The 53,560-nt window shown below is 64.7% G+C and carries 61 protein-coding genes and 1 tRNA gene (1 of these 62 cut by a window edge); 29 read left to right on the forward strand and 33 right to left on the reverse strand.

Annotated features, from left to right (window positions below):
• Positions 1-364 precede the first annotated feature (364 nt).
• A tRNA-Thr gene (locus ABIE57_RS16210) sits at positions 365-440 on the reverse strand.
• On the opposite strand from ABIE57_RS16210, the gene ABIE57_RS16215 reads away from it, so the two are divergent.
• Positions 414-539 carry a hypothetical protein gene (locus ABIE57_RS16215; RefSeq protein WP_354540070.1) on the forward strand — a complete coding sequence of 42 codons (126 nt, stop codon included), beginning with the start codon at positions 414-416 and terminating at the stop codon, positions 537-539. The genes ABIE57_RS16210 and ABIE57_RS16215 overlap by 27 nt on opposite strands.
• 149 nt (positions 540-688) lie before the next feature.
• On the opposite strand, the gene ABIE57_RS16220 is transcribed toward ABIE57_RS16215, so the two are convergent.
• Complete coding sequence (locus ABIE57_RS16220) at positions 689-931, reverse strand: hypothetical protein (RefSeq protein WP_354540071.1); 243 nt, start codon at positions 929-931, stop codon at positions 689-691.
• Between the two features lie 259 nt (positions 932-1,190).
• Here ABIE57_RS16220 and ABIE57_RS16225 point away from each other — a divergent pair, with 259 nt between their 5' ends.
• Positions 1,191-1,850 carry a hypothetical protein gene (locus ABIE57_RS16225; protein ID WP_354540072.1) on the forward strand — a complete coding sequence of 220 codons (660 nt, stop codon included), beginning with the start codon at positions 1,191-1,193 and terminating at the stop codon, positions 1,848-1,850.
• Here ABIE57_RS16225 and ABIE57_RS16230 read toward each other — a convergent pair.
• Positions 1,813-2,706 (reverse strand): DNA adenine methylase, encoded by an 894-nt coding sequence (locus tag ABIE57_RS16230; RefSeq protein WP_354540073.1) that lies wholly within the window; start codon positions 2,704-2,706, stop codon positions 1,813-1,815. The two genes, ABIE57_RS16225 and ABIE57_RS16230, sit on opposite strands and share 38 nt — an antisense overlap.
• Positions 2,707-2,863: 157 nt before the next feature.
• Between ABIE57_RS16230 and ABIE57_RS16235 the strand changes: the two genes are divergently transcribed.
• The 11 genes from ABIE57_RS16235 to ABIE57_RS16285 all read left to right on the forward strand — a co-directional run bounded on the left by ABIE57_RS16235 (position 2,864) and on the right by ABIE57_RS16285 (position 7,137).
• On the forward strand, positions 2,864-3,754 hold the full coding sequence (locus tag ABIE57_RS16235) for a hypothetical protein (protein ID WP_354540074.1): 891 nt from the start codon (positions 2,864-2,866) through the stop codon (positions 3,752-3,754).
• Between the two features lie 97 nt (positions 3,755-3,851).
• Positions 3,852-4,031: a hypothetical protein gene (locus tag ABIE57_RS16240; protein ID WP_354540075.1), complete on the forward strand. Its 180-nt coding sequence runs from the start codon at positions 3,852-3,854 to the stop codon at positions 4,029-4,031.
• Positions 4,028-4,201, forward strand: coding sequence for a hypothetical protein (locus ABIE57_RS16245; protein WP_354540076.1), 174 nt, complete (start codon positions 4,028-4,030; stop codon positions 4,199-4,201). The genes ABIE57_RS16240 and ABIE57_RS16245 overlap by 4 nt, the downstream gene beginning before the upstream one ends.
• On the forward strand, positions 4,198-4,467 hold the full coding sequence (locus ABIE57_RS16250) for a hypothetical protein (RefSeq protein ID WP_354540077.1): 270 nt from the start codon (positions 4,198-4,200) through the stop codon (positions 4,465-4,467). Before ABIE57_RS16245 ends, ABIE57_RS16250 begins: the two co-directional genes overlap by 4 nt.
• Positions 4,464-4,652 carry a hypothetical protein gene (locus tag ABIE57_RS16255; RefSeq protein WP_354540078.1) on the forward strand — a complete coding sequence of 63 codons (189 nt, stop codon included), beginning with the start codon at positions 4,464-4,466 and terminating at the stop codon, positions 4,650-4,652. Before ABIE57_RS16250 ends, ABIE57_RS16255 begins: the two co-directional genes overlap by 4 nt.
• A 14-nt stretch (positions 4,653-4,666) precedes the next feature.
• Positions 4,667-4,894, forward strand: coding sequence for a Flp family type IVb pilin (locus ABIE57_RS16260; protein ID WP_354540079.1), 228 nt, complete (start codon positions 4,667-4,669; stop codon positions 4,892-4,894).
• Between the two features lie 98 nt (positions 4,895-4,992).
• Positions 4,993-5,427, forward strand: coding sequence for a prepilin peptidase (locus ABIE57_RS16265; protein WP_354540080.1), 435 nt, complete (start codon positions 4,993-4,995; stop codon positions 5,425-5,427).
• Positions 5,424-5,831 (forward strand): SAF domain-containing protein, encoded by a 408-nt coding sequence (locus tag ABIE57_RS16270; protein WP_354540081.1) that lies wholly within the window; start codon positions 5,424-5,426, stop codon positions 5,829-5,831. The genes ABIE57_RS16265 and ABIE57_RS16270 overlap by 4 nt, the downstream gene beginning before the upstream one ends.
• Entirely contained in the window at positions 5,828-6,268 is a 441-nt protein-coding gene (locus ABIE57_RS16275) for a GIY-YIG nuclease family protein (RefSeq protein ID WP_354540082.1), read from the forward strand. Before ABIE57_RS16270 ends, ABIE57_RS16275 begins: the two co-directional genes overlap by 4 nt.
• The gene (locus ABIE57_RS16280) at positions 6,265-6,645 is read left to right on the forward strand and encodes a hypothetical protein (RefSeq protein WP_354540083.1); all 381 of its coding nucleotides are present in this window, start codon (positions 6,265-6,267) and stop codon (positions 6,643-6,645) included. Before ABIE57_RS16275 ends, ABIE57_RS16280 begins: the two co-directional genes overlap by 4 nt.
• 222 nt (positions 6,646-6,867) lie before the next feature.
• On the forward strand, positions 6,868-7,137 hold the full coding sequence (locus ABIE57_RS16285) for a hypothetical protein (protein ID WP_354540084.1): 270 nt from the start codon (positions 6,868-6,870) through the stop codon (positions 7,135-7,137).
• Positions 7,138-7,387: 250 nt separating this feature from the next.
• On the opposite strand, the gene ABIE57_RS16290 is transcribed toward ABIE57_RS16285, so the two are convergent.
• The 11 genes from ABIE57_RS16290 to ABIE57_RS16340 all read right to left on the reverse strand — a co-directional run bounded on the left by ABIE57_RS16290 (position 7,388) and on the right by ABIE57_RS16340 (position 16,004).
• Complete coding sequence (locus ABIE57_RS16290) at positions 7,388-8,095, reverse strand: hypothetical protein (RefSeq protein ID WP_354540085.1); 708 nt, start codon at positions 8,093-8,095, stop codon at positions 7,388-7,390.
• Entirely contained in the window at positions 8,092-8,868 is a 777-nt protein-coding gene (locus tag ABIE57_RS16295; RefSeq protein WP_354540086.1) for a terminase large subunit domain-containing protein, read from the reverse strand. Before ABIE57_RS16295 ends, ABIE57_RS16290 begins: the two co-directional genes overlap by 4 nt.
• Positions 8,865-9,440, reverse strand: a complete 576-nt coding sequence (locus ABIE57_RS16300; RefSeq protein ID WP_354540087.1) for a hypothetical protein — start codon at positions 9,438-9,440, stop codon at positions 8,865-8,867. The genes ABIE57_RS16295 and ABIE57_RS16300 overlap by 4 nt, the downstream gene beginning before the upstream one ends.
• The gene (locus ABIE57_RS16305; RefSeq protein ID WP_354540088.1) at positions 9,437-9,796 is read right to left on the reverse strand and encodes a hypothetical protein; all 360 of its coding nucleotides are present in this window, start codon (positions 9,794-9,796) and stop codon (positions 9,437-9,439) included. The genes ABIE57_RS16300 and ABIE57_RS16305 overlap by 4 nt, the downstream gene beginning before the upstream one ends.
• A gap of 101 nt (positions 9,797-9,897) precedes the next feature.
• Complete coding sequence (locus tag ABIE57_RS16310; protein ID WP_354540089.1) at positions 9,898-10,554, reverse strand: hypothetical protein; 657 nt, start codon at positions 10,552-10,554, stop codon at positions 9,898-9,900.
• Between the two features lie 4 nt (positions 10,555-10,558).
• Complete coding sequence (locus ABIE57_RS16315) at positions 10,559-11,953, reverse strand: DUF4055 domain-containing protein (protein ID WP_354540090.1); 1,395 nt, start codon at positions 11,951-11,953, stop codon at positions 10,559-10,561.
• Entirely contained in the window at positions 11,950-12,243 is a 294-nt protein-coding gene (locus ABIE57_RS16320; RefSeq protein WP_354540091.1) for a hypothetical protein, read from the reverse strand. Before ABIE57_RS16320 ends, ABIE57_RS16315 begins: the two co-directional genes overlap by 4 nt.
• Before the next feature lie 887 nt (positions 12,244-13,130).
• A complete protein-coding gene (locus tag ABIE57_RS16325; RefSeq protein WP_354540092.1) occupies positions 13,131-13,658 on the reverse strand; it encodes a hypothetical protein in 528 nt (175 codons plus the stop codon).
• Complete coding sequence (locus ABIE57_RS16330; RefSeq protein WP_354540093.1) at positions 13,655-13,891, reverse strand: helix-turn-helix transcriptional regulator; 237 nt, start codon at positions 13,889-13,891, stop codon at positions 13,655-13,657. Before ABIE57_RS16330 ends, ABIE57_RS16325 begins: the two co-directional genes overlap by 4 nt.
• Before the next feature lie 135 nt (positions 13,892-14,026).
• On the reverse strand, positions 14,027-15,244 hold the full coding sequence (locus ABIE57_RS16335) for a tyrosine-type recombinase/integrase (protein ID WP_354540094.1): 1,218 nt from the start codon (positions 15,242-15,244) through the stop codon (positions 14,027-14,029).
• A 439-nt stretch (positions 15,245-15,683) separates the two neighbouring features.
• On the reverse strand, positions 15,684-16,004 hold the full coding sequence (locus ABIE57_RS16340; RefSeq protein WP_354540095.1) for a hypothetical protein: 321 nt from the start codon (positions 16,002-16,004) through the stop codon (positions 15,684-15,686).
• 60 nt (positions 16,005-16,064) lie between these two features.
• Between ABIE57_RS16340 and metG the strand changes: the two genes are divergently transcribed.
• Positions 16,065-17,777, forward strand: a complete 1,713-nt coding sequence (gene metG, locus ABIE57_RS16345) for a methionine--tRNA ligase (RefSeq protein ID WP_354540096.1) — start codon at positions 16,065-16,067, stop codon at positions 17,775-17,777.
• Between the two features lie 367 nt (positions 17,778-18,144).
• Here metG and ABIE57_RS16350 read toward each other — a convergent pair whose 3' ends face one another.
• Both ABIE57_RS16350 and tkt read right to left on the reverse strand, forming a co-directional pair.
• Positions 18,145-19,368, reverse strand: coding sequence for an MFS transporter (locus ABIE57_RS16350; RefSeq protein WP_354540097.1), 1,224 nt, complete (start codon positions 19,366-19,368; stop codon positions 18,145-18,147).
• Positions 19,369-19,593: 225 nt separating this feature from the next.
• Positions 19,594-21,603, reverse strand: a complete 2,010-nt coding sequence (gene tkt / locus ABIE57_RS16355) for a transketolase (RefSeq protein ID WP_354540098.1) — start codon at positions 21,601-21,603, stop codon at positions 19,594-19,596.
• A gap of 195 nt (positions 21,604-21,798) precedes the next feature.
• Between tkt and ABIE57_RS16360 the strand changes: the two genes are divergently transcribed.
• The 3 genes from ABIE57_RS16360 to ABIE57_RS16370 are packed head-to-tail and all read left to right on the forward strand — an operon-like array spanning position 21,799 to position 23,429.
• Entirely contained in the window at positions 21,799-22,647 is an 849-nt protein-coding gene (locus ABIE57_RS16360) for a hypothetical protein (protein ID WP_354540099.1), read from the forward strand.
• The gene (locus ABIE57_RS16365; RefSeq protein WP_354540150.1) at positions 22,647-23,021 is read left to right on the forward strand and encodes a cell division protein ZapA; all 375 of its coding nucleotides are present in this window, start codon (positions 22,647-22,649) and stop codon (positions 23,019-23,021) included. Before ABIE57_RS16360 ends, ABIE57_RS16365 begins: the two co-directional genes overlap by 1 nt.
• A 6-nt stretch (positions 23,022-23,027) precedes the next feature.
• Positions 23,028-23,429 (forward strand): DUF1499 domain-containing protein, encoded by a 402-nt coding sequence (locus ABIE57_RS16370; RefSeq protein ID WP_354540151.1) that lies wholly within the window; start codon positions 23,028-23,030, stop codon positions 23,427-23,429.
• Here ABIE57_RS16370 and ABIE57_RS16375 read toward each other — a convergent pair.
• Entirely contained in the window at positions 23,364-23,651 is a 288-nt protein-coding gene (locus ABIE57_RS16375; RefSeq protein WP_354540100.1) for a hypothetical protein, read from the reverse strand. The genes ABIE57_RS16370 and ABIE57_RS16375 overlap by 66 nt on opposite strands.
• 65 nt (positions 23,652-23,716) lie before the next feature.
• Here ABIE57_RS16375 and prfA point away from each other — a divergent pair, with 65 nt between their 5' ends.
• The 6 genes from prfA to ABIE57_RS16405 all read left to right on the forward strand — a co-directional run bounded on the left by prfA (position 23,717) and on the right by ABIE57_RS16405 (position 29,915).
• Positions 23,717-24,763, forward strand: coding sequence for a peptide chain release factor 1 (gene prfA / locus ABIE57_RS16380; protein ID WP_354540101.1), 1,047 nt, complete (start codon positions 23,717-23,719; stop codon positions 24,761-24,763).
• Complete coding sequence (gene prmC / locus ABIE57_RS16385) at positions 24,760-25,605, forward strand: peptide chain release factor N(5)-glutamine methyltransferase (protein WP_354540102.1); 846 nt, start codon at positions 24,760-24,762, stop codon at positions 25,603-25,605. Before prfA ends, prmC begins: the two co-directional genes overlap by 4 nt.
• A 217-nt stretch (positions 25,606-25,822) precedes the next feature.
• A complete protein-coding gene (locus ABIE57_RS16390; RefSeq protein ID WP_354540103.1) occupies positions 25,823-26,473 on the forward strand; it encodes a DUF4167 domain-containing protein in 651 nt (216 codons plus the stop codon).
• Positions 26,474-26,496: 23 nt separating this feature from the next.
• The gene (locus ABIE57_RS16395) at positions 26,497-27,243 is read left to right on the forward strand and encodes an RNA methyltransferase (RefSeq protein ID WP_354540104.1); all 747 of its coding nucleotides are present in this window, start codon (positions 26,497-26,499) and stop codon (positions 27,241-27,243) included.
• Between the two features lie 52 nt (positions 27,244-27,295).
• A complete protein-coding gene (gene ctaA / locus ABIE57_RS16400) occupies positions 27,296-28,438 on the forward strand; it encodes a heme A synthase (protein WP_354540105.1) in 1,143 nt (380 codons plus the stop codon).
• A gap of 1 nt (position 28,439) precedes the next feature.
• Positions 28,440-29,915 (forward strand): carboxypeptidase M32, encoded by a 1,476-nt coding sequence (locus ABIE57_RS16405; protein WP_354540106.1) that lies wholly within the window; start codon positions 28,440-28,442, stop codon positions 29,913-29,915.
• Positions 29,916-29,941: 26 nt separating this feature from the next.
• Here ABIE57_RS16405 and ABIE57_RS16410 read toward each other — a convergent pair whose 3' ends face one another.
• Entirely contained in the window at positions 29,942-30,526 is a 585-nt protein-coding gene (locus tag ABIE57_RS16410) for a YqgE/AlgH family protein (RefSeq protein ID WP_354540107.1), read from the reverse strand.
• Positions 30,527-30,640: 114 nt separating this feature from the next.
• On the opposite strand from ABIE57_RS16410, the gene ABIE57_RS16415 reads away from it, so the two are divergent.
• A complete protein-coding gene (locus tag ABIE57_RS16415) occupies positions 30,641-31,450 on the forward strand; it encodes a protein-disulfide reductase DsbD domain-containing protein (protein ID WP_354540108.1) in 810 nt (269 codons plus the stop codon).
• A 3-nt stretch (positions 31,451-31,453) separates the two neighbouring features.
• On the opposite strand, the gene ABIE57_RS16420 is transcribed toward ABIE57_RS16415, so the two are convergent.
• The 4 genes from ABIE57_RS16420 to ABIE57_RS16435 form a co-directional block, all read right to left on the reverse strand.
• The gene (locus ABIE57_RS16420; protein WP_354540109.1) at positions 31,454-32,278 is read right to left on the reverse strand and encodes an arginyltransferase; all 825 of its coding nucleotides are present in this window, start codon (positions 32,276-32,278) and stop codon (positions 31,454-31,456) included.
• A gap of 83 nt (positions 32,279-32,361) precedes the next feature.
• Positions 32,362-32,808, reverse strand: a complete 447-nt coding sequence (locus ABIE57_RS16425; protein WP_454282124.1) for an RDD family protein — start codon at positions 32,806-32,808, stop codon at positions 32,362-32,364.
• 59 nt (positions 32,809-32,867) lie between these two features.
• Positions 32,868-33,446, reverse strand: coding sequence for a retropepsin-like aspartic protease family protein (locus ABIE57_RS16430; protein WP_354540111.1), 579 nt, complete (start codon positions 33,444-33,446; stop codon positions 32,868-32,870).
• A 17-nt stretch (positions 33,447-33,463) separates the two neighbouring features.
• Positions 33,464-34,090: a MarC family protein gene (locus tag ABIE57_RS16435; RefSeq protein ID WP_354540112.1), complete on the reverse strand. Its 627-nt coding sequence runs from the start codon at positions 34,088-34,090 to the stop codon at positions 33,464-33,466.
• Positions 34,091-34,338: 248 nt separating this feature from the next.
• Here ABIE57_RS16435 and ABIE57_RS16440 point away from each other — a divergent pair, with 248 nt between their 5' ends.
• On the forward strand, positions 34,339-34,578 hold the full coding sequence (locus ABIE57_RS16440; RefSeq protein ID WP_354540113.1) for a hypothetical protein: 240 nt from the start codon (positions 34,339-34,341) through the stop codon (positions 34,576-34,578).
• Positions 34,579-34,651: 73 nt separating this feature from the next.
• Here the strand turns inward: ABIE57_RS16440 and ABIE57_RS16445 are convergent, their stop codons facing one another.
• Positions 34,652-36,496, reverse strand: coding sequence for an ABC-F family ATP-binding cassette domain-containing protein (locus ABIE57_RS16445; protein WP_354540114.1), 1,845 nt, complete (start codon positions 36,494-36,496; stop codon positions 34,652-34,654).
• A gap of 133 nt (positions 36,497-36,629) precedes the next feature.
• On the opposite strand from ABIE57_RS16445, the gene ndk reads away from it, so the two are divergent.
• Positions 36,630-37,052 carry a nucleoside-diphosphate kinase gene (gene ndk / locus ABIE57_RS16450; RefSeq protein WP_354540115.1) on the forward strand — a complete coding sequence of 141 codons (423 nt, stop codon included), beginning with the start codon at positions 36,630-36,632 and terminating at the stop codon, positions 37,050-37,052.
• A gap of 262 nt (positions 37,053-37,314) precedes the next feature.
• Here the strand turns inward: ndk and ABIE57_RS16455 are convergent, their stop codons facing one another.
• The 6 genes from ABIE57_RS16455 to ABIE57_RS16480 all read right to left on the reverse strand — a co-directional run bounded on the left by ABIE57_RS16455 (position 37,315) and on the right by ABIE57_RS16480 (position 46,271).
• Complete coding sequence (locus tag ABIE57_RS16455; RefSeq protein WP_354540116.1) at positions 37,315-38,367, reverse strand: zinc-dependent alcohol dehydrogenase family protein; 1,053 nt, start codon at positions 38,365-38,367, stop codon at positions 37,315-37,317.
• 65 nt (positions 38,368-38,432) lie between these two features.
• Positions 38,433-39,905 (reverse strand): ABC transporter substrate-binding protein, encoded by a 1,473-nt coding sequence (locus tag ABIE57_RS16460; protein ID WP_354540117.1) that lies wholly within the window; start codon positions 39,903-39,905, stop codon positions 38,433-38,435.
• 121 nt (positions 39,906-40,026) lie between these two features.
• Positions 40,027-40,998, reverse strand: coding sequence for a C45 family autoproteolytic acyltransferase/hydrolase (locus ABIE57_RS16465; RefSeq protein ID WP_354540118.1), 972 nt, complete (start codon positions 40,996-40,998; stop codon positions 40,027-40,029).
• A 9-nt stretch (positions 40,999-41,007) separates the two neighbouring features.
• Positions 41,008-42,465: a biotin carboxylase gene (locus tag ABIE57_RS16470; RefSeq protein ID WP_354540119.1), complete on the reverse strand. Its 1,458-nt coding sequence runs from the start codon at positions 42,463-42,465 to the stop codon at positions 41,008-41,010.
• Positions 42,466-42,481: 16 nt separating this feature from the next.
• Positions 42,482-45,223 (reverse strand): aminotransferase class I/II-fold pyridoxal phosphate-dependent enzyme, encoded by a 2,742-nt coding sequence (locus ABIE57_RS16475; protein WP_354540120.1) that lies wholly within the window; start codon positions 45,221-45,223, stop codon positions 42,482-42,484.
• 73 nt (positions 45,224-45,296) lie between these two features.
• On the reverse strand, positions 45,297-46,271 hold the full coding sequence (locus tag ABIE57_RS16480) for a carbon-nitrogen hydrolase family protein (protein WP_354540121.1): 975 nt from the start codon (positions 46,269-46,271) through the stop codon (positions 45,297-45,299).
• A 276-nt stretch (positions 46,272-46,547) separates the two neighbouring features.
• Here ABIE57_RS16480 and ABIE57_RS16485 point away from each other — a divergent pair, with 276 nt between their 5' ends.
• Together ABIE57_RS16485 and ABIE57_RS16490 are read left to right on the forward strand one after the other, a co-directional pair.
• Positions 46,548-47,999 (forward strand): metal-dependent hydrolase family protein, encoded by a 1,452-nt coding sequence (locus ABIE57_RS16485; protein WP_354540122.1) that lies wholly within the window; start codon positions 46,548-46,550, stop codon positions 47,997-47,999.
• Positions 47,999-48,724: a porin family protein gene (locus tag ABIE57_RS16490; protein WP_354540123.1), complete on the forward strand. Its 726-nt coding sequence runs from the start codon at positions 47,999-48,001 to the stop codon at positions 48,722-48,724. Before ABIE57_RS16485 ends, ABIE57_RS16490 begins: the two co-directional genes overlap by 1 nt.
• A 64-nt stretch (positions 48,725-48,788) precedes the next feature.
• Here ABIE57_RS16490 and ABIE57_RS16495 read toward each other — a convergent pair whose 3' ends face one another.
• The 4 genes from ABIE57_RS16495 to ABIE57_RS16510 form a co-directional block, all read right to left on the reverse strand.
• A complete protein-coding gene (locus ABIE57_RS16495) occupies positions 48,789-49,331 on the reverse strand; it encodes a bactofilin family protein (RefSeq protein WP_354540124.1) in 543 nt (180 codons plus the stop codon).
• Positions 49,321-50,637, reverse strand: a complete 1,317-nt coding sequence (locus ABIE57_RS16500) for a DUF5930 domain-containing protein (RefSeq protein WP_354540125.1) — start codon at positions 50,635-50,637, stop codon at positions 49,321-49,323. The genes ABIE57_RS16495 and ABIE57_RS16500 overlap by 11 nt, the downstream gene beginning before the upstream one ends.
• 178 nt (positions 50,638-50,815) lie before the next feature.
• Entirely contained in the window at positions 50,816-51,625 is an 810-nt protein-coding gene (locus ABIE57_RS16505; RefSeq protein WP_354540152.1) for a ferritin-like domain-containing protein, read from the reverse strand.
• Positions 51,626-51,627: 2 nt separating this feature from the next.
• Complete coding sequence (locus ABIE57_RS16510) at positions 51,628-52,089, reverse strand: peroxiredoxin (RefSeq protein WP_354540126.1); 462 nt, start codon at positions 52,087-52,089, stop codon at positions 51,628-51,630.
• Positions 52,090-52,204: 115 nt separating this feature from the next.
• On the opposite strand from ABIE57_RS16510, the gene ABIE57_RS16515 reads away from it, so the two are divergent.
• A protein-coding gene (locus ABIE57_RS16515) for a YhdP family protein (RefSeq protein WP_354540127.1) crosses the window boundary here: on the forward strand, positions 52,205-53,560 show its 5' portion. It continues 2,016 nt past the right edge of the window; only the first 1,356 of its 3,372 coding nucleotides appear in the window; its start codon is at positions 52,205-52,207; the stop codon falls past the right edge of the window.

Genomic DNA, 53,560 nt, shown 5'->3' on the forward strand with positions numbered 1-53,560 from the left:
AGCAGGTCGCCCTTGCAGGCGATGAAGGACTGGCACAAACTCAAGCCGCAGTTGTTCAGGAAGAAGCCATACTACCTTCCGGGATGTGACAGCTAGTTTCGCCAGACAAGGAACGCTGTCTTTCACGTCAACTCTGTCCGATTGAGCGCGAGACAAAGGGTGTATAATTAGGGGGATAAGATAAAAGTGACCTATCATTTTTTCCATTAAAAACAGGAACTTGCCTGATTTTAATGGTGCCGCTTAGGTGACTCGAACACCTGACCCCATCATTACGAATGATGTGGGCTAGGAACCAACCCACTTGAAAACTAAGCGTTTTCCAGTGCGTCAGTTCGGCGTTGCAAGGATGTTGCAAGTCTGATGGTGCCCCAAGACGGACTCGAACCGCCGACCACCTATTTACGAAACAGGTGCTCTACCAACTGAGCTATTGGGGCTCGCGCGCTCATTTACCCGCTCACGGGCGCGAAGGCAAGCGGCCGGTTGAGCGGATTCCGAAGTTCACCGACAACGCGCCATGGAAGAAGATGCGCTGATCATCCTCGGGCTCTACCTGGTCATCGTCGCCATCTGGTGGCTGTGAACGAGTAAGGGCGCGCCGATGAACGGCCCGCCCTCTTGGCGACATGAGGATCATAGGAGCTGCTTTTACGCACCCCAATGATCGGTCCCATGCTGGTCTTGATCAAGCAGCCTTTGAGGTGTTGCGACGCTCAAGTTCTTCCATCTGACGCCCGATCTCCTCCCGCAACTCATCCAAATAGTCGACCAGCTTGTCGTGGCCGATGAGGTCGTGGACGAGGTAAATGCCCAAGCGGGTTTCGCCGATGCCGATATGGCCGCTGGTTGTCCAATAAAGGTCGCGGTGGCCTCCCTCGAGGAGTGCCGCAAGCGTCTCGCGCAGTACGCTATGGTAGAAATCGTCCATCTGTCAGTCTCCTGTGATCCCGCACGCACCGTGCTGCGGGTAGGAGCTGACCAGGAGGATATGAGCGATTCTGTTTCATGCCCCTGAGTATAGGGCCTCAAGCTCGATAGTCAAGAAAGTTGTGCAAAATCAGAGACTAAGGCGTTTAAACGCTGAGGTCCTCGACTCCTTCCAGTGCGGCCGCTAAAGAAGGAGCATGTCAGTTGATCCAAGAATTCTTGAACTTTGTGAGAAGGTTACGGCAAAGCGTCCGCGCACCGTGATCGACTTCATCTTGAAGCACGGCCAGGTCACAACCGATGACCTGCTCGAACTCGGCTATGCCCATGCCCCGCGCGCAGCCCGTGACGTTCGCGAACAGGGCGTCCCACTCGAAACCATCAGCGTGACGAGCGAGCGGTCAGGGCGGCGGATGGCGGCTTACGTCTTTGGCGATCCGGCGCAGATCAAGAATGGACGCATCGGTGGGCGCAAGGCGTTCTCGAAACCGTTCAAGGACAAGCTGATTGCCCTCTACGGTTCGCGCGAGGCGTTCACCAACGAGGTGATGGAAGGCCGCTATCTGCAAATCGACCACCGCGTTCCGTATGAGGTTGCGGGCGACGGTGCGCAGCATGAGGGCGACCCAGCCGAGTACATGCTTCTGGACGCATCAAGCCAGCGAGCGAAGTCTTGGTCATGCGAGGCTTGCGAGAACTGGAAAAGCATCCAGGACGAGGCGATCTGCCGATCCTGCCTTTGGGCGTTCCCAGAAGCCTACACCCATATCGCCATGCGCGAGATTCGCCGCGTTGACCTGCAATGTCAGGACGAGGAAGTCGCGGTGTTCGAGGCGTTGAAGGTGCGGGCAGATGCCGAAGGCACGACGGTCAGTGCGCTGCTCAAATCGCTAGCGCGAACTGCGTCGGGCCTCGGATGATCTCGGCATTCGGTTCTGCAAGACCCTCGGACATATAGAGGCTCTCGACCGTTTCCGCCTTCCTGCCCGATAGCGTCGCCTGTGACGACGTGCCCGCGTGCAGCAGCAGCCGCGTCATTGCGAGGTGATCAGGAAGCGGCGGTCCATATTCTTTCTCGCCTGTCATTCCGTCGTAGGACAGGGCGAACGGGATCGACCGGGCGTTGAGGCTCGCCAACCCTTCGATGAGCGGTTCCTGCGTCATCTGCTGGTGATACCGCTTGTCCCGTCCGACCGACGTTCCGAGATAGGGCGGGTCCATGTAGACGAAGTCCTGCGGCGTCGCGTCGGCGGTCGTTTCGAGCCAGTCACCGACCCGGAACTCTGTCTTGCCGCGCAGCAGCGACGACACCCCAAGGACGGCCTCGCGCATCTTCTCTGGGCGCATCCCAAGACGGCGCTTGTCCACCGACTGCGTGAAGGCACCATGTCGATTGAAGCGGACAGCGTTCTTGACGCATCGGCAGATCAGATAGAGCAGGTCGACCGGGTTCCGGTCCTCGTTGTATCGGTCGCGCACGCGGTTGAAATAGCCGAGGTCGCCTTCCTTCTGTCCCTCCCAGATCGTGCGATAAAGGGCAGCCGTCTCGTCAGGCAGCTCGACAATCGCTCGCTGCAACCGGACGATGGGTTCAAGGCTGTCCGAGATCACGAACCGGTCAGCAAGGCCACGGTGGGCCGCATAGATCGTCATGGCAGCGGAGCCGCAAAACGGCTCGTAGAAGGTCCGGCTGCTCGGGACATACTGTGCGATGACCGGAGCGAGCTTTCGCTTGCTTCCTTGGTACGGGATCGGGTGGGGCAGGTTCTGTTTCATTGTGTCCTTCTTATCTTTATCCACAACATCTCGTAAAGCATTCCTTCGGAATCGAGAGACAATCACCATTCTGCAAATTCCGGTTGAGCATCTCCGGGGACGGGTCCGATAAGCGAGTTATAGCGGAACAAACCGCGAACTAGCAACGGAGACTGACATGACCGACCTCATCAACCTGACCAAAACCGAACTGAACGCCCTGCTCGTCACGCCCCTGAACGCGTCCGCGCTGAAAAAGACCTCGAAGGCCGACCTCGTCGCCATGTTCGACGCGATGTCGACCACCGACGCGCTCGACGCTGATCTGCGCGATGCACGCGCCGACGACACGCCCCCGACCGAACCGACACTCGGCCAAGTCATCGACGGCCTGACCCCACTTGAGAAGGCAGTCGTTGTCGCCCACCTGGACGCCGGTATGGACTGCAACGGCGCGGAGACCCTCGACGCGATGCGGGCCGACAACATGACGTGGTCGGACGTCGCGGAGACATCGAAGCGCACGGGCCTGACCAAGAAGCAGGTCAACGGCGTCCTGTCGTCGCTGTCGACCAAGGGCCTTGTCGTCGTCGACTGCGACCCGGTCAACGGCGAAGGTCCTGTCCAGCAGGTGCTGTCGGACGAGGGGATCGTCGTCGCCTTTGAACTCCTGGCCGATGGCGTCGAGGCGAAGGCAACGATCAAGCCCAAGAAGCCGACGCCTGCGCCCAAGGCAGAGCGCAAGGCGCGTGTCCTCAAGGCGCACGTCTACTGCCAGCCCGTCGCAAAGCCGGAGCAGATCACGTCCCTCAAGGCCGGATCGAAGAAGCACCTGCTCGCCCAGGCCCTGCTCGGCGGCGCGACGATGGACGAGTTGATGGCTGCGACCGGCTGGAAGAAAGACGTCGTGTCGTCGGCCTTCCAATACGACATGAAGAACTCGGGCTTCGGGGTAGAACGTCGCGACGACCAGAAATACTACCTCCTGATGCCGAAGGGCCTCAAAGTGCTGCCCGTCATGGCGCAAGGCCAGACCCGCGCCGACGCCTTGGTCGCGGCCTGCCGCTGACTTCCGACTGATCGGTTGAGCGTCACCCCGAGTGGCGCTCACGCTCGCGAACGGCCCGCCATCGAGCGGGTCGTTTCCGTTTCAAAGGAGCACCACCATGATCACCGTCGAGTATGTCCTGGCCCTAGCCGGAACCCTTGCCCTCGCCATCGCCGTGGGTGATGTCGTGCAGCCCGCCCTGTCGAATTACCGTGCCGCGCTTGAGGCCGAGACAGCGGAGGCGCAGCAGCTCATCTTGGACCTGCAAGCCGCGTGCCCAGCGCCCGTGTCGCCATGATCGGGGTTCTGCTTGTCGTCCTCGGTATCGCCCTCGGCCTGTTTGCCGCCGCGCCAGAGCTGCCGCTCTATGTCCTTGAGGTCGTCTACTTCCATGCCGTCGTCGGGCGCGACTTGATCCAAGGCGTCGAGTTGGCCTCAAGCTGCGCCCGCGTGAGGGCGGGACTATGATCGCCGTCACCCTGACAGGGGATCGAGGGTGCGCCTACGTCACGCCCGCGCACGTCGCGGCTGTGATGCGCAACGAGACGACCAAATCGACCTGCATCCTGCTCGCGACGGGGCATGAGGTCTTCGTCCGGGAAGGCGTCGAGGCTGTCCGGGCGTTGTTGGAAGGCTTCCAACATTCCGGTGCAGATGGCTTCGCGGCTCGACTTATCGACGATGCACGGCCCGACGGGATCGGGTCGCAACCATCAACGGAGTATAGCTCATGAAGCAACTTCTGAAGACCTTCGTCCAGGACGAAAAAGGGTCCGTCGTCCAAACCGTTCTACTCGCAGCCGGCGGCGTCGGCCTCGCCATCGCTGTGTTTGGGTCGGGCTCGCCGCTCGACATTGGCACCAAGGGCGGGGAGCTCGGTGGCCAGTTCATCGCCGATTCCAACACGCTGCTGAACTGAAGGAGGACCTGATCATGAAAACCATCCAGAACCTCCTGCGTGAAGAGAGCGGCGCGACTGCTGTCGAATATGTTGCCATCACGGCGCTAGCGTCCGTCGGCATTCTCGCGTTCTTCGGCGGAATTGAGGGGAGCCTCGTCGGTGACGGGACGAACCCTGGCTCAGGTGTCGCGACGGGTATCGCGGACAAGCTCGACAACATCGCGACTGCGGGCGGCACGGGCGGCGGCACCGGCGACTGATCCGTGCATGGCGACGCGGCGCGTCCCTGGACGCTTACGAGAGAGGGGGCCGCGACCACGTCGCGGCCCCCTGTTCATTTCAACCACCGGAGACCACCATGAACCCTGAAATTCTACTCCTTGCGCCTCTGGGCGTCCTGTCCTGGATAGCCTGGACGGACCTCAACGAGGCGCGCATCTCGAACCAGCAGAACCTTGCGCTGCTCGGTGCCTCGCTCGCGGTCGTCGCAACGTCGGGCACCCCGACCCACTGGATCGCGTTCGGCATCGTCCTCGCGGCCTGTCTCTCCCTCTGGACAATGGCCGATGGCTTTGGGGGCGGCGATGCCAAGATGGTGCCGTCGGTCGCCCTCGCTATCGGGCCCGTGTTTCCGATCTTCCTCGCCGCTATGGCCTTCATCGGCATCCTGCTGAACGTCTACCGCTGGGCCCTGCCGTCGATCACCTGGAGACGCAAGACGGACATGATCCCGCTCGGCGTCGCGGCAGCACCTGCCTACGCGGTCGCGCTGCTGGCTGGAGGTGTGCTGTGAGGTATATCGCCATTTCCGTCTTGTTCGTCGGCCTCGGGCTGGCTGGCTTCGCGGCCATGCAGGCGCAAGCCATGATAACGCGCATCCAGGCCGAGAACACGGTCATCCAGGAAGTGCCGACTGTGCGCGTCGCGACGTTCGCGCAGGACCTGCCTCGCGGGCACCTGATCACTGAGGCGGACCTTGTCGTCGTCGAGTACACGGCATCAAGCGTCCCGCCTTCTGCTGTCCAGGAACTGCCGTCAGGGCAATGGCTCGCGCGCGATGTCGCCTCAGGCCAGCCTGTCCTTGCCCGTGACGTGTCGGTCGAACCTGTCGACCGCAGCGCCCAGTATATCCGCGTCCGTCGGGGTGCAGAAACCTCATGGGCCTGCGTCGCTTTCTGCCCGGATGAACCGTCATGAGCGCGTCTGTCATTCCGATGCCCGCGACGCATGAACCAGGGTGGGTCTACATCCTGGAGAACCCGTCGATCCCAGGGATGGTGAAGGTGGGCAGGACGACACGGTCGCCAGAGCTGCGCGCGCAGGAACTGCATGACACGAGCACGCCGACACCTTTCCGCGTCGCCCATTCGTGGGCGGTGGCCGATGTCGTGACGGCTGAGCGCACAGCGCACGCGGCGCTGGGTCGGTTCCGCGTGTCGTCCGACCGTGAGTGGTTCACGCTGCCCGCATCCCATGCAGCGACCTTGCTCAACAAGAGCCTCGGTGCGCGCGACGCCATGCGCGCGCCCAAACGGCGATTCCACCGCTTGCGCGTCGCGGTGGAGCTTTGGGGCTGGTTCTGCCTCGCCGCCTTCACTTTCGCGCTTATCACCAACGGAGGGACCACCCCATGACATTTCAACCCATCGACCAAGACCGTCTTTTCGCGCAACTCAGCGCGCGCGAGAATCCACCTGATCCGCGCTTGGGCCGCTTGCGCGCGTTGCACGCCCTTGGGCGCACGTTCGAGTTGCAAATCTTCATCGACGCGCAGCCACCCAGAACCGTCTTGTTCACCAAGGCCCCGACCCTGCTCGATGTCGCGGCGGCAATCGGTGACCTGAACCTGGACGACCATGTCGTGTCCCTGCGCATGACGACCCACTCCTTCGCGTCGTCGATCCCGGCCTTCCTGGATCACGCGCGGACGCCCAAGATCCATCAGGTGGTCGAACCGCTCGTCTTGACGTGGGAACAAATGGTGAACGAGGGGGCGCACGATGCCGCATGAGCAAGCAACCTTCCCGCCTTCGCCGTTGGGCCGTGGCCTACCTCAAGTTCTCGCTCGCCATGAACGCGCTCGCCGCTGTGGCGGCGTCACTATACCTCTTCTTCTGGCCGGGATGATCTTCACCTTCACGGCGTGCCTGTGGATGATCCACGATGCAACGGGTTGGGCCCCTATCAAGATCGACGCGCCCGCCGTGACGTTGCAGCCTCGGGAGGTGTGGGCATGACCTTCCAGCACCTTCGCACCTCCTTGCCCGTGCCGTCGCCGATCAAGCGCGGTGACGTGATCCCTCGGGCATGGCTCGCCCTGCCGCGCTCGAAGGCGGAAGCCATCGTCCGCAACCTGCCGTGGTACCTGCCTGACCGGCTCGAATGTTCGCGCGGTCATATCTCGATCTACCGCGTCACGTCGTCAGGCTGTCCCGCGTGCAAGCAGGAGGGCTCATCGAAGCAGTACCGCGAACGTCACCCCGCCACCAATATCGGGGAGTGAGACGGGGCCTGCAATCCCACTCAAGGAGCAGAGCCCCAGAGGGGTCCGGGCGCTGGTGGTCGCCTGGGCCCCTCACTCGTTTAAACGCCCCCGCAGCAGCGCCCGCGTGAGGCGGGGCAAGTGTGCTGCCCCATCACGGTACCCGCGAACCCCCAGACACCGCCTAGCGCCTCAAAAAACGTGGGTCGCTCGTCGTGTTCATCGGGCAACGACGGGCGCAGCCGCAACGAGCGCGACGAGAGCGCGGGTTTCAGTACCAGTTCTTGAGCCGATGGACGCCAACCTGCGACGTTTCCAGGTGCGTGATCTTTAGGTAGGCCAGCGCCAGCGCAATCGCGCGGTCGGCGTGGTGTCCCTTGCCGCCGCCCTGGAGCACAAGGTTCCCGCTCGATGTCGAGGCCAGCTCGAACGAGGCGACCTCATTCAGCAGGTCCTGCTTCTGAGGCAGGTTGTCCGCGATGGTCAGGTTCCCCGTTTCGATCCCAACGGCCATGTTCTCGAGCAGCAGCGACTTCGCGCATGTCACGTCCCGGCCCTTTTTGGACAGGTTCGCGCCCGCCGTCATGACCACGGCCCAGTGTTCGATTCCAGCCTGCGTGAGGACATTCGAGAACGGCTGCCCAAGACCCGATGCGTCGATGGTCAAGTCCCAGTTTGGAATCTGATCCAGGCGACGCGCCAGATAGTCGGCAATGTCGGTGTAGGAGTAGAGCTGCACCGTCTCCTGGAACACGACGGTTGACCGCCGGGGCCCAAGGCGTTGCTCAAAGCCTCGACCTGTGAACTCGGGGTAGGCCTCATCGCGGACGACGACGATAGCGGTCGGGTCGTTGCGCCCAAGGTCGAGACCGATCGAGTGACGGCACCATCCGAAAACTGCTGTCCCTGCTGCTGCGGGGTCCGCGTTCGACGGGAGCGCGATGCGGCCATCCGGGAGGTGTTGGTAGGCCTGCGTCATGTCAGCTCCAAGGCAAGGACGTCTTTGTTGCTCGCCCGCTCCAGGCTGTCCCAGGCGATCAAGGGCGTCCCCGAACCGATGAACTCGCAGAGGTGCTCGCGCCGGAAGGTGGTTTCGGACATCGTGGCCTTGTCGAAGGCGACCTGCGCCGCGCGCCTCGGGATGTCGATGGATCGCGCCGTGATGCGTCGCACTGTCTTCCCAGACACCCAAGTGTCGTAGAAATACCCCTGCCGCAAGTTCGGGGTGGAGAGCAGGAAGATTCGACCCGACTCCTTCCGCATGGGGAAGAAGGCGGTCAGCGCGTCGTCCTGCAAGAAGCAGGCCTCATCTGCCAGGATCGTGTCGGCTGTCATACCGCGCGCCTGGTCAGTCGCAGGCACGACGATGATCCGGCCACCGTGCCGGGGGTGTGCTTCAAGCTCGGTCTGGGTCTGGCGCACGATGGGCGGGCAGAAGGGGTCCGTATTCTTGAACTCAAGGATGCGCCGGAAAAGCTCCGTCGACTGCCGCAGCGACGGCGCGGTCAGGATCACCACCTTGCCCTTGGAGAAATCGTCATAGGCGAGACAGCCGCAGGTCGTCGACTTGCCCGACTGGCGCCCGCACAGCGCCTGCACCATCCGGTCCGCTTCGTTGGCGTTCGGGTCGGTGCGCAGCAGCTCGATCTGCCAAGGGTCGGGCTCCCCGATGGCAAGCCGGAACCGTTCGACCGGGTCGAGGCTGACCGTCAGGCCTTGCAGGAACCCAAGAAGGTGCTTGTCATGGATCATGGCAGCGCCTTCGCGTCGATCACTTGCAGGACGTGCATCTCTTTGAGGAAGTCGGCCTTCGCCTCTGGATGCCGATCCAGGACGTGCAGGATGATCTGGCGCAGTTGGATGAACTGCGGGCTCTCGTTCAGGTTCAGCGATATGTCGATCTTGCGGTTCAGCTTGCCCTGTAGATCGGCCAGCGACATGAGCGCCTGTCGAACCTCTTTCAGGGTGCCGAGCTGGATCATCTTGTCGTCGTCACCGCGTGCCGCCGAGAGCAGCGTCTTCAACTCGTGCAGGACCCACTTCAAGTCCTTCTCCGTGTCTTCGCCCAGGTCGTTGACGAGCGCCGCGTTGCGCGTGGCCTCGGCAATCTTGGAATCGTGCGCCGCCTGGGCAAGGATGCCCAGGCGTTCCTCCTCCGTGACCGTGCGCATGAACCGAGACACCGACGTGTCCGAAACCAGCATCTCCCGCGAGACCTGGAGCATCGACTTCCGACCCAGAACGACGTCGCGGACGATCTCGTCGCGCTTGGCCTTCGGGAGCTGGTCGAGCTTGTGCTGTCTGGGGGAGCGTTGCGCCTTCATGCGTCGGGCACGATCTCAAGATTGACGCCCTGGTCAGCGGCGAGTTTTTTCGCGGCGGCATATGCCTTCACATTGCGCGCATCGGACCGCTTGAGGCGCACGGGTTCACCTTCCTTGCGGAACGTCCCGTCCTTGTTCAGCCGGTCGCGCTGCTGCTGATCGGCAGCGGCCAGCAGCTTGCTCATGGGGTCGTCTTTCGACTTGGACAGCTTCTCCAGGAGTTCATCGTTCTTTTTCACGATGCCCTGGATTTGTTCCTCGACCTGTTTCTGGAGGGCGGGAAGCAGGGCTTCTGCAAGCTTCGGGCCCAAGGCGTCGATCAGGGCTTGGGCTTGGTTGTCGTTCTGTTCGGTCATGGTCGGTGCTCCTTAAATGCGAACGAGGCGGGGCTAGGCCCCACCTCGTTGCATTTCACCACAAGGAGCAGGCCTCACCCACAGAACGACATTCGCGCCCATCAGGCGCACGCTGCAACCGCGAGATCAGGTAGTACCTTGCAAAGCCGATACTCCGGCGCGTCGCGTTCGACGATCCCCTCCGCCATCAGTTCGTTGAGGCGTGCCCGGATCGTGCAAGTATCGGCCTCCCCGTCGATGTCGAACAAGATTTCCCTGATCGAACGGGGCCCCCCTTTCAGAGATTCCAGAATGCGGTCGCGTAGAGTTTCTTTCAGCACAGCGACGCGGCTTCGAGGCGGTGGCGGACGGCGGATCGGCCCCGGTGTCGGCGCAGCGCGTTCGGCGCATAGGTTGCGCCACGCGGCCCGGGTATACTCAACACTCCTCTGCATCACAGACACGGTGTTTCCGCCGAACAGGCGCGCGTGGGCTGTCAGCGTGTCGTCGCCGTCCAGGAAGGCGAGGACCTTTAGGCGCATTTCGCCTGCGTCGATGTCCACAACGTCGCACCACGCCTTCCGTGATGCCGCCCAGGGGCCCGACGTGTCGGTCAGGAAGCGAAGGTTCTCCTTCACGTCCTGCTCCCCTGGCTGGGCGTCGGAGCCCGTGTTCGAGATTGCGGCGAACAGGTCCAGGATGGCCCGGTTCAGGACAGCAGAGGCAAGGCGCTGGGCGGAGGATGAGTGGCGGTCGAAGGTCGGGTCTTCAATCCACATGGTATCAAACTGCTCCTCCGGCAATGACGGTCAGGATGGGGTCGTTGCCGTCGGATTCGATCATCTCCTTCTCGTCGTCCAAGGCGCGATTGACGTCCATCAACTCACCCTTCTTGAGGTTCATCAGCAGGGTGTCGTGAGAGATTGCGCCCGCCTGCCAAGCCTTGATCAGAGCGGTGAGGACCGTAGGGTCCATCTGGCCTGTCACGAAGTCGCGGTGCAGGTAGACCTTCACCTGGTCAGCGGTGCCAGGTTGCGTCCATTCGGCGGCGATGCGCAGCAGCTTCCGCATTGCCGCCTCGACCATGACGACGGACGAGTGGAGCAAGGACAGTTCGGAGCGGTGGCGCAGCTTGGCTGTGTCCGTCGTTTCGTTGCGCCCCTTCCCGTCATAGACCATGCGCGCGCCCAGGGTCGCCATCTGGTTCACCTTGTCGTCCATCGCGGTCTTCTGGGCCGCGATGCCAGCGCCCGTGAACTCAAGCATCCCGCAGGTCGATCCTTCCGGCAGTTGCCAGAGTGCTCCTGCGCCGATGGTCTGCGGCACCTTGTCCGCTGGAATTGACCCCGCCACCCAGGGCGTCGGCTGGGCTGTTAGGTAGAGTGCGTGCTCGTAGTCAGCCGAGTTGCGCCAATGGGCGAGGTTGACGTTGACGAGGTCCAGGAAAGGCGGCTTCTCGATGTCGGCCTTGAGGTTGTAGGGGCTGACGATGCACACCGGAATCTCGAACAGGGGCGACCCGTTCACCGTCGGGATTACATCTTCCCCGACCTGCACTTCCTCAATGGCCGTCGACTGGTCGGCTTTCCGCCTGGCCGTGACGTGCAAGCGGCGCACGGTGTAGGCGGGCTCCAGGGTCAGCAGCAGATGCTGTTCGACCCCCTGATCTTCCAGGTCCGCGTTGTCCTCGTGCAGACGGATCATGGTCAGGGTCTGCTTGCCGTTGACCAGAGTCTCCTGCCAGTCAAGGATGTGCTCCGCGTCGAAGGCAGAAATGAACGGCGCGGACCCTGGGCTGGCTGCTTCTGCCGGGTAGTCGAGGACGAGGGCATAGCGCCCGAGCGACATGACCTCCCGCAACGTGTCTTCGATCAGAACGCCAATCGGGTTTCCCTCGAACGTCGCGGCATCCCGCATCGGTTCAAGGCGCGGGGGCAGTTCCAGGATAGGTTCGTTCCGCGTGGCTGCGCCGACAAGGCCGCGCAACGTGCGCTCGGCAACGGCGTAGAAGGCTGCGCCCTTCAGGTAGTCCTGGTATTGCTGCGCTGACATGCCAGACGGGCGGCGCAGATACAGTTCGCCCGAACCCTTCAGGCAATCCTCGCCTTCGATCACGTCGCGGATCTTGTCATACTCCTGGCGGCGGCGGCCGTAGGAGCGGTGATTGATTCTGGTCATGCTTGCTCCATGATCTCAATGGCGTCCTGCGCGATGATCGACCACGGAAGGTCGAAGTGGGCGTCCTGCCCGACGACGCGAACGCGAACGCCAAAAGTCATCTTGTCTGCCAAGACGCCGTGCAGTTCGCGGCGCGGCTGATGATCCGCGGCCTTGAAGGCTGCGAGGATCAGGGCCTTTGCGTCGTCGGCCTGGATCGGCAGGGGCAGGTTGGTCGCGAAGTGGATGTCCACGCAGTTCAGGGCGCACTTCGTGCCCCTGTCGATGATCGAAAACTTAGGGTTGCTCATGTGAGGCCTCCGAGGATGTGGTCGACCAGGTTTCGGGCTCCAGATGCCCGTCTGGAGGGCGCACAACCTGGCCGATATTCAGTGCGCTAGTGCGAACGTAAGAAGAACACGCGCGACTGTCGCGGACAGAACAAGGTGGAATGGGGTGCGCTGGCGAAAAACCGAGGTCTTCAGCAGCGGGCGCATGAGGCGGGTCAAAGGCCCTGGGCCCTGTCATGGTACCCGCTGACCCAGGATACCGCCTGGCTGGCGAGCTGGCTGCGGCGCTTGGGCGGTTGCGGGTGGTGCGTCGGGTGCGGGGTCAGGGTGGCGGTGGGGAAAACCGTGGAATTGTGATCTTCTATATCGGCCTGGGGCCCGGTCCCGCTGCTGTCAGAAAGGGGGTGTCGGGCGTCGATCCCCTGTCAGTCTTGCAATCGTGCGCGCGTTGCAAGGACCTGCCCATGATTAGGCGTTGCTGATCAATGGGATAGGATACCAGAGCCCATCATTCGGTATGATCTGACCAGGGAAAAGGTGGAGAGGACGGATGTCTTCCACTCGCCAGGCAGGCTGTCGCGACGCGATGACCAAGGCTTTACGCGTGCGCACGCGCGCGATGTTTCACATTCACCTGGGGTTGATCATCCAGCGAGCACGAGCATACCTGGATCACGACGCGCAACGTCTTGGAATCACGCAACAACCACCTTGTTACCTGCATCGCCTTAGTTGATGCGCGCGCCTTGCAACCCATTGAAACACATAGAATACTGCTCCATAGCCCTAATATATCGGTTTGCGGACGCAGGCCCATTTTACCCCACCTAACCATCTATAAAATAACAGAAAACTACCTGCTGCCCTAATTATCTGCGTCCTGCACAAGGGTTTTAGATTCTCGAGCGTCAGACCCTCTTACGCGTATAGCTGCCCGCAGGTGCAACCTCCCGCACCACGAACTTGCCCCCGCGCCATATCACGCAATGCAGCCGCCCCGTCCTATCCGTCTTCTGCGCGGCCTTCTGACATGCGGGACCAGGATCACCTTCGACCACGACCGACGTCGCGCGGAACTGACCGTTGCCCATGACATGATGCAAGCGGCCCGTGTCCCTGATCTTCTGGGCGGCGCTGTCGAACCTCTGCTCCCAGACGGTCCTGTCGTCGACCGGATGCAATCTTGGACGACCAGGACCGCGCCCCTCCTGACACGCGACGCAGGCACGCGTCCGCATCACGCGCGGCGACACATGGCCTTCCTCGCAGCGCTTGCCCGTGAAGTAGAGGCGCTGCTTCAGGTGCTTCGCCCAGCCAGCCGTCGCGGGCAGCTGGGCCCACTCTGGATGCCCTGCCTTCTGCGCTGCCGCCTCTCGCGCCCGTTGTTCCGCAGCCGCCATCTCGGCGTTCAATGCGATCCGCTCTGCTTCATTCACTGGCGATGCTCCCCCAGGAAGGCGATCAGGTCGGCTTTCTGGTACCGGACGATGCGGGAGTTGATCTGGGAATACTTGGGCCCCCAGCCATCCTTGCGCCAACGGTAGAGGGTTTCGGTTGTCACGCCGACGAACTCAGCAGCCTCTCCAGGCGTCATGACTTCGGGCGGGTTCGTGCGCGCAATCAGGCTGCGCAGGTCGTCGATCTGACGACTCAGGTTCTCATAGGACATGTGATGGGCTCCAACGGTTGCAGTGAGGCCCCGTTGCCGAGGCTGATTTCTCTCTGCGTGCTGTCGCGCGCCTCCCTGCCCCCTCGGGGTGCAGTCCAGCCCTGCCGCATCGCGTCACCGTTGATGCTGACGAAGTTAAGTGCCCGTCCGACCAATTTCAACAACATTCGCGGGTGATACCCGACACTTGTGGTCGATGATCGTCGAGATCAGATTGGCGACCTTGCGCTGCCGTTCGACGGGCACCATGCCGTAAAGACCAAGGTTCTTGGTGTCGCCGTCTGTCAGGGCATGGCCGCACAGCCACCGCAACACCATCTCGCGGGTTTCAACATCCTGGGACGCGACATTCCACAGGTGCCGCAACGTTCCCTCGGTCGTCAGCTCCAGGCGATCCAGGGCGTCGAGGGGGCCGCGTGCATCACCGACTATGCGACGGCTTGGAAAGACCCAATCGCAGTCGTCCATCTTGATCTCGTGCAGGCGGCGGAACATGTCGTGGACGCGCGCGGACATCGCGATCAGCCGCTTGCCTTTCACCTTCTTGAGTCCCGTGCTGACCAGCATCGTGCCCGCGTGCATGTCGATGTCTGACCAAAGCAGCCCGCGCACCATGCGGCCCCGCATCCCGGTGTGCCACTTGACCATCCAGGCAAGGCGCTTGTGCTCGTTCTCCACCTGCTCGATCTCGGCCCAGCGGTCGGCCCAGGGGAGGTCATAGTCGACGTCCATCTGACCCATCTGCGGGTTCTTTTCGAGTTTGGGGCGCAGCAGGGCCTTGTTGATCAACCGCTCCGCCCGCGCATAAGTCATGGACAAGACGACGTTGACCTTGTGGGCGGCGAACGGGTGCGCGATGGCGAGTGCATCGAGCAAGGCGTTGACGTCTTGGACGGCGATGTCGGTCACCTTCAGGTCGTGGAAGCGTTCGAGCTTCTGGAACGATGAGCGGTAGCCTTTCTCTGTCTCGTCCGTGATCGGGCCCCCGAAGGCTGCGGCACGATTGCGCCGCTTGTGCATCTCCGCCTCGAACGCGTCGCGCAGCGTCGGGATGCCCGCCTGCTCGACCACCGTCTCGGCCTTCGTGCGAACCTTGCCCTCCTTGATGTCGCGAACGACCAAGCCGACCTGATCCTTCGCCCATGCGCAATGCGTGCCCTTGGGGGCCCACTGGGCAAGTTTGGTCTGGCGGGTCTTCTGGGAGGCTGGGTCCCACTTCACCGCGTACCAAGTCTTGACGCCGCCGGGCGTCACGCAGAGGCGCAGGCCCTTGCACGTCGGGTCCGAGAACCACGTCGTCTTGTCGGCGGAAAGGGTGCGGAGGTTCGTGTCGGTGAACTTGATCTGAGGCATGTCGCGATCCTTGCAATAGCGGTTTCGTTGCAAGGTTCACGATACGTTCTAATGTGGCGAAACCAAACCGAGAATTGGTCAAGTGCCTTATTTCATTGAGGTTTGTTGGTGTAACCCCACCGAGTGTTGGTGGGATTCTGTCATTACGAATGAAGTGCTCTACCAGCCGAGCCATTGGGGCCACGCGATGCCCCGTTTAAACGACGAAGCGCCGACGTGCAACAGCAATTGAACGCCGTCACCGGCTCTGCTACCTCTTTGTCATGGCAGACAATAACCGTGGACGAGACACAGGCAAGCTGCGGTTTACGCCCCTCAGGCGCGTGACCCTGCAACCATGTCCGAAGCGGAGGCCGCAGTGCCATCGGGTTCAAAAGAGATGATATCGAAACCGGCGCCATCGTCCTCCAAGGCGACATGAACGACTTTGTCTGCAAGATCAGGCAATCAGGACCGTCTTGCCCCTCGTCGCATCATCCCAAGCCAGCGCGGCGATTGCCGTTGACTTGTCGATCTGGTGCGAGGCGACGCGGCAGAGCATCGCGTCATGCGGATCGTTCGCGGGGTCATCGGTCAGGCCCCGCCGCCCGCTCCATGAGGTCAAACTTCGTGCGAGCGGGCCGGGCAGATCGTCCGGGGTGTGGAAAGTCTTGATCGTGTGGCCCTCGCGTTCCGTGGCACCTCCGCCACGCGCCCCACAGCCGCCTCGCCCGTGACAGGCCGGAACACCCTTGCCCACCATCCGCCAGACGTCGCCCACTGGAACTGCCCCAACTTCCACGTTAAACGGGGCGCGACGCAGGACAAGGGCACAGGCAGGATGGCACGGCATCTCATCACCTCGGCGATTCCCTATATCAACGGGATCAAGCATCTGGGCAACCTGGTGGGCAGCCAGCTTCCCGCTGATCTCTACGCCCGCTACTGCCGCGCGCGGGGGCATGAGGTGCTGTTTCTCTGCGCCACGGATGAGCATGGCACGCCGGCCGAGCTGGCCGCCGCCAAGGCGGGCAAGCCGGTGGCCGACTATTGCGCCGAAATGCACAGCGTTCAGGCACGGATCGCAGAGGGCTTCCGCCTCAGCTTCGATCATTTCGGGCGCTCCTCCTCGCCGCAAAACCACCGGCTGACCCAACATTTCGCCAAGCGCCTGCATGAGGAGGGCCTCATCCGCGAGGTGTCGGAGACGCAGATGTATTCGCCCACCGACGGGCGCTTTCTGCCCGACCGATACATCGAGGGCACCTGCCCCAATTGCGGGTTCGACTCTGCGCGCGGCGACCAATGCGACAACTGCACCAAGCAGCTCGATCCGGTTGACCTGATCAACCCCCGCTCGGTCATCTCGGGGGCCACCGATCTGGAAATGCGCGAAACCAAGCATCTTTACCTGTGCCAGTCGCAGATGAAGGACGAGCTCGAGGCGTGGATTGATTCCAAGACCGACTGGCCGGTCCTCACCACCTCGATTGCCAGGAAATGGCTCAACGATGGCGACGGGCTTCAGGATCGCGGCATCACCCGCGACCTTGACTGGGGCATCCCGGTCAAGCGCGGCGACGAGGACTGGCCGGGGATGGAGGGCAAGGTGTTCTATGTCTGGTTCGACGCCCCCATCGAATATATCGCCTGTGCGCAGGAATGGGTCGAGGCGGGCAAGGGCGCGGATTGGGAACGCTGGTGGCGCACCGACAAGGGCGCGAATGATGTCCGCTACACGCAATTCATGGGCAAGGACAACGTGCCCTTTCACACGCTCGGCTTTCCCGCCACGATCCTTGGGTCGCGCGAGCCGTGGAAGCTGGTGGATTACATCAAGTCCTTCAATTACCTCAATTATGACGGCGGCCAGTTCAGCACCTCGCGCGGGCGCGGCGTGTTCATGGATCAGGCGCTCGAGATCCTGCCCGCCGATTACTGGCGCTGGTGGCTCCTGAGCCACGCGCCCGAAAGCTCGGATTCCGAGTTCACATGGGAGAATTTCCAGGCATCGGTGAACAAGGACCTCGCCGATGTTCTGGGCAATTTCGTTTCCCGCGTGACCAAGTTCTGCCGCTCGAAATTCGGCGAGGCGGTGCCCGAGGGCGGATCATACGGCCCACAGGAAGAGGCGCTGATCGCCCGCCTGACAACCCGCATCCGCGAATATGAGGCGCATATGGAGGCGATGGAGGTGCGCAAATCCGCCGCCGCCCTGCGCGCCATATGGGTCGAGGGCAACGAATACCTGCAAGAGGCAGCCCCCTGGTCCACATTCAAGACCGATCCCGGACAGGCCGCCATGCAAATCCGCCTCGCGCTCAACCTGATACGGCTTTATGCGGTGCTTTCAGCGCCGTTCATCCCCGACGCCGCCGCGTCGATGCTGGCCGCGATGCACACGCCGGAGGGGGGCTGGCCCGGCGACGCGGCCACGGCGCTGGAGGCGCTCAAACCCGGCCACGCCTTCGAGGTGCCAGAGGTGCTCTTTGCCAAGATCACCGACGAGCAGCGCGAGGATTGGGAGGTGCGGTTCGCGGGCGTGAGGGGGTGAGGCCGCACGACGGGGCGACCGGGCGACGGCGGTAGCAGCGCGCCGGAATTCCCCTCTCCACGTTCGGGATCATGGCTCTGTTGGCCTTGCGCGCGCTCTCCCAACCGTCTAGGCCGCGCGACGCATTGCACGAGATAAGCGGGAAGTTCAATCGCCTGCACGCTCTTGGGTCCGCCCGGGAAAGGCGAATGAGGCCAGCGCGCTGGATCGGGGCTTGTGGAACTGGCAGGGCCATAGTGGGGCCAAGACAGAGAGAAGTGGCGCGCCAAGGCGCGCCTCGATTCCGCGCAAGGGGACCTTGCCGTCAACGTCCCCTCAACGCCAAAACCGCCCCCCCCCTCGCACAGCGCCTCGCCCCGGAGGCGACCTAGCGCCTGTCGCGGCTGCGTCCGGTGAGCCGTCCGATCAGGAACGAGGTGCGCGGCGACCAGACATAGGCGGTGCGGGTTTCGGCGCCGGGTCGCTTCCACATCCGCCAGAATCCGAACACCACCAGCGCCCCGTGGCCCATGGCGATCATGTAGAACATGGCAGGCGGGCCGTAGGCCTCTATCAGCGTCGAGGCCATGAGCGGCGCGGCGATGGCCCCCACGGCAAAGAAGAACATGAGCGCGGCCGAAAGCTCCACCCGCTCGGAGGCGTCGGCGAAATCATGGGCATGGGCCGCAGAGATCGAATAGATCGGAAACGTTGTCATGCCGAAGAAGAAGGCCGTGGCCAGAATGCCGGGGGTGCCCAGCCCCTCGATGGTCGCGGTCGTGAGGCACGACAGGATCGCCGCGAGCGAGAGGCCGATGAGCACCCGGCGGCGGTCATGGCGATCCGCCAGCCAGCCCACCGGATATTGCGCCACCGCGCCCCCCAGCACGAAGATGGCCAGAAACCCCGCGATCTGGTCGATGGCAAGGCCGACCTGCTGGCCATAGAGCGGCCCGACCATGCGGAAGGACGCACTCGACAGTGCCGCCACCAGCACCCCCGCCGTGGCGAGCGGCGAGCAGGCGACAAGCAGCATCGGGCGCAGGCGCGGGGCCTCGGGCGTCTCTGGCTCGCGCAGGCGCGACAGGGTGAGCGGCAAAAGCGCCGCGCAACACAGCATGGCCAGCAGGTTGTAGGAGACATAGGCGGCCGGCGTCAGCACCGAGATGATCAGTTGCGCCGCCAGAGACGCCCCCATATCCACCACCCGGTAGACCCCCATGGTGCGCCCGCGCGTCTCGTTGGTGACCTTGGCCTGCAACCAGGCCTCGATCACCGTGTAGCACCCCGCCACGCACAGCCCCGACGCCACCCGCATCAGCGCCCAGGCATAGGGGTTCGTCACCATCATATGCGCCAGAAGGCCGATGGCACCCGCAGCGGTGAAGGCGGCGAAGGCGCGTGAGTGCCCGATCGAGCCCATGAGGCGCGGCGCGAACCAGCACCCGATGAAGAAGCCCACGAAATGGGCCGATCCAAGCAGGCCGATCTCGGTGGTGGTAAAGCCCAGAACGATCCCCGAGAGCGCATCGAGCGGCCCGACGCCGCCGGTCGAGAGTTGCAGGAGCACGACCGACAGGAAAAGCGCGGTGAAGGAGATGAGAAGGCGCATGGTAGGCCCAGCATCGCAGGACCGGGCGCGGCGAACCATACGTTTTCGACATGATCGCGTCGGATTCGGCAAAGGGCCGGGATTGCCGGGCGGGGTGGGGGCACCCTCGCCCCCGTGCGCCCGGTCATCCCCGGGCAGGCGGGGATCTCCTGCCGGCAGGAGACCCTCGGGTCAGGCCCAAGGGTGACGGGCGACGGCAAAGGCTGATGTCGGCGCGTGGCGCGCTCAGAGCATGGCCTTGACCTTGGCGGCCACCGCTTCGGCCGTGATGCCGAATTTCTCGTAGAGCACTTCGGCCGGGGCGGAGGCGCCAAAATCGTGCATTCCCACGAAATCGCCCTTCTCGCGGCGGCCGCGCTCGCCATAAAGCCAGCGGTCCCAGCCAAAGCGGATACCCGCCTCGATGGCCACGCGCACCGGGCCCGCAGGCAGGACGCGGCGGCGATAGCTGTCATCCTGCTCCTCGAAAAGCTCCCAGCAGGGCATGGAGACGACGCGCGTGCCGATGCCCTCGGCCTGCAACAGATCGCGCGCCGTCATGGCAATCTCGACCTCCGAGCCGGTGGCCATGAGGATCGCCTGACGCTTGCCTTCCGCATCGGCCAGAACATAGGCCCCTTGCGCGGTGAGGTTCTTCGCCTTGTGCTCGCGCCGCAGCGTCGGCAGGTTCTGGCGCGTGAGCGACAGGACCGACGGCGTTTCCCTCGTGCTGAACGCCAGTTCCCACGCCTCGGCGGTCTCGACCGTGTCGCAGGGGCGGAACACCCATGTGTTGGGCGTGGCGCGGCTGATCGCCAGATGCTCGACCGGCTGGTGGGTCGGGCCATCCTCGCCCAGACCGATGCTGTCATGGGTCATGACAAAAACGGTGGGGATTTTCATCAGCGCGGCCAGACGCATCGCGGGGCGGGCATAATCGGTAAAGCACATGAAGGTGCCGCCATAGGGGCGGATGCCGCCGTGCAGCGCCATGCCGTTCATCGCCGCCGCCATGCCATGTTCGCGGATGCCCCAATGGATATAGCGGCCCTTGCGGTTATCCACGTCAAAGACGCTCATATCGCCCGAGCGGGTGTTGTTGGAACCCGACAGATCCGCCGAGCCGCCAATGGTCTCGGGCAGGATCGGGTTCACGATCTCGAGCACCATCTCGCTCGATTTGCGGGTGGCAACCTTGGGGGCCTCCTCGCTGATCTGCTTCTTGAGCGCCTTGATCCGGGCCGAGAGCTTGGCCGGCACCTCGCGGGCGAAGATGCGCGCGATTTCGGCCTTCTTGGGCGAGGCGGCAAGCCGTGCCTGCCAGTCGGCATGGGCCGCGGCCCCGCGACGGCCGATGGCCTCCCATGCCGATTTCACCTCTGTGGGGATCTCGAAGGGGCCATGGGGCCAGCCATAGGCATCCTTGGCCGCCTGAAGCTGTGCGGCATCGGTCAGCGCGCCATGGCCCTTGGAGGTGTCCTGCGCCGCGTGGCCAAGCGCGATATGGGTCTTGCAGGCGATCATCGTGGGCAGATCGCTCTTTTTGGCGGCTGTCAGGGCGGCGTCGATGGCAACCGGATCGTGCCCGTCGATCTCGATCACCTCCCATCCGCTCGCGCGGAAACGCGCGACCTGGTCGGTGCGGTCCGCCAGATCAACGGTGCCGTCGATGGTGATGTTGTTGTTGTCCCAAAGGACAATCAGGCGCGACAACTGGTGCCGCCCGGCAAGGCCGATCGCCTCCTGGCTGACACCCTCCATCAGGCAGCCGTCGCCGGCGATCACGTAAGTATGGTGATCCATCAGTTTCGCGCCGAAGCGCGCGCGCAAGGATTCCTCGGCCATGGCAAAGCCGACGGCGTTGGAGATGCCCTGACCGAGCGGGCCGGTGGTGGTCTCGATGCCCTTGGCATGGCCGTATTCCGGGTGGCCCGCCGTCCGGGCACCCCATTGGCGGAAATTGCGGATTTCCTCAATCGTCATGTCGGCATAGCCGGTCAGATGCAAGAGCGAGTAAAGCAGCATCGAACCATGGCCCGCCGACAGGATGAACCGGTCACGATCCGGCCAGTCGGGGTTGGCCGCGTCGAATTTCAGGTGCTTCTCGTAGAGCACGGTGGCGGCGTCGGCCATGCCCATGGGCATGCCGGAATGGCCGGAATTGGCGGCGGCGACCGCGTCGAGCGTGAGCGCGCGGATGGCGGTGGCCTTCATCCAGTGATCGGGGTGCGCTTGGCGCAGGGCGGCGATGTCCAAGGGGAGCGTCCTTTGAGTGTGGCTGCGATTGCCCCGCTCAATATCAGCCCGACCGGGAAGATCAAGCGCGGGCCCCCCGATGGGGGGCGCATTCGGCGTGTTTACGGGCTAGACTTGCACAAAATCGGGCTGCCTGTTGATTCGTCGCAGCTTTGGTTTCAAAAAAACAAGGCAGGAAAGCGAGGGATCGGGAAGATGAGCCAGATCGACGACTTGCAGGCGCGCATCATGGAGGCGCTCGACCGTATCGGGCGCGGGGTCGAGGCGCGCGCGGCAATGGACGACACAGAGCAGGGCGGCGCGCCAGAGGCTGCGCTGTCGGAGGCCGAAACCCGCGCAAGCGCCGCCGAGGACGCGAAATCCGAGGCTGTGGCCCGCGCCGAGGCGGCGGAGCAGGCAAAAGCGGATGCGCTCGCCCGCGCGGACGCCGCCGAGAGCGCGCTTGCCGAGGCCGTTTCCCGCGCCGAGGCGGCTGAGGGTGCGAAGGCCGAGGCCGAGGCCCGCGCAGCGGCGTCCGAGGCGGCGCGCAGAGAGGCAGAGGCCCTTGTGACGGCGGCTGAAGAGGCCAGGACCGAGGCTGAAGCGCGCGCAGATGCGGCAGAGGCGGCAGAGGCGGCGAGGGCCGCCGCCGCGCGCGAGGGCGGCGTCGATGTCGCGGCGCTGCAAGAGGCGCTCGAGGAGGAAAAGCTCGCCAATGCGCAGCTTGAAGAGCGGGTGAAAGTGCTCCACGCGCGGCTGGCCGAGACAGAGACCGTTACGACAGGTGAGGGCGACGCGCAGAGCGAGGCGTTACGCAAGCTCGACGCCGATCTGCAATCGCTGCGCAAGGCCAATGACCAGTTGCGCGAGAGCAACGCGGCCCTGCGCGCGGCCCACGAGGCGGGCGTGGCCGAGCCGCACCTGATCAACAAGGCGATGATGGCCGAGCTAGAGGCGCTGCGCGCGGTGCGCGCGGCGGACCGGGACGAGGTGGCGCTTGTGCTCTCGGAGATCGACCGCGCCGTGGCCGGTGCCGAGGCCGATGACCAGACGGAGGACGCATGATGGCCGAAGTGACGATTGAAATCGGCGGGCGCGCCTTCGAGGTGGCCTGTCAGGCGGGCGAAGAGCCGTATCTGCTGAGTGCGGCGAAGATGCTCGACGAGGAGGCGTCTGTTCTGGCCGCGCAGATCGGGCGCATCCCCGAGGCGCGGATGCTGCTGATGGCGGGGCTGATGCTGGCCGACAAGACCGCCAATCTTCAGGACCGGCTTGCGCAGGCCGAGGCGGAGTTGGCCGGACTTCGCGGCGCGCCCGCGCCCGAGGCCGAGCGGGTGGAGGTGCCGGTGGTGCCCGCCGCCGTCGTGGACACGCTGGCCGAGATCGCCGCCCGCGCCGAGGCTCTGGCCGACACGCTCGATCCGGCAGAGGCGCGCTAGGCCGTGCTGCGCCTCGCCGCGCTTGTCGTTCTGGCGCTTTCGGTGGCGCTTGTCGCGTTCATCCGGCTGGCGCCCTCGGACCCGGCGCGCTGGCACCAGATGCCCGGCACGATCACCAGCCGCGATCTGGAAGGGGGCGCGATGCGCCGGGTGGCGGGCGATCTGGCCGCGCTCGATGCGATTGCCCGCGCCACGCCGCGCACACGGGTTCTGGCGGGCTCGGTTGCCGAGGGGATGATCACCTATGTGACGCGCTCGCGCCTCATGGGTTTTCCCGATTACACGACGGTGAGGCAATCCGGCGAGATGCTGGAGATTTTCGCGCGGCTGCGGTTCGGGCGCTCAGATCTGGGCGTGAACGCCGCCCGTATCGACGGCTGGCTGGGGCGTCTCGCCGAGGCCCGATGACAGGCAGCCATCGCTGACCTTGCGCCATATGGGCACGTTGAGCGACATGCCGCACTTGGCCATGAACATCCGGCCATCGACGCGCAGGCAGATCATCTCGCCCATCTCGACCCGCGCGCCCTGGGTGTCGGTGCAATAGCATTCCACCGTCTTGCCGCCGATGGTGGCATCGGGAAGCGCGGGCGTGGCCGCGAGCAGCAGAAGGGGCAAAAGCACTTTCATGCGGCAAGTATAGCAGCGAATGTGGCCTTGACCAAGTCACGATGATGGGACAGAGGATCGCCCCCATGGTGCCCCTGGACAGATTGCAGCAGATCGCCGAACGCTTCGAGTATCTCGAGGCGCAGATGACGGCGGGCGGGGGCGACATCGCGCGTCTGGGGCGCGAATATGCCGAATTGCGCCCCGTGGTCGCGGAAATCCGCGCCTACCGGCAGGCATTGCGCGATCTGGACGCGGCGCGGGCGTTGCTCGATGATCCCGAGATGCGCGAACTGGCCGTGGGCGAGGTGGCCGACATCGAGGCGCGTCTGCCCGGGATGGAGCGCGCGCTTCACCTCGCGCTTTTGCCGCGTGACGTTGCCGATGCCCGGCCCGCCATCCTCGAGATCCGGCCCGGCACGGGGGGCGAGGAGGCGGCGCTTTTCGCCGCGGACCTCATGCGCATGTATCAGCGCCACGCCGAGGCGCATGGCTGGGCCTTCGAGGTGATCGAGGAGCAGACAAGCGAACTGGGCGGCATCCGCGAGTTGGTGGCGCGGGTGCGCGGCGAGGGGGTCTTTGCGCGGCTCAAGTTCGAATCGGGCGTCCACCGGGTGCAGCGCGTCCCCGAGACCGAATCGGGCGGGCGCATCCATACCTCTGCCGCCACCGTGGCGGTTCTGCCCGAGGCGGAGGCGGTCGATATCCGCATTGATCCGAACGATCTGCGCATCGATACGATGCGATCCTCGGGCGCGGGCGGGCAGCATGTCAACACCACCGATTCGGCCGTGCGGATCACCCATATCCCCACCGGCCTTGTGGTCACGAGCAGCCAGAAATCCCAACACCGCAACCGCGACATCGCCATGGAGGTGTTGCGCGCGCGGCTTTTCGACATGGAGCGGCAGAAGGCGCATGGCGACCGCGCGGCGGAGCGCGCGGCGCAGGTGGGATCCGGCGACCGGTCCGAGCGCATCCGCACCTATAATTTCCCGCAAGGGCGGGTGACGGATCACCGGATCGGCCTCACGCTCTACAAGCTCGATCAGGTGATGCAGGGCGATCTGGACGAGCTGACCGAGGCGTTGACGGCGGATGCGCAGGCGCGGCTTCTGGCCGAGATGACATGACCGGGGCCGAGGCGCTCCGCGCGGCCGTGCGCAGGCTGGAGGCCGCGGGAATCGATGGCGCGGGGGGGGATGCGCGCGCGCTTCTGGCCGAGGCGATGGGGGTGGCGCGCGACCGGCTCACGCTGCATCTCGGCGATGAGATGGGGGGCGGGGCCACGGCGCGGTTCGAGGCGATGCTGGCGCGGCGCGCGGGCCGGGAGCCGGTGGCGCGGATCCTCGGGCGGCGGCTCTTCTGGGGCCGGGAGTTTACCGTCACGCCCGATGTGCTCGACCCGCGCCCCGAGACCGAATGCCTGATCGCGGCGGCGCTGGAGGGAGCCGCGCCCGCGCGGCTGATTGATCTGGGCACGGGAACGGGCTGCATCGCGGTGACGCTGCTGGCCGAGTGGCCCGGCGCGCAGGGCGTGGCGAGCGATCTGTCACCCGCCGCGCTCGCCGTTGCGCGGGCCAATGCGGCGCGGCACGGGGTGGCGGCGCGGCTCGATCTGGTGGAAAGCGACTGGTTCGCCGGAATCGACGGGCGGTTCGATCTGGTCGTGTCCAACCCGCCCTATATCTCCGAGGCCGAGATGGCGGGGCTGGCCCCCGAGGTGCGCGGCCACGATCCCCACATGTCGCTTGGCGATGGCGGTGATGGCCTCTCGGCCTATCGGGCGCTGGCGGATGGCGCACGCGCGCATCTGGTGCCGGGGGGGCGGATCCTTGTGGAAATCGGCTGGCGACAGGGCGCGGCGGTGGCCGGGATTTTCGCCGCTGCGGGGCTGACAGGCATCCGCGTGATGCCCGATCTCGACGGGCGGGACCGGGTGGTGGGCGCTCACCTGCCCGACAAAACCGCGTGAGAGTGGCGAAAAACCGCGCTGCGCGCCGGGAGTCGCGCGCTTTTCGCTTGTCAGGGGGCGGACCGCGTGGTTAGTGGGGACATCGCGCAGGCGGAGGCCCTGACCGGCATCCCGCGCGAGGATCAAGCCAAGACATGTCCGACCCGGCATATTTTCGCGCAACCGCGCATCGCCCGGATCAAGCGGCACTCAGACCACAAGGCTGGACTACATACATATGAGACCAACGAAGTCACGTTCGCGCAACAAGTCGAACAACCGCAACCGCACCGTCGGCAATGTCATCAACCGGGTGTTCGACAGTTCCGGCCCCGAGGGCAAGGTGCGCGGCACGCCGCAGCAGATCATCGACAAGTTCAACCAGCTTGCCCGGGACGCACAGCTTTCCGGCGACCGCGTGGCGACCGAGAACTTCCAGCAGCACGCCGAGCATTATCAGCGGATGCTGAACGAGGCGGCGCGCGAGCAGGAAGCGCGGCGCGAGGAGCACGAGCGCCAGAACCGCGACCGCCAGAATGACCGGGACCGGGGCCAGAGCGGCAATGGCGGGCAGGGCGGCAATGGCGGGCAGGGCGGCCAGGCTGGCCATGGCGGGCAGGGCGAACGCCCGGACCCCGCACAGGCCCCGCAGCCCGATATTTTCGCGCCTGTGACCGGCGAGGAGAGCGGCCTTGTCGAGACGCCCGAGAGCCGCAACGAGACGCGACCCGCCGAGGCGCCGGAGGCATCGCCGGTGAAAAAAACCACGCGCCGACCACGCACCCGCAAGCCCAAGCCGGAAAACGGCAACGGCAATGACGGTGGCAATCAAGGTGGCAATGACGGCGGACCGGAGCAGTCTTCCGGTCCGGCGGAAGCGGCCGAGTAACCGGTTCGCGCGGCTGATCGCAGATGACCGACCCGCAGCCTCGCCAGCCCGTCTTTGTGCTTGTGCGCCCGCAGATGGGCGAGAATATCGGTGCCGCCGCGCGGGCAATGTGGAATTTCGGCCTTGACCGGATGCGCCTTGTGGCACCCCGCGACGGCTGGCCCAATCCGGCAGCGGGTGCCATGGCCAGCGGGGCGGGGCGGCTGCTGGATGAGGCCGGTCTCTTTGGTGATCTGGGCGATGCGGTTGCCGATTGCTCTTACGTGATGGCCACGACCGCGCGCACACGCGGCCTGACCAAGCCTGTCTTTTCCCCCGAACACGCCATGGCCGAGGCCGCCCGCCGTATAGCGGAGGGCGAGCGGGTGGCGGTGCTTTTCGGGCCAGAGCGCGCGGGGCTGGAAAACGAGGATGTGGCGCGCGCCAACGTGCTCATCTCCGTGCCGGTCAATCCCGACTTTCCCAGCCTCAACCTTGCGCAATGCGTGCTGCTCTGCGGCTATGACTGGCGGCGCGTCACCACCGAGGTTGTGGCCGCGCGCGTGGACATGGCCGGTGCCGACTGGGCCGATCTGACCGAAATTGACCGGCTGGCCGCACATTACGAGGAGCGGCTTGACGCGGCGGGGTTCTTTTTCCCCGAGAACAAGGCGGCGCGGATGAAACTGAACCTGCGCAATCTCTGGAGCCGGATGCCTCTGACGCGCGCCGATGTGCGGATCCTGCACGGCATCATGCGGCAGATGGTCCGGTGGGCCGGGCGTGGTTGAAGGCGTGGGGCGCGCGGCCTAATCTCTGGCGCGATCAGGAACGAGGCGGAACATGGCCAAAAAACGCAGCATTTTCGAGGAGGTGGGCGAGGCGCGCGCCCCCGGGCCCGTGCCGCAAGGCGGGCTCATCGACACAGGGCGTCGCGGCGCGCGGCGGGGTATCCGGCTCTGGCTCATGGGGCTCTTCGCCTTGGTGGTGGTGATGATCGCGGTCGGGGGGCTGACGCGGCTGACCGATAGCGGTCTCTCGATCACCGAATGGCGGCCCGTCACGGGCGCGCTGCCGCCCATGTCCGAGGCGCACTGGCAGGTGGAATTCGACAAGTATCGCGCCATTCCGCAATATGAATTGCTCAACAAGGGCATGACCCTGGCGGAATTCAAATTCATCTACTGGTGGGAATGGGGCCACCGGCAACTGGGCCGCGTGATCGGCCTTGTCTGGGCAATCGGCTTTTTCGGCTTCCTCGTCGCGTGGCAGATTCCGCGCGGCTGGACCGGGCGGCTCTTGCTTCTGGGGGCGCTTGGCGGCGCGCAGGGGGCAATCGGCTGGTGGATGGTGTCCTCGGGGTTGCAGGGCGAGATGATCGCGGTGGCCTCCTACCGGCTGGCCACGCATCTGGGGCTTGCCTTTGTGATCCTCGGCCTTATCGCCTGGTATGTCTTTTCGCTTGGCCGCGAGGAGCGCGAATTGATGCAGGCGCGGCGCGGGCGCGAGGACCGGCTGTTCCGTCTCTCCACCGGGTTCATGCATTTCGCCTTGTTGCAGATCCTCATCGGCGCGTTGGTGGCCGGGATCGACGCAGGCCGCACCTATACCGACTGGCCGCTGATGGCCGGGGGCTTTTTGCCACCCGACATGATGGAATTGAAGCCCTGGTGGCGCAACCTCTTCGAGAACCCCGGCACGGTGCAGTTCATTCACCGGATGAGCGGCTATCTGCTCCTGGCTTTCGGGATCGTGGTCTGGCTGCGGGGACGGCGCAGCGCGCATGGCACCACGCGCGGGGCATTCAATGCCGTCTTTGCCGTTCTGCTGTTGCAAATGCTGCTGGGAATCATGACGGTGCTTTACATTGCGCCCTGGCAACTGGCGATCACGCATCAATTCGTGGCGGTCGTGCTTTGGGTGCTTGTCCTGCGCGCGCGATTCCTGAGCCTTTATCCGCGCGCGCAATCCATCCGGGGGGGATGACATGGCGGCCCATGACGATCTGATGGCGCGCGAGCGCGAAAGTGCCGCTCTGGCGCAGGTGGCGGGGCGTCTTGGCTGGGACCAGGAGACGATGATGCCGCGCGGCGCGGCCGAGCAGCGCTCCGAGGAGATGGGTGCCATGCAGGCGGTGCTGCACGAGCGGCGCACCGATCCCGCGCGCGGGCACCTGCTGGCCGAAGCCGAGGAGGAGGTCGACCCCGAGGACACGCAGAGCATGGCCGAATTGCGCCTCATCCGCCGCGATTTTGAGCGGGCCACACGCGTGCCCGCGCGCCTTGCGGTGGCGCTGGCGCGGCTGACAAGCCGGGCGCAGGGCATATGGGCCGAGGCGCGTGCCGCCGACGATTTCGCGGCTTTCGCGCCCACGCTGGCCGAGGTGCTGGCGCTGAAACGCGAGGAGGCGGCGGCGGTCGCGGATGGCGCTGATGCCTATGATGCCCTTCTGGACGAATACGAGCCGGGGATGACGGCGGCGGCGCTGGAACGGCTCTTTGCCGCGATGCGCCCGCGTCTGGTGGCCCTGCGCGGTGCGGCGCTTGATGCGCCCTGGCCTGCGGTCAACGGGCATTTCGCGCATGAGGCGCAGATGCGGCTAGCGCGCGAGGTGGCGCGGCGGTTCGGCTATGACTTCACGCGCGGGCGGCTTGATCTGGCGGTGCATCCGTTCAGTTCCGGCTCGGGCGACGATGTGCGCATCACCACGCGGGTGAGCGAGCGCGATCCCTTCAACTGTCTCTATTCGACGATCCACGAGACCGGCCATGCCTGCTACGAACAGGGGATCGACCCCGACTACCGGTTGACGCCGCTGGGGCAGGGGGTGTCGATGGGGGTGCATGAAAGCCAGAGCCGTATCTACGAGAATCAGTTGGGCCGCAGCCGGGCGTTCTGCGGCTGGCTTTTCGGGCGGATGGTCGATGCCTTCGGCGATTTCGGCATTGCGGACGAGGACGCCTTCTATCGCGCGGTCAATGGCGTCCATCCGGGCCATATCCGCACCGAGGCCGACGAGGTGCAATACAACCTGCATATCATGCTGCGCTTTGATCTGGAGCGTGCGCTCATTTCCGGCGACCTGGCGGTGCGTGATCTGGAGGCGGCGTGGAACGACCGTTTCGCCGCGGATTTCGGCCGCCGGGTCGCGCGCGCCTCGGAGGGGGTGTTGCAGGATGTGCATTGGTCGCTCGGCCTCTATGGATATTTCCCGACCTATAGCCTTGGCAATGTCTATGCCGGCTGCCTGCACACCGCGCTGCGCGCCGATCTGCCCGATCTTGATGCGCATCTCGCCGCTGGAGAACCGGGTGTGGCGGGCGAATGGCTGCGCGAGCGGGTGCAGCGGCATGGCGGGGTCTACCTGCCCGCCGATCTCATTGCCGAGGCGAGCGGCGCGCCGGTCAGCGCGGAGCCGCTGCTCGATTACCTGGAAGAAAAATTCGGCGCGCTGATCGGCTGAGACGGGGGAGGCCCGGCGTGGGCGCGTCAGGCGCGCCCCGCCTCCGACGACAGCATCAGCGCCGAGACACCCAGCCGCGCCAGCGCCGCCTCCCATTTTCCCGCATCCGGCGTGGCAAAGACCAGATCGCTGTCCGCCTCGCAGGTGAGCCAGCCGTTTTGTGCCAGTTCCTGCTCCAGCTGCCCCGGCCCCCAGCCGGCATAGCCAAGCGCGAGAATCGCGCGCTCCGGTCCGTGCCCTGCGGCCAGATCCTCCAGAATGTCGAGCGTGGCGGTCATGCCGAAACCGCGATCCACAGTCAGCGTTGCCAGGTTCGAGCGGTAGCCGTCATCATGCAGCACGAAGCCGCGCCCATGCTCGACAGGGCCACCGAAATGCACCGGCAGGTTGCGCATCGCGTCGCCGGGGGTGATCGAGAGATGGTCGAGCAGGTCCGCCATCCGCAAATCCTCGGTCGGCTTGTTGATGATCAGCCCCATCGCCCCCTCGGGGGAATGCGCGCAGAGATAGACCACCGAAAGCGCAAAACGCGGATCGCCCATCCCCGGCATGGCGATGAGACATTTGCCGGTAAGATCGACCGGCGCGGTGTCTTGATCGGTGTCGCTCATGACCCGAGAATGGGGGGCCGCCTTGGCCGGCGCAAGCGGCGTGTTGACGCTTTGGCAAGAATTCTCGCTCGAATGTGAGTTGGCTTTGCGGGCGAATTGCCCCATTTGACAGTCATGATTAGAACCGCGCTCATCTCGCTTGTCCTCGCGGCGCTTGCGCTGACCGGCCCACTGGCTGCGCGCTCGCCTGACGACATGGTGCGCGTCACCGTGCTTCCGGGGTGGCGCGATGCCGATGGAACGCAGGTGGCTGCTTTGCGGTTCGAGTTGGCCCCTGGCTGGAAAACCTACTGGCGCGCGCCGGGTGAGGCGGGGATTCCGCCGCGCTTCGACTGGCGCGGCTCGCGCAATCTGGGTGCGGTGGAAATCCTGTGGCCGACGCCGCAACAGACCACCACCAACGGGATGCGCACAATCGGGTATGTGCATGACCTTATCCTGCCTGTGCGCCTGACACCCACGCGCGCCGGACAGCCCATCACCCTCTCTGCCGATGTCGAAATCGGGATCTGCAACGATATCTGCGTGCCGGTGGATGCCCGGGTGCATCTTGAACTGCCGCTTGACGCGGGCCCGCGCGATCCGCGCATTGCCGCGGCGCTTGCCGCGCGCCCCTACACGGCCGCCGAGGCCGGCGTGGGCCGCGTCACCTGTGCCGTCTCCCCGATCGAGGGCGGACTTCGCGTCGTGGCCGAAATCGACATGAAACAGATGGGCGCGGCCGAGATGGTCGTGCTTGAGACCAGCAATCCGGACCTATGGGTGGCGCAGTCCGAAAGCGCGCGCACAGGTTCCCGCCTGCGCGCAGAAACCGAGGTCTATCACGCCGACGGGCTTGGCTTTCTGCTTGATCGCAGCGGACTGCGCCTGACCGTGCTCAGCACCGGCGACGCGGTCGATATCCGGGGCTGCGCGGGAAACTGAGGCTCAGAACTTGGGCCGCGCGGGCCGGGTATCGGGCAGCGAGATATTGGCCACCTGTTCGGAAATCGGATCGTTCACCAAGGGATGCGCGTGTGCCCGAAACTCGTCGGGATCGCGCATTCTTTGCCAGCGCCCCCCGGCATAGACCTCCAGCCCGGAATACGCGGCCTTGTAGCCCATCTTGTCGCTGCCCGGCACCCAATAGCCGAGATACACATAGGGAAGCCCGTTTTCGCGGGCGATTTCGATATGATCGAGGATCACATAGGTGCCAAGCGATGCCTTGGGCCGGTCCGGCTCGAAGAACGAATAGACCATGCTCACCCCGTCATCGAGAATGTCGGTGAGGCAGGTCGCCACCAGCGAACCGTCGGGATCGGCATATTCCACCACCCGCGTGCGCACCGGCGTTTCCTCGATCATCGCGGCGAATTCGAACGTGTCCATATCCGCCATGCCGCCGGTCGCATGGCGGCTCTCGAGATAACGCCGGAACAGGGTATATTGCTCTTCGGTGGCCCAGGGCGAGGTGGCGCGCCGGATCAGCCCGGCATTGCGACGGATCGTGCGGCTCTGGCTCTTGGTGGGTGTGAAGGCCGCCACGTTGATCCGCGCCGAGAGGCAGGCCGCGCAATCGGTGCAGGAGGGCCGGTAAAGCACGTTTTGCGACCGCCGGAACCCCTGTTTCGACAACCCGTCATTGAGCCGTTTCGCACCTTCGCCCTGAAGTGCCGTAAACAGCTTTCGCTCCATCCGCCCCGGCAGATAGGGGCAGGGTTGCGGGGCCGTCACATAGAATTGCGGCGCGATCGGCAGCGTGTGGCGCATGAAGTATCCCAAGGTATCCCGGCAGACTCAACGGGACGATAACAACACATTCCCGTGTCGCCAAGAGCCTTGTCACGCCCCTGTCACATCGCCGCACGACGGTTCACCGCGACCGTGCCGAGCACCAGATCGCTCAGCCCCTGACGGCGTGGCTGTGTCAGCATCAGCACGATGGAGATGACCTGCAACACCGGAAGACCAAGGGAAATCGCCAGCCCGAGCGTATGCGCAAAGGCAAGCCCGGTATCGAAGCGGCCCCCGTCGCGCGCACGGAACTCGATCGCCACGAGCTGCATCCCCCACGTGGCCGAGCCGCGCGCGATGGTCACGACCCGGTAAGCGAACCCCACCACGGCCATCAGAACGGGGAAGAAAAAGAGGCCCGTAAAGGCCGTGAACGGCACGATCAGCAGGCTCAGCCCAAGGATCACCACCGTGTCCGCGACAAAGGCCACGAGCCGCTTGGCCGGCACATCGGCGTAGAACTCGGGCTGCGTCTCGGGGTCGGGCAGGTGAAAGATGTCTTGCATGGTCATGAGCCTTAGCTTGGGGGCGCGGTGGCGATTTGCAAGAGGGCCTTGCCGAAATCCTAGCGTTCCAGCACCAGCTTCCCGCCGGTGATCTCGACCCTTGAGAAGCGTTGCAGATATTCCATGCCCAGCAATGATCCGGCCATGTCGCCGCCGTTGACGACCGCGCGCACATCGCCGTCGCGGATCGCCCCCACCTCGACGCGGTCAAGGCGCACCGGTGCCGTGCGCACCTCGCCATTGGCGGTGAAGGCGCGCCCGGTATAGACAAGGCTGCCCGTGTCGATGCCTGCGCGCCGCGCATCCTGCCGGCTCAGCACGATCTGGCTCGCCCCGGTATCGACGACAAAGCGCAGCGGCACGCCATTGACCTGCGCCGTCAGGTAATAATGCCCGTCCGGCGCGCGCGGCAGCTCTATCCGGCCCTCGGCCATCACGCTCTGGCGCGGCTGCACCGTCTGGCGGATATCGCCCCAGAGGCCCACCACGGCGACGGCCCCCAGAAAGATCAGCCCCCAGATCGCCGCATATTGCGCGAGTTTCCCGAGCGACTCGCGGCTTTGCACAAAGAACCAGAGCCCGATGACCGCGCCAAGGATCACCAGATAGACAAGACGAGTTGTGTCAAGCTGTTCCATGCCCGTGATATAGGCGCTCAGCCCGTCAGGCCAAAGCCGCGCAACCCGTCGAGCACGAATTGCACCGCCAGCGCCGCCAGAAGCATCCCCAGAAGCCGTGTCACCACGTTGATGCCCACCTTGCCCAACGCGCGTTCCAGCAGACTGCCCATGAGAAACATGAGAAACACCAGAACGATCACCGACAGCATCACCCCGATGACATAGGCCAGCCCCTCGATCCCCGGTTTTTGCCCCGCGAGCAGGATCACCGTTGCGATGGACCCCGGCCCGGCAATCAGCGGAATGGCGATGGGAAAGATCGACGGATCGTCGCCCTCATCCTCTTCGGCGGCGTCGGCCTGTCCCTTGCGGCGTTGGCTGCGCCGCTCGAACAGCATGTCGAGCGCGGTCAGAAACAGCAGCATCCCCCCGGCGATGCGAAAGGCGGGCATGGAAATGCCGACGAACCCCAGCACGGCCTCTCCGAGCGCGGCGAAAAGGATCAGCAAAAGCGCCGAGGTGACACAGGCGCGAATGGCAATCGCCCGCCGCTGTGCCGTGCTCATGCCCTGCGTCAACGCCACGAAAAGCGGCGTCATGCCAATGGGGTCGATGATCACGAAGAGCGTGACAAAGGCGGTGATGAGGAATGCGGTGTCCATGGCGCGTAGCCTATCGCGGTTTTGGGCGGTGCGCCATGGCGTGCGATGCGCTCAGACAGGCGACAAAAAATTTCCGCGATCTGGTGACTTCCGTTCGGTGGTCGCTATTTCCAAAGGCGTGGCGGGTCGGTCCTTTCCCGGCAGCGCCTGTTTGCGTTCGAGACGGTATCGGGCGGCAGCAAATACGCCGATGGTCGCCCGAACACCCACTTGGCATGACATATGAAACACAAAGGCAGGACAGGATCATGACAACCAATTCCTATAGGACGTGGGCGCTTCTCGGAGCGGCCGGTGGTGCGGGATTCGGGCTTTTTGCCGTCCCCTTGATCTACATCCTGGTCAATCTGTTCGCGGATGGTGTGACAGTCGGTGAAACCGTTCGCTTTGCCATTGCCAACGGGATCACCTGGGGCGTTCTGGGCCTGTTTGCCGGTGTCTTCTGCTGGGTGGTCTACAGGATGCGGACATCGTCCAAGGAGGAGTGATCGCGGCCATGGAGACGGGCTTCACGCGGATGGCGGGTGTCAGGCGTCGCCCGTCGCCTGAGACCGGCTGATCCTAACGCTCCGCCGCCTCCAGCCGCTCCTGTGCCTCGAGCCAGAGCTGCTCGGCCAGCGCCAGCCCGTTCTCGATCTCGGCATATTTCTTCTGCCACTCGGTCACGCCGTGGATGTCATCATAAAGAGCCGGATCGGCCAGCTTGTCAGCGACCTTTTTTTCCATGACATGAAGTTTTTCAATGCGTTCCTCGCATTTCTTCACGTCCTGCCGCAGCTTCAGAATCGCCTCTTTCGACGGTTTCTTCGGCTTGGCGGTCTTGGGCGGTGCGGGCTTGTCGCTGTCCTGACCGCCCAGAAGCATCGCACGATACCCGTCAAGATCGCCCTCGAACGGGGCCACGCGCCCGCCATTCACCAGCCAGAGCCGGTCCGCCACCAGCCCCAGAAGATGCATGTCGTGGCTCACGAGGATGATCGCGCCGGTATAGGCCGTAAGCGCCTCCACGAGCGCCTCGCGGCTCTCGATATCGAGGTGGTTGGTCGGCTCGTCGAGGATGAGCATATGCGGCGCGTCCACCGTGGCCAGCATCAGAGAGAGCCGCGCCTTTTGCCCGCCCGATAGATTTTTCACAAGCGTTTCAGCCTGTTCCGGCCCGATGCCAAAGCCTGCAAGGCGTGCGCGCAGCCTGGCGGGCGTCTCGGTCGGGCGCAGGCGGCGGATATGGTCGAGCGGCGTCTCGTCAAGGTGCAACTCGTCCACCTGATGCTGCGCGAAATAGCCGACGCGCAGCTTGGCGGCCTTGTGAATACGGCCCTCAAGCACATCAAGTTTGTCCGCCAAGAGCTTGGAAAGAGTGGATTTCCCCTCGCCATTGCGGCCCAGAAGCGCGATCCGGTCATCCTGGTCGATCCGCAGGTCCAGACGGCTCAGCACCGCCGCCCCGTCATAGCCGACCGAAGCCCCCTCCAGCCGCAGGATCGGCGGCGAGAGCTCTTCCGGCTCGGGAAAGGTGAACCGCCGCAGCGCCGCCTCTTGCGGGGCGGAAATGGGCTGCATCCGCGCCAGCGCCTTGATCCGCGCCTGCGCCTGCCGCGCCTTGTCGGCCTTGTAGCGGAAGCGGTCCACGTAGGATTGCAGATGCGCGCGCCGCTGTTCCTGCTTTTTCGCCTCCGATTGCGCAGCCATGAGCCGCGCCGCGCGGGTCTCGGCGAACTTGTCGTAACCGCCTTGATAAAGCGTCAGTTTCCGGTCCTCGAGATGCAGGATCGCGCCGACCGCGCGGTTGAGCAGACCGCGGTCATGGCTGATGATCAGCACGGTGTGCGGATAACGCGCGAGATAGGTTTCCAGCCAGAGCGCGCCTTCGAGATCGAGATAGTTGGTCGGCTCGTCCAGTAACAGCAGGTCCGGCGCGGCGAAAAGCACCCCCGCCAGCGCCACCCGCATCCGCCAGCCGCCCGAAAAGGCCGAACAGGGCATGGCCTGTTCGTCATATGTGAACCCCAGGCCCTTGAGGATCGCGCTGGCCCGCGCCTCGGCGGACCATGCGTCGATATCGGCCAGCCGGGTCTGGATTTCGGCGATTCGTGCGCCATCGGTCTCCGATGTGGATTTTTCAAGCAAATCAGAGCGTTCCGTGTCGAAGCTCAACACCGTGTCGAGGAGGGAGACGGCATTGCCCGGCACCTCCTGGGCCACGCCGCCGATGCGCGCGCGCGGCGGCAGGCTGATGCTGCCCCCCTCGAGCGCCAACTCTGCCCGGATCAGCCGAAAGAGCGTGGTCTTGCCGGTGCCGTTGCGCCCGACGATGCCCACCTTGTGGCCTTCGGGAATGGTGGCCGAGGCCCCTTCGAGAAGGCGCTTTCCGGCAATGGCATAGGTGATGTCGTTGATGGTCAGCATGGGGGGGAGATGCCGCAATGCGCCGCCCCCGTCAATCGCCGCTTTTCATGACGCGGCCCCCATGCTATCGGGGCCGCGACCTGATCGCGCGGGGCAATCCCGCGTGGCGCAAACCCTGAAAAAAGAGGCTGAAATGGCTGTGGAACGCACGCTGAGCATCATCAAACCCGACGCCACCCGGCGCAACCTCACCGGCAAGATCAATGCCAAGTTCGAAGAGGCCGGGCTGCGGATCGTCGCGCAAAAGCGCATCCACCTGACCAAGGCGCAAGCCGGTGTTTTCTATGCTGTTCACGCCGAGCGCCCATTCTACGACGAACTGTGCGAATTCATGGCCTCAGCCCCGGTCGTCGTGCAGGTGCTCGAGGGTGAGGGCGCCGTGGCCAAGAACCGCGAAGTGATGGGGGCCACCAACCCCGCAGATGCCGCACCGGGCACGATCCGCGCGGAATTCGCCGAGAGCGTCGGTGAAAACTCGGTCCACGGCTCGGACGCGGCAGAGACCGCCGCCGTCGAGATCGCCTATTTCTTCTCGGGTCTCGAACTGGTCGGCTGACCTGCGAACCACATCAGGAAAGGCCGCAACCCTCTGGTGTGCGGCCTTTTTCATGTCATATGCTGGCGTAATCGCGGAATGTCGGGGCGGGCGCGGGTTTCGATTTGCCCGTGCCCGGAGAGGGTGCGGGTTTCCCGCCCTTTGGGGGTGTTGCCTGTGGCATCTGCCTCTTCCTTTTTTGAGGCAGGGCCGCCAAACAGGTGCCCCTGCCATTGATTATTCTTGCAGGAGAGCACGCTATTGTGGCGAAAATGCGGCAGGCTCAGACCGCCATGTCATCGACGACCGTCACCCCCGCACCGCCGCCATAGCCATCCATTGCCGCAAGCGCCGCGCCAAGACCCGAAAGCCCGATCCGCCGGGTGATGAGCCGCGAGGGATCAAGCCGCCCCGCCGCGATCATGTCGAAAAGGGCTGCAAAGCGGTGCGCCCCGATGCCGCGCGTGCCGTGGAGCGTGATCTGCCGGGAATAGACCAGATCGAGCAGCGGCAGATCCGGGGTGGCGTGGGCCCCGAGCGGCATTCCGATCTGCACATGACGGCCCATCTTGCGCAGGCTTTTCAATGAGTTGTGAAACGTCGCCGTGATTCCGAGGGCGTCGAGCGAGACATGTGCGCCGCCTTGCGTCAGGTCGCGGACGGCCGCGCCGACATCGCCCACGCCGCGCGCGTCAAGCGTCGCGGTGGCCCCCAGATCACGGGCGATGGCAAGGGCGTCGGGCGTCACATCGACCGCAAGGATGCGCGCGCCGAGCGCCGCGCCGATGAGAATCGCCGAGAGGCCCACACCGCCGCAGCCATGCACCGCCAGCCACTCGCCGGGCCGGATCTGCGCGCGGTCCACCACGGCGCGAAACGAGGTGGTGACGCGACAGCCCATCCCGGCGGCCACGGCATAGTCCATTCCCTCGGGCAGGCGCACGAGGTTGAAATCGGCGCGCGGAATCGCAACGCGCTCGGCGAAGGCACCCCACTGGCTGAAGCCGATGACCTGCTGATGATCGCAGATCGTCGGCTCGCCCGCGCGGCAATCGGGGCAGGTGCCGCAGCCGAGAATGAAGGGCGCGGTCACCCGGTCGCCCACCCGGAAGGCATGGCATTCCGGCCCGGTCTCGATCACCTCGCCCGCGAATTCGTGCCCCATCACATGGGGCAGCACCACGTCCGGATCGGCCCCTTTCCAGGCGTGGTGATCCGAGCGGCACACACCGCAGGCGCGCACCGCGATGAGCGCGCCATCGCGCGGACAGTCGGGATCGGGCACCTGGGTGATCTCTACGGGGGTGTCGTAACGGGTGAGCAGGGCAGCGCGCATCGGTGGGGGGTCCTTCGGGCCGTTTGGACGAGCCTAGGCGCGCGCCGCAGTCGCGGCAAGGCCCCTCAATCCATCACCGCCACGAGATGCCAGCGCAGCGCGTCATTGGGAACCGGATCGAAATGTGTCACCCGTTTGGAGAGCACCACAAGCTGTGTCACATGAAAGGGGATGAGGGTGCCCGATGTCTCTGTCAGGTAGTATTGCGCCTTGTGGTAAAGCGTGCGCCGCCGGTCGAAATCAAGCTCGGCGCGCGCCTCGCCAAGCATCCGGTCGAATTTCGGGTTGTTGAAATGGCTTTCGTTCCACTTGGCCTCGGAATGGAAGGCCTCGTTCAGGACCTGATCGGCGGGGCGTTCCCCCCAGGAGGTGGCGAACGCGTCCTTTTTCATCCAGACATTCGACCAGTAACCATCGGCGGCGGCATTCACCAGTTCGACCCGGATGCCCGCAGGGGCAGCCTGTTCCTGAAAGGCGACCCCGATCACCGGCCAGCTTTGATCGAGCGAGGAGACGTGAATCTTCACGTCGAGCCCGTCCGGGTGGCCCGCCTCCGCCAGAAGCGCGCGGGCGCGCTCAAGATCGCGCGGGCAGTCCATCTCGGCGCGATACTGGTCGTTGGGGGCCACCGGCGTGTCGCAGGAGATCACCCCGCCGCCGTCAAGCGCCAGTTGCAGCATCTCGTCGCGATCCACCACCAGACGCAGCGCGCGGCGCACGCGCACATCGTCGAACGGGGCCACGTCATTGCGGAAACTCAGCCCCATCCAGTTCCCCGTGGGGATTTCAAGAAGTTGATATCGCAGGGATTTGTCGAGCGCGCGGCGCAGCACCGGCGCGATCCCGCGCTCCATGTCAAGCTGACCCGAGAGAAACGCCTGAAGCCGCGCCTGCGCGTCCGGTACACCGATCACCTCGATCCGGGCAAGCCGTGGCGCGCCCTCCCAATAGTCCTTGTTGGCGGCGAGGACGGTGATGCCGTCGGGGTCGAACTTCTCGACCTTGAAAGGACCTGTGCCGATGCCTGTCTGATCGACCGTATCGCCCGAGCCCTCGGGGATGATGCGCAGGCGCGGGTCCATGAGTTGCAGGGGAAAATCGGCGAAGGTGGACGACAGCGTCATGCGCACGCTGAGCGGGCCGGTGGCCTCGACATGCTCGATCATCTTGACGGCGGCGCGGGCGGGGCTTCCGTAATCGGGGTCGATCACGCGCGCGATGGAATAGACCACGTCCTCGGCGCGCAGCGGGCGGCCATCGTGAAAGCGCACGCCCTCGCGGATCTGGAATGTCCAGACCGTGCCGTCTTCATTGGGAAACCAGCGGGTCGAGAGATCCGGCTCGGGCGTGCCGCCGCGACCGGGGCGCACAAGGCGGCTCTGGATTTTCTCGATGATCTGGAGAACGCGGCCCTTTGAGGCGGGATCAAGGCTCGACTGCGCCCCGAATCCCACGTTATGGGCGTGGCGGAACGTGCCGCGCGGCTCGGCCCAAGCGGCGGAGGTCAGGGCAACAAGGGCAATCAGAGCGAAACGCATCCGGGGCGGGCCTTGGTCAAGTGTCGCTGATACGGTTGTCGCAAGACCGCGCGCGAAAGGCAAGTTTTCCGGCAGTCACGTTTTGCGGTCGATGCGCAACGGGGGCCGATCGCCCGTCGTTTTAGGCCGCGCCGGGGATCTGCACCCGGCGGGCACCTTCCTCGAACCCGTTCATGGACTGCGGCCAGACCGCGCCCGGCCAGCGGATCTCCATCTGTTGCAGGCGCGGGCGGTAGACGGCAGTGTAGAGCGTGCCGAAGCCTACGGAAAAGGCGGTCGAATAGAGCGGCGGGCGCAGGAAGGCGTTGATGAACCTGTCCTCCGGGTCGCGGTGCAGGGCCAGCCGGTGCAGCAGAAAGCGCTCGCGCTCGACCGTGGCGGTAAAGCGCGCGTGGCTGATCCAGTCGATGTTTTCCTGATGGTTGGTGGCGACGGCGGCATGGGTGATGATCGCGGCGCGGTCGGGGGCCATCATCGCGGTCAGGTATTTGCGTTTGGCATCGAGCACGGTCACGTTATAGCTCATGTGCGTGGGCAGGCGGGCCAGCGCGCGACCTGCCTCCTCGGCGGTCTCGCAGGTCTGCAAGACATAGCGCAGGATCAGCGGCACACCAAATCCGTTGCCGACCACGCGCCGCCCGCCGAATGTCAGCGAGATGGCAAGGCCTGCGTCGTTCATCCCGTCAACCAGCCCCCACAGGCCGTCCGAGGTGCCCATCACGCGCCGCCCCTGCCAGCAGGTATTCAGGATCAGGCTGTCGAACGCCTTGGGGTCATAATCGTAATTGCGCACCAGCACCGGCTCTTCGCCGGTCCAGATCGCCTGACTGCATCCCGAAAGATAGGGCGGCGGGCAATAGAAGCTGAGAAAGCGCGCCGCCTGATCGCCACCGCCCGCGAGGTCGCACAAGGTATCGTAAAGCGGCACGATCTCGGGCATGTGGTGTTCAAGGGCGCGGCGGCTTTCAAGGTATTTCGGGCGTGCGCCGTCGCCATCCCTGAGCCACCACCGCCGGTAATGCGGCCAGTAATCGGCGAAAAGCCCGGCCCATTTCGGGCCGGGCAGGTCTTCACGCAAGGCACGCCAGAGCATGGGCCTTTCCTACAGGATCTTGAACGCCGGGTCCGCAAGCGCGGGGCCTGCATCGACCACCGGCAAGGGATTGCCCGCAACGCCCTGCTTGATGCCGTGGATCCATTTCCGGGCGCGTTCGTTCAACTGGAAGCCCTTGGTCATCGAGCGCCCGCGCGTGACCAGAATACCGATATCGGCCCCCTCGTAGCGGTAATCACCGGGCTGAAGGATGCGCAGGAAGAACGCCTCGTTCTCGGATTCAACCGCGCGGCGGTGATAGTCGAAACGGTCGAACACGACGCGGCCATCCTCGAGCATCTTGTAGATGCCGGTCTCGGGGCTGGCGGTGCAGATATCGACGCTGTCATCGGTGTGCTTGATCACCATCTGCGACCAACTGTCGATCATGTCCGGGTTGGCCCAGCGCGCGTTCAACTCGTCCACATCGAGATCGAATTTCTTCTTGGAAAATTCCAGCAGGTGGAACAGGAACAAGGGCGCATCGGCATGGGCAAAGGCGGCGTGGTTGGTCATCGACGACGCCCCGGTGATGCGCGGATTGAGCTCGCCCAGCCACAGGTCGCCGGTCTTCTTGTCGATCAGGAAATCAAGCTCGAAATAGCCGCGATAGCCCTCCTTGCGAAGCTGTTCGCCGAATTTGAAGGTCAGTTCGCGCGCCTTCTGGCGCACCTTGGGCGGAAAGGCGGTGGACAGGATTTCATTGCCGCACCAGCCGCCGCGATAGGGGGTGAGGTCCTTGAAGCCCACAAGCTCGGTCATCAGCGGGCCGACGATGGTGCCTTCCTTGGTGGCGCAGGCCTCGATGGCTGACCCCCGGCAATCAATCCGCTTCATGATCTTGATCTCGCCCTCGCCGACGATCTCATGTTCGTGGCGGCGGAAATCGGCCTCGGACTTGATGAAGAACGTTGTGTGGCCGCTATCGCCGAAGGCCGATTGCAACACCAGATCATGCCCTATCCCGGCCTTTTCGCAGGTCGCGCGCAGATCCTCGTAGGATGTCACCTCGGCCAGAACATTGGGCACGGAAGGAACCCCGGCCTTGTTGCCGATGCGCACGGTCTCGATCTTGTTGTCCATCGCGGTGCGCAATTTGGCCTTGGGAAACCAGACATCGGCGCCAAGCTCCCTGGACAGGCGTTCGGTTTCCTCGTCGAACATAAGGAACACGAATTTCGGCTTGCCGCCGCGCCGCTTGATGAAATCAATCACCTCCTTGTGCTGAAGCAGGTAGTTGTTGATGTCCTCGATCGACTGAAACTCGGCATGGGGCTGCTCGGAGGGGCAGAACACGTTGGGATGCTTGCCGCCGTAACAGTCGATATAGCAGATGTATTTGAAATTCTTGACCCATTCATCAAGCCCCAGAAGATTGAAGTTCGTCGCCGAAATGAAATAGATCGGGTCCTCGTTGCGATGAAAGAAGCGGCGTATCTCGGAGATGTTCCTCAGTGTCGTGGGCATTTTTTCATGTCCTCCCTTATTCGGCTGCGGTCTTGATCTGTTTGGCCTTGGGCAAGGCGGCCAGGGCCTCTGGCGTAAAGACGCGCAAACCGAGATCGGCGCGGTAGCCGTGGATCTCATTGACGTCGAGCGCGCGCATGAAGGCAAGGATTTCCTTGCTGATCACCTGCCCCGGCACCAGGATCGGGAACCCCGGCGGGTAGGGGATGATGAAACTGGCCGAGACCACCTCCTGCCCGGCTTCCAGCGCGTCCTTGAGCGAGCCGTCGAGTTCCAGATAATCGCAGTTCTTCTCGTCGTAACTGAGATAATAGGCGGTCCTGATGTCGCCCTCGGGCGTCAGGTTGTCGGGGCGGAACGCATCGTGAAAGCGGCTGAAATCCGGCAGCGGCGGGTAGTTTTCTGTCAGGTTCCTGACCCGGCGGTCAAAGGACAGGCGTTCCATCTTGGACGCGTCGTCAAGCAGATCATCAAGATCGCGGGCGATTTCCACAAGCACCTCGATCAGATAGGCGACCGACGAGCGCGTGGTGCCGATATTGGTCATGAAGAGCACGGTATTGCGCGAGGTCTTGTTGATCTGGATGCCGTATTTGTCCATCAGGATATCGGTCTTGAACGTGTCGCCATCCCATCCGGTCCCGCCCACGGCCAGCGTGACGCGGGTGGCGTCGAGCACGAAATCGTCCTGCTCCCAGCAATCCCACATATCGGTCCAGCCCTGTTCGTTGTCGAAATAGCTGGTGACGCCGCTTTGGCGGTATTGTTCGGGGATCATGTCACCGGCGGTCAGCACCTTGAAATACTTCTGCAACAGCGCATGGCTGCTGATCGCCTTGCGCATCGACATCGCCGCCTCGATCTGGCGCTGCACGAATTCGAACCCTTCCAGTTCCACCTGACGGCGGCCCACATCCAGCGAGGCGATGATCTGGTAATTGGGCGAGGTCGAGGTATGGGTCATGTAGGCTTCGTGGAATGACTGCTCGACCTCGCCTTTGAAGTCCTGGTCGTTGACATGGATCATCGAGCCCTGCCGCAGCGATGTCAGCGTCTTGTGCGTCGATTGCGTGGCATAGACCCGAACACGCGCATCGGGCGGCGGGACAAGACGGGTGTCGAGCCATGTCTCGTCAGGGGCATTGGCCAGCGCCTCCTGCTGCGCCTCATAGGTGCGGCGGTGCGCGTCGGTGCGCAGCCGCTTGCGCAGGTTGTTGGCGGTGCGCATGGCGGTGCGCTGGCGATAGGTCGGGCTGAAACGGGCAAAGGCAAACCACGCCTCATCCCACAGGAACACAAGATCGCGCTTGATCGCCAGACACTCCTCCATCACGCGCTCGACGTTGTAGACCAGCCCGTCAAAGGTGCAGTTGGTGAGCAAGAGCATCCGCACACGGTCAAGCTTGCCCGCCGCCTTCAGCGCCAGAAGCTGATGCTTGATCTCGCGCAGCGGCACTGCGCCATACATCGAGTATTCATTGAGCGGATAGCTGTCGAGATAGACCACCTCGGCCCCGGCGAGGACCATGCCGTAATGGTGCGATTTGTGGCAATCGCGATCGACCAGCACGATATCGCCGGGCCGCACCAGCGCCTGCACCACGATCTTGTTGCAGGTCGAGGTGCCGTTGGTGGCAAAGAAGGTCTGTTTGGAGCCGAACGCCCGGCTGGCCAGTTCCTGCGCCTGCTTGATGGGGCCGTGCGGCTCCAGCAGGCTGTCGAGCCCGCCGCTCGTGGCCGATGTTTCCGCCAGAAAGATGTTGGGGCCGTAAAACGCGCCCATGTCCTGAATCCAGTGGCTGCGGCTGATCGACTTGCCACGGCTGATCGGCATCGCGTGAAACACGCCGGTGGGCTGCTTGGAATAGTTCACGAGCGCGGTAAAGAACGGGGTCTTGTTGCGTGCCTCGACCCCGCGCAGGATGTTGAGGTGCAATTCCATGAAGTCTTCCTGATTGTAGAAGACGCGCCGGCAAATCCCCAGATCAAGCCCCGCGATATCCTCGACAGAGCGTTCGGTGACGAGATAGGCGTCAAGCTCGGGGCGGACGCGGTCGATCAGGCGGCACAGCTCGGGGCCATAATTCTCGGGCAGCATCTCGTCGATATTGTCCGATCCGCTGGCATTGCTGAGATATTTGGCCAGTATTTCGTTCTCGTTCCTGGATTTCAGAACCAGCCCGGGGCGCACCACGATGGCCTGAATGTTGTGGTTGAACAGAACCGCGATCAGCGCATCCTCGAGGCTGGGCACGACAACCGCCTCATAGTGGAACGGATCCTCCGCGCGGCGCATCCGGGTGACGTTGGAGCGCAACCAGCGTTCCTGCTGCTCGTTGACATTGTCGACGATCAGCACCTCGAAATAGGGGCGCGCCATGGCGCGCGCCTCGGGTGACAGCATCGCCTCGTCATTGTGTTCCTCGTCGTCAAGGCTGTCGCGTTCCAGCGGGATCGTGCGGCGCCGGTAGGCCCCCGTGGTCAGCGCGCGCGTCACCCGCTGGACGCCAAAGGCCAGATCCTCGAAATTGCCGTGATCGAAATGACGCCACAGGTGATCAAAGGCCGACATGCCGGGAAAGGCCCAGTAGGGCTCGATCACCTTGAGGGATTCGAAAAGGTCGGACACCCGCGATTTCAGCGCGGCGATCTTTCTGGCGTCGGTTTCCCGGCCGATCGAGGTTGTCGCCTCGCGCAACGCGCTCCAGCGGTCAAAGCGCAGCTGCGTTGCCGAATAGTAGTCACTTACCGAGTCCATCGATCAGCCTCCCGCCTGTCGGGCCAGAACGCGATCAATGGTCAAAGGCCGGTATGGCCCGTAATCCTGCGGTCTAACCTACCGTTGTTCTACCCTCGAAAGGGGTCGTTCCGTATCCGAGCGCCCGCTTGTGATTGCGTGCTTCCGCCTCGGCATCGGCGGGGACATCCACATGCAACCCCGCGCGCGAGCCCTGTTGGGGTATTTCAAGCGGCCCAAGTGTCTTCAAGTAGTCGTCCGTGCCACTGTTGCGGTCATAAACGGAAAAATCAACCGATCTGTCACGAAAGCTCTTGAGCACCTGCCCCAGCCCCTTCATGCCCGTCTCGCGCTGACGGCGCACCATCGACAGATCCACCTCGATCGGGAACATGTCTTCCTGACCCGCCGACTGATGCAGCACCAGCGATGTCGGATCGATCACCAGCGATTTGCCGACGCCGCCCGCACCAAGCCCGTTCACGTCGAACACATAGCATTGGAACTGCGCCGCCGTGGCGCGCGCGATGGCCAGTTCCGCGTCGCGGTCGGTGGTGCCGGTCAGCACCGGATGAAGCAGCACCTCGACCCCTTGGCTGGTCAGTTCCCGCGTGGTTTCCGGAAACCACATGTCATAGCAGATCGACAGCCCGAAACGGCCCACATCGGGCACATCGAAGACACAGAAATCCGTGCCTGCCGCGATCCCTGCCTCGTAGGGCAGGAAGGGAAACATCTTGGCATAACGGCGGATCACCTGCCCGTCGGGGTCGATCACGACGGCGGTGTTGTAGATGCGCCCGTCCACCGGCGAGGTCAGGAACATCGAGCCGGGCACAAGCCAGAGCCGATAGCGCCGCGCCGCCTCGCAAAAACGGTCGATGACCTCGTTTTCGGCGGGCAGGGCGAACTTGTCGAGCGGCCCGAACGGCGCAAGCTCGCTGAACAGGACCATCTGCGTCCAGGGAAAACGCGCCATCAGCACATCCAGCCGATGCAACATGCCATCGACATTCGGTTGCAGGGCGTTGACATACATCTGAACGCCGGCGATCGCGAAGGGGGTCATTGTCTGGGTTCTCCGTGCTTGCAGAGCGGCCCGTCCGGGGCATGATTGATCTCTGCTGTTGCAACCTTTTACGCCCTTCCCACCGGAACGGAAACAGCCAATCCGCGCGTGCCGGGCCAGCGGCACCCGGGCGATTCAGCCGTTGACGGCGGGATGGTGTTGCAAGAAATCACGGAATGTCACAAACTCGGGACAGAACGGGTTATGCAGCGGGCATAGGTCTGCCGGGCCTGCAAAACAGAGACGGTCCGCGTTGCGGGGCCGGAAAGGGACGGTATGTGCCAGGTCTGTAACGCGGCGCTTGCGCGCGGAACGCTTGATTTCTGCCTGTGCGGCGCGCCGGTCACGCAGGCGGCCTTTGCCCGGATCGAGGCCGACTTGCGCCGCCGCGAGATGCTGGGCGGCATGGCCGCCGTTCTGGGGCTGTTCGCGGGTTTTGGCCTGGCACCCGAGCGCGCATATGGGCAGGGCGCGGGCCAGCCGATCCTTCTGACGAACCTGCGGTATTTCGACGGGACAGCCCTTGCCATGCAGGCGGGGCAGGACATCCTGATCGAGGGCGGGCGCATCGCCGCGCTCATTCCGGCGGGGCAGGGCCCCGAGGGCGCGCGGCGCATTGATTGCGGCGGGCGGGCGGTCATTCCGGGCCTCATTGACGCGCATTGGCATTCAACGCTGGTGGGGGTGACGCAGCTTCAGGCGATGAGCGCCGATATCGGTTTCGTGCATCTCATGGCCGGGCGGCAGGCGGGCGCGACCCTTCTGCGCGGGTTCACCACGGTGCGCGACGTGGGCGGCCCGGCCTTCGGGCTGAAGCTGGCGATTGATCGGGGCGTGGTGGCGGGGCCGCGCATTCTTGCGGCTGGCGCGATGATCTCGCAGACCTCGGGCCATGGCGATTTCCGCATGGTGAACGAGGTGCCGCGCGCCGATGGCGATCTGAGCTACAGCGAAAAGGCGGGCGTGGTGGCGATTGCCGACGGGCGCGCCGAGGTTCTGCGGCGCACGCGCGAGCAGTTGATGAAGGGCGCGAGCCAGATCAAGATCATGGCCGGGGGCGGCGTCACCTCGCTCTACGATCCGCTCGAAAGCCTGCAATTCACCGAAGACGAGATGCGTGCGGCGGTCGAGGCAGCCGAGGATTGGGGCACCTATGTCTGTGCGCATGTCTACACGCCGCAAGGCATCCAGCGGTGTTTGCGCGCAGGCGTCAGATCCATCGAGCACGGCCAACTGGCCGATGCGGACACGGTGCGGATGATGCGCGATACGGGCGCGTGGTGGTCGATCCAGCCGTTTCTATCGGATGAGGATTCAAACCCCCGCGCCGACGCGCGCCAGCAGGCCAAGGCCGACGAGGTGTCGGTAGGCACGGTGCGCGCCTTCGAGATGGGCCGCGCGGAGGGCGTAAACATGGCCTTTGGCACCGATATCCTGATGAACCCCGAAGGTGCCGCGTCGCAGGGCCGTCAACTGGCCAAGCTGACCCGCTTCATGCCGCCATTGGAGGCGCTGCGCATGGCGACGGGCGCGGCGGGCGACTTGCTGGCCATGTCCGGCGCGCGCGCCTCCTATGACGGGCGGCTCGGGGTGATCGCGCCGGGGGCGATGGCCGATCTTCTGGTGGTGACGGGCGAGCCGGAGGCGGGGCTTGACTGGCTTGAGCGGCCCGAGGAAAGCCTTGCGCTGATCATGAAGGGCGGGGCGGTGGTGAAGGAGGCGCTTTGATGCTGCGCCGGATTGCCGTCACTCTGGCACTGGTCATGCTGACGCTCCCGGCCTCGGCGCAAGAGCAGGTATTCCAGCTTACCCCGTATATCTGGGGCAGCGGCGTTGGCGGCACGGTGCGGCCCGTGGCGGGCGGCCCGTCCCTGCGGTTCAGCGAGGGGCTGCGCGACGTGCTCGAGGATCTGGACAGCGCGTTCTTCCTCTCCGGCCTATACCGGCAAAACCGTTTTGTGCTGCTCGGGGATTATTCCGCCTCGCGCAGTTCGCGCGGCGGCACGGTGCCGGGTCTCGGCCTGCCCGTGACCGGACGGCTGGAACAGAGCTCGTTCACGCTTGCCGCAGGCTATCGCGCGCTGGCGACGGAGCGCGCGACGGTGGATTACCTTGTGGGCTTGCGGCATTGGGACATAGAGGCGCGCGCCAGAACGCCGGTGCCGGGTCTGGCGGCCGGGCTCTCGGTCGATTTCACCGATCCGATCATCGCCGCGCGCACCAATCTCCGCCTGAATGATCGCTGGTCGGTGATCGGCTATGCCGATGTCGGCGGATTCGGCGCCGGGTCGGACCTCACGTCTCAGCTTATGGCGACGGTCAACTGGCAGGCCCGTGACCGGCTGTTTCTCTCGGCGGGCTACCGGCATCTCTATGTCGATTACGACGATGGCGGCAGAGGCTTCGAAGGCAGCTTCTCGGGGCCGATCCTGGGGCTGAGCCTGCAATTCTGAGGTTCACGAAAAAGGCACCTCTGCCGGGGCAGGGTGCCTTTTTGTCATGATCTTGCGACCGGGTTCAGCCCTGGGCGGGCTTCGGCTCTGCCGGTTTCGGTGCCTGTGCGGCGGGTGCTGGTGCCTGCGGGGCGGGTTTCTGACCGCCCTTGTTGCTGGAGAGCGGGTCCTCCTGCCGTTGGACGGAACCCTCGAAATGCGCACCCGATTCGATGGCGATGGTCTTGTGGATGATGTCGCCCTCGACCCGCGCGGTGGAGGTCAGCCGCACCTTGAGGCCGCGCACACGCCCCACGACGCGGCCGTTGATCACCACATCATCGGCGATCACCTCGCCCTTGACGGTCGCGCCCTCGCCGACGGTCAGAAGATGGGCGCGGATATCGCCCTCGATCGTGCCTTCGACCTGAATATCGCCGGTGGTGCGCAGGTTGCCCTGAATGTGCAGATCCGAGGACAGAACCGAGGCGGGCGGCTTGGCCTTGGGGGCCGCAGGCCGGTAATCGCTGCCCGCATCGGGGCGGGCCGCGTCGAGACGGTTCTCCGTGGCCGGCTTCGGCTCGGCGGGTTTTTGCGCAGGTTCGTTGATCTTGCTCTTAGAAAACATCTCTCGCAGCCTTGATATAGGTCATGGGGTTGATCGGCCTGCCGTCCACGCGCACCTCATAGTGAAGATGCGTGCCGGTAGAGCGTCCTGTGTTGCCCATATCACCAATCCGGTCCCCGCGCGAGACCCTTTGACCGGGGCTCACACGGATTCTGGAAAGATGGGCATAGCGGGTTTCGATTCCGAAGGCGTGGTCAATCTTGATGAGTTGGCCGTAACCGGATTGCCAGCCTGCATGATCGACGACACCATCGGCGGTGGCATAGATCGGCGTGCCGTGGGACGCCGCGAAATCGGTCCCGGCATGAAGCCGACCCCAGCGGTTGCCGAAGCCGGAGGTGTAGCGGAAACCGCCGCGCACGGGCAGGGCGAGCGGCACCTTGTCGGCGGCCAGACGGTAGAGGTGCAACTCGTCGAGCCGCCCCAGGATGCGGTTGGCGCGCTCGGCCTCGAGCGACGGCGCCTCGCCCCGCGTCGACAGCGATATCGGCATGAGCGGCCCGCCGCGCCCCGAATAGCCGCGCCGCACCGTGTTGATGAGGCGGTCGGGATCGAGGCCCGCATTGCGGAACATCCGTTCCAGCGGCTCGACCGAAATTGTCATGGCATCTTCGAGCTGGCCGAAAATCTCGGCGTTACGCTCGTTCACGAGGCGCAGCTCATAGGCCATGTCCTCGGCCTGACGCAGGGCTTCCTCGGCATCGGCAAGCGTCTGGTCACGCTCGCGCGCCGCATCCTCCAGCGCCGCCGAGAGGAAATCCACCGTCGCATCGCCGGGTCGGTTGCCGCCCGCCTCGGGCAGGACGCCGCCGCCCTCCAGTGCGGCGGCAAGGCGCGCGGCCTCTTTGCCGGCAAACTCGCGCTCCGTCATCGTGCGGCGCAGCGTGCTCTGGATCACCTCGATCCCGGTCTCAAGCTCGCGCCGCCGGGTCTCGGAGCGCAGAAGCTCGGATTGCATCGCGGAAATCTGCGCCAGCGCCGAGGCGAAGCGTTCCTGTGCCGCCACCGCCTCCTGGGCGCGCTTGTCACGCTCGGAGGCAAGCGCATTGAGCCGGTTTTCATAGCCTTGCAGGTCGCGCTTGGCCTGTTCGCGGAAATTGCCCGCCCCGATGGAATCCATCACCAGAACCGAGGTGGCGATGATCGCCCAGGCGACCATGGCCGCAGCCCCGGTGGTGGCGATCAACTGTGTCACGGGGCGCAGGCGGATGAACCGCGTATCCTTGTCCGAACGCAGGAACACCCGACGTTCGGGGAAATAGCGCTCGAGGATGTCATGCAGTCTTATGGCCAGTCGTGTGCGCACGCGGATGGTCGTCCTTCCTATCCTTTCCGGGTGACGCTCTTCAATCGGTGCCGGGCGTCTTGGACAGGTGATTAGACAGCGAGGACAGGGTGGGCAAGGTTTTTGACCACGGGAGGATTATTTATCGGTGATATTCCGCCAGCTTGGCGGATTTTCGCCGATTGGCGCGCGCTATTGGTCAGGCCTTGGCGGTGCGCGTCCCGGCCAGCGGCCAATAGAAATCGGGCGGCAAACCGGCCTCGGCGCGCTTTTCCTCGTTGAAGGGCGGCTTGAGTTGGCCGTGGAAATAGCGCCGCACCAGATCGTGAAACGCCTCCTTCGGGTCGAGATCGTGACGACCACAGAGAAAGTGAAACCACTTGGAGCCATAGGCGACGTGGTGCACCTCCTCGGCATAGATCACGCGCAGCGCCGCGACCGCCGAGGTCAGGCCCGCCCCCTCGAAAAGCGCGATCATGCCCGGCGTCACGTCAAGCCCGCGCGCCTCGAGCACCATGGGCACCACGGCAAGGCGGCCCATCAGGTCATGGGCGGTGTCCTCGGCGGCGCGCCACATGCCGGCATGGGCGGGCAGGGCCCCGTAATGGCTGCTCATCTCCTCAAGGCAGTCGCACAGGAGGTTGAAATGCTTTGATTCCTCGTCCGCCGCCTTGACCCAGTCATCGTAGAATCCCATGGGCATGGCGGTGTCGGTAAACCGCGCGATGATGTCCCAGTGCAGGTCCACCGCGTTCAATTCGATATGCGCCACCGCGTGCAGCATGGCAAGGCGGCCCTGCGCGCTGCCGGGGCGGCGGCGGGGAACGTCGCGCGGATCGAGCAGATCCGGTTTGCCCGGGCGCGCGGGGCGGTCGGGCGGTGTGGCGCGGCCCACAGGCAGGGCCGTGCCCGCCGCCCGCCACGCCGCCGCGTGCCGCCGCGACAGGGCAGTTTTCTCGCGCCCGTCGGCGGTGTTGAGCACCGCGATGGCCATTTCCGCCAGCGTCATGGTCACAGGGCGCGCACCGCCTCGAGCACCTCCTCGGCATGGCCCGGCACCTTGACCTTGCGCCATTCCCGCGCGATCCGCCCCTCGGCGTCGATCAGGAAGGTGGAGCGTTCGATGCCCATGAACGTCTTGCCATACATGCTTTTTTCCTTCCACACGCCGAACTGTTCGCAGGTATCGCCGTCCTCGTCCGACAGAAGCGGGACGGTCAGGCCATGTTTGTCGCGGAATTTCTCGTGGCTGGCGACGCTGTCCTTGGAAATGCCGAAAACCTGCGCGCCGAGGGCGTCGAACTCGGCCTTGAGGCCGGAAAAGGCCACCGCCTCCTTGGTGCATCCCGAGGTGTCATCGCGCGGGTAGAAGAACAGCACCACCGGTGCGCCGCGCAAGGCGGCAAGGCGGACCGCATCGCCGCCATCGCGCGGCAGGGTCACATCGGGGGCAGGTGATAGCGTGTCGGTCATGGCAACCTCTCGGGCTTGTGATGCGAATTTGTGAGTTCCATATTAGGCTGCAAAAGGCGAGAATAAAGTCGTGAGGCAGAGCCGGGGCCAAACCACAGTCCCCAAACCGGAACAGATGACCGAAACCAAAACGCCAGCCCCCGCAGCGCCCGCGCCCCCGCCGGGCGCGCGCCGCCCGTGGGCGCGCGCGATGCTGCATCATCTGGGCCAGTTATGCCTTGGTTGCGCGACATTCGTTCTGGTGATCGCCGTGGCGCTGCTTGGGGTGCTGGCGGCAGGGGTGGGCGCGCCGGGCTGGCTGCGCGACCGCGCGGCGCAGGAGATCAGCGCGGCGCTGCCCGAGCACCGGCTGACGTTTCAGACGCTGGGATTGGGCCTCGGCGAGGGGATGGCGCCGCGCGTCAGCTTGCGCGGCGTGAGCCTTCGCGATGCGGGCGGCGCGCCGCTGATTGACTTGGCCGCGCTCGAGGTCACGCTGTCGCGCGCGGCGCTTCTCGGTGGCGAGGTGAAGCTGTCCCGGGTCAGGCTCGACGGTGGGCGGCTGGCGCTCTGGCGGCGCGAGACAGGCGAATTGTCGGTCGCTTTCGAGGGCGGCAATGGCACGGGGCGTCATCCCGCGAGCGACCGGCCGCTGACCGAACAGATCGGCGCGATGCTGGCACAGCCCGCGCTTGCCGCGTTGCGCGAGGTCAGCGCCGAGAACATCAGCCTGCGTTACGAGGATGCGCGCACGGGCGTGGCGTGGTCTGCCGATGGCGGACGGGCATCGCTCACCCGCAATGGCGATGCGATCGCGCTACGTGGCAATGTCACCGTGCTGGGTGCGCGCGGCTATGCGAGTTCGCTGGAGCTGAGCTATCAGGGCCGGGTCGGTGACGCGGCGGCGGATATCGGCATCCGCTTCGAGGATTGGCCTGCGCGCGAGATCGCCGGACAATCTCCGGCGCTCGCGTGGCTGGGCGCGCTGGAGGCACCGATTTCCGGCGCTTTGCGCGCCGGGGTCGATGAGCGCGGGCAGCTTGGGCCGCTGAGTGCCACGCTTCAGATCGGCAAGGGGGCCTTGCGCCCCAACCCGGCGACTTCGCCGATCCCGTTCCGGTCGGCGCGCAGCTACCTGACCTATGACCCGGACGCGCAGGAGATCACGTTCAACGAGCTTTCGGTCGAGAGCGATTGGGGCAGTGCCCGCGCCGAGGGGCGCGCGCGGCTCATCGGCATGGAGGCAGGCTGGCCAAGCGGGCTTGAGGCGCAGATCCGGCTGGGAGAGATCGCGGCCAATCCGGCGGGGCTATACCCCGCGCCGGTGGTCTTCGAGGGGGCGGGGGCGGATATCCGGCTGGAATTCGCGCCCTTCGCGCTCGATCTGGGCGACTTCCGGCTGCGCGATCAGGGGCAGGTGCTGCGCCTGAGCGGACGGGCGCGGGCCGAGGTCACTGGCTGGTCGGCGGTCATCGAGGGGCGGATGGACGCG

It is taken from the genome of Roseovarius sp. MBR-6, assembly GCF_040547525.1.
In the GTDB taxonomy this organism is placed as follows: Bacteria; Pseudomonadota; Alphaproteobacteria; order Rhodobacterales; family Rhodobacteraceae; genus Roseovarius.

What these genes read in the sequence shown, in the direction of transcription:
- ABIE57_RS16220 (WP_354540071.1), bottom strand. Translation starts at nt 931, where the DNA reads ATGGACGATTTCTACCATAGCGTACTGCGCGAGACGCTTGCGGCACTC.
- ABIE57_RS16230 (WP_354540073.1), bottom strand. Translation starts at nt 2,706, where the DNA reads ATGAAACAGAACCTGCCCCACCCGATCCCGTACCAAGGAAGCAAGCGA.
- ABIE57_RS16235 (WP_354540074.1), top strand. Translation starts at nt 2,864, where the DNA reads ATGACCGACCTCATCAACCTGACCAAAACCGAACTGAACGCCCTGCTC.
- ABIE57_RS16240 (WP_354540075.1), top strand. Translation starts at nt 3,852, where the DNA reads ATGATCACCGTCGAGTATGTCCTGGCCCTAGCCGGAACCCTTGCCCTC.
- ABIE57_RS16245 (WP_354540076.1), top strand. Translation starts at nt 4,028, where the DNA reads ATGATCGGGGTTCTGCTTGTCGTCCTCGGTATCGCCCTCGGCCTGTTT.
- ABIE57_RS16250 (WP_354540077.1), top strand. Translation starts at nt 4,198, where the DNA reads ATGATCGCCGTCACCCTGACAGGGGATCGAGGGTGCGCCTACGTCACG.
- ABIE57_RS16255 (WP_354540078.1), top strand. Translation starts at nt 4,464, where the DNA reads ATGAAGCAACTTCTGAAGACCTTCGTCCAGGACGAAAAAGGGTCCGTC.
- ABIE57_RS16260 (WP_354540079.1), top strand. Translation starts at nt 4,667, where the DNA reads ATGAAAACCATCCAGAACCTCCTGCGTGAAGAGAGCGGCGCGACTGCT.
- ABIE57_RS16265 (WP_354540080.1), top strand. Translation starts at nt 4,993, where the DNA reads ATGAACCCTGAAATTCTACTCCTTGCGCCTCTGGGCGTCCTGTCCTGG.
- ABIE57_RS16275 (WP_354540082.1), top strand. Translation starts at nt 5,828, where the DNA reads ATGAGCGCGTCTGTCATTCCGATGCCCGCGACGCATGAACCAGGGTGG.
- ABIE57_RS16280 (WP_354540083.1), top strand. Translation starts at nt 6,265, where the DNA reads ATGACATTTCAACCCATCGACCAAGACCGTCTTTTCGCGCAACTCAGC.
- ABIE57_RS16285 (WP_354540084.1), top strand. Translation starts at nt 6,868, where the DNA reads ATGACCTTCCAGCACCTTCGCACCTCCTTGCCCGTGCCGTCGCCGATC.
- ABIE57_RS16290 (WP_354540085.1), bottom strand. Translation starts at nt 8,095, where the DNA reads ATGACGCAGGCCTACCAACACCTCCCGGATGGCCGCATCGCGCTCCCG.
- ABIE57_RS16295 (WP_354540086.1), bottom strand. Translation starts at nt 8,868, where the DNA reads ATGATCCATGACAAGCACCTTCTTGGGTTCCTGCAAGGCCTGACGGTC.
- ABIE57_RS16300 (WP_354540087.1), bottom strand. Translation starts at nt 9,440, where the DNA reads ATGAAGGCGCAACGCTCCCCCAGACAGCACAAGCTCGACCAGCTCCCG.
- ABIE57_RS16305 (WP_354540088.1), bottom strand. Translation starts at nt 9,796, where the DNA reads ATGACCGAACAGAACGACAACCAAGCCCAAGCCCTGATCGACGCCTTG.
- ABIE57_RS16310 (WP_354540089.1), bottom strand. Translation starts at nt 10,554, where the DNA reads ATGTGGATTGAAGACCCGACCTTCGACCGCCACTCATCCTCCGCCCAG.
- ABIE57_RS16315 (WP_354540090.1), bottom strand. Translation starts at nt 11,953, where the DNA reads ATGACCAGAATCAATCACCGCTCCTACGGCCGCCGCCGCCAGGAGTAT.
- ABIE57_RS16320 (WP_354540091.1), bottom strand. Translation starts at nt 12,243, where the DNA reads ATGAGCAACCCTAAGTTTTCGATCATCGACAGGGGCACGAAGTGCGCC.
- ABIE57_RS16330 (WP_354540093.1), bottom strand. Translation starts at nt 13,891, where the DNA reads ATGTCCTATGAGAACCTGAGTCGTCAGATCGACGACCTGCGCAGCCTG.
- ABIE57_RS16335 (WP_354540094.1), bottom strand. Translation starts at nt 15,244, where the DNA reads ATGCCTCAGATCAAGTTCACCGACACGAACCTCCGCACCCTTTCCGCC.
- metG (WP_354540096.1), top strand. Translation starts at nt 16,065, where the DNA reads ATGGCACGGCATCTCATCACCTCGGCGATTCCCTATATCAACGGGATC.
- ABIE57_RS16350 (WP_354540097.1), bottom strand. Translation starts at nt 19,368, where the DNA reads ATGCGCCTTCTCATCTCCTTCACCGCGCTTTTCCTGTCGGTCGTGCTC.
- ABIE57_RS16360 (WP_354540099.1), top strand. Translation starts at nt 21,799, where the DNA reads ATGAGCCAGATCGACGACTTGCAGGCGCGCATCATGGAGGCGCTCGAC.
- ABIE57_RS16365 (WP_354540150.1), top strand. Translation starts at nt 22,647, where the DNA reads ATGGCCGAAGTGACGATTGAAATCGGCGGGCGCGCCTTCGAGGTGGCC.
- ABIE57_RS16375 (WP_354540100.1), bottom strand. Translation starts at nt 23,651, where the DNA reads ATGAAAGTGCTTTTGCCCCTTCTGCTGCTCGCGGCCACGCCCGCGCTT.
- prfA (WP_354540101.1), top strand. Translation starts at nt 23,717, where the DNA reads ATGGTGCCCCTGGACAGATTGCAGCAGATCGCCGAACGCTTCGAGTAT.
- prmC (WP_354540102.1), top strand. Translation starts at nt 24,760, where the DNA reads ATGACCGGGGCCGAGGCGCTCCGCGCGGCCGTGCGCAGGCTGGAGGCC.
- ABIE57_RS16390 (WP_354540103.1), top strand. Translation starts at nt 25,823, where the DNA reads ATGAGACCAACGAAGTCACGTTCGCGCAACAAGTCGAACAACCGCAAC.
- ABIE57_RS16395 (WP_354540104.1), top strand. Translation starts at nt 26,497, where the DNA reads ATGACCGACCCGCAGCCTCGCCAGCCCGTCTTTGTGCTTGTGCGCCCG.
- ctaA (WP_354540105.1), top strand. Translation starts at nt 27,296, where the DNA reads ATGGCCAAAAAACGCAGCATTTTCGAGGAGGTGGGCGAGGCGCGCGCC.
- ABIE57_RS16405 (WP_354540106.1), top strand. Translation starts at nt 28,440, where the DNA reads ATGGCGGCCCATGACGATCTGATGGCGCGCGAGCGCGAAAGTGCCGCT.
- ABIE57_RS16410 (WP_354540107.1), bottom strand. Translation starts at nt 30,526, where the DNA reads ATGAGCGACACCGATCAAGACACCGCGCCGGTCGATCTTACCGGCAAA.
- ABIE57_RS16415 (WP_354540108.1), top strand. Translation starts at nt 30,641, where the DNA reads ATGATTAGAACCGCGCTCATCTCGCTTGTCCTCGCGGCGCTTGCGCTG.
- ABIE57_RS16420 (WP_354540109.1), bottom strand. Translation starts at nt 32,278, where the DNA reads ATGCGCCACACGCTGCCGATCGCGCCGCAATTCTATGTGACGGCCCCG.
- ABIE57_RS16425 (WP_454282124.1), bottom strand. Translation starts at nt 32,808, where the DNA reads ATGCAAGACATCTTTCACCTGCCCGACCCCGAGACGCAGCCCGAGTTC.
- ABIE57_RS16430 (WP_354540111.1), bottom strand. Translation starts at nt 33,446, where the DNA reads ATGGAACAGCTTGACACAACTCGTCTTGTCTATCTGGTGATCCTTGGC.
- ABIE57_RS16435 (WP_354540112.1), bottom strand. Translation starts at nt 34,090, where the DNA reads ATGGACACCGCATTCCTCATCACCGCCTTTGTCACGCTCTTCGTGATC.
- ABIE57_RS16440 (WP_354540113.1), top strand. Translation starts at nt 34,339, where the DNA reads ATGACAACCAATTCCTATAGGACGTGGGCGCTTCTCGGAGCGGCCGGT.
- ABIE57_RS16445 (WP_354540114.1), bottom strand. Translation starts at nt 36,496, where the DNA reads ATGCTGACCATCAACGACATCACCTATGCCATTGCCGGAAAGCGCCTT.
- ndk (WP_354540115.1), top strand. Translation starts at nt 36,630, where the DNA reads ATGGCTGTGGAACGCACGCTGAGCATCATCAAACCCGACGCCACCCGG.
- ABIE57_RS16455 (WP_354540116.1), bottom strand. Translation starts at nt 38,367, where the DNA reads ATGCGCGCTGCCCTGCTCACCCGTTACGACACCCCCGTAGAGATCACC.
- ABIE57_RS16460 (WP_354540117.1), bottom strand. Translation starts at nt 39,905, where the DNA reads ATGCGTTTCGCTCTGATTGCCCTTGTTGCCCTGACCTCCGCCGCTTGG.
- ABIE57_RS16465 (WP_354540118.1), bottom strand. Translation starts at nt 40,998, where the DNA reads ATGCTCTGGCGTGCCTTGCGTGAAGACCTGCCCGGCCCGAAATGGGCC.
- ABIE57_RS16470 (WP_354540119.1), bottom strand. Translation starts at nt 42,465, where the DNA reads ATGCCCACGACACTGAGGAACATCTCCGAGATACGCCGCTTCTTTCAT.
- ABIE57_RS16475 (WP_354540120.1), bottom strand. Translation starts at nt 45,223, where the DNA reads ATGGACTCGGTAAGTGACTACTATTCGGCAACGCAGCTGCGCTTTGAC.
- ABIE57_RS16480 (WP_354540121.1), bottom strand. Translation starts at nt 46,271, where the DNA reads ATGACCCCCTTCGCGATCGCCGGCGTTCAGATGTATGTCAACGCCCTG.
- ABIE57_RS16485 (WP_354540122.1), top strand. Translation starts at nt 46,548, where the DNA reads ATGTGCCAGGTCTGTAACGCGGCGCTTGCGCGCGGAACGCTTGATTTC.
- ABIE57_RS16490 (WP_354540123.1), top strand. Translation starts at nt 47,999, where the DNA reads ATGCTGCGCCGGATTGCCGTCACTCTGGCACTGGTCATGCTGACGCTC.
- ABIE57_RS16495 (WP_354540124.1), bottom strand. Translation starts at nt 49,331, where the DNA reads ATGTTTTCTAAGAGCAAGATCAACGAACCTGCGCAAAAACCCGCCGAG.
- ABIE57_RS16505 (WP_354540152.1), bottom strand. Translation starts at nt 51,625, where the DNA reads ATGACGCTGGCGGAAATGGCCATCGCGGTGCTCAACACCGCCGACGGG.
- ABIE57_RS16510 (WP_354540126.1), bottom strand. Translation starts at nt 52,089, where the DNA reads ATGACCGACACGCTATCACCTGCCCCCGATGTGACCCTGCCGCGCGAT.